The 56,855-nt window shown below is 68.6% G+C and carries 49 protein-coding genes, 6 tRNA genes, 1 pseudogene and 1 riboswitch; of the genes and pseudogenes, 27 read left to right on the forward strand and 29 right to left on the reverse strand.

What is annotated here, in order from left to right:
- Positions 1–367 precede the first annotated feature (367 nt).
- A complete protein-coding gene (locus tag ACIBEI_RS25135) occupies positions 368–2,461 on the reverse strand; it encodes an asparagine synthase-related protein (protein WP_398892460.1) in 2,094 nt (697 codons plus the stop codon).
- 775 nt (positions 2,462–3,236) lie between these two features.
- Here ACIBEI_RS25135 and ACIBEI_RS25140 point away from each other — a divergent pair.
- From ACIBEI_RS25140 to ACIBEI_RS25155, 4 genes are all read left to right on the forward strand, one after another.
- On the forward strand, positions 3,237–4,661 hold the full coding sequence (locus ACIBEI_RS25140) for an MFS transporter (RefSeq protein WP_143643663.1): 1,425 nt from the start codon (positions 3,237–3,239) through the stop codon (positions 4,659–4,661).
- Positions 4,662–4,971: 310 nt separating this feature from the next.
- A complete protein-coding gene (lhgO, locus tag ACIBEI_RS25145; protein ID WP_398892463.1) occupies positions 4,972–6,183 on the forward strand; it encodes an L-2-hydroxyglutarate oxidase in 1,212 nt (403 codons plus the stop codon).
- Between the two features lie 231 nt (positions 6,184–6,414).
- Entirely contained in the window at positions 6,415–7,209 is a 795-nt protein-coding gene (gene trmB / locus ACIBEI_RS25150; protein WP_398892465.1) for a tRNA (guanosine(46)-N7)-methyltransferase TrmB, read from the forward strand.
- A 159-nt stretch (positions 7,210–7,368) separates the two neighbouring features.
- Positions 7,369–8,652, forward strand: coding sequence for a PrsW family intramembrane metalloprotease (locus ACIBEI_RS25155; RefSeq protein ID WP_398892467.1), 1,284 nt, complete (start codon positions 7,369–7,371; stop codon positions 8,650–8,652).
- Between the two features lie 128 nt (positions 8,653–8,780).
- Here ACIBEI_RS25155 and ACIBEI_RS25160 read toward each other — a convergent pair whose 3' ends face one another.
- The 5 genes from ACIBEI_RS25160 to ACIBEI_RS25180 all read right to left on the reverse strand — a co-directional run bounded on the left by ACIBEI_RS25160 (position 8,781) and on the right by ACIBEI_RS25180 (position 13,985).
- Positions 8,781–9,725, reverse strand: coding sequence for an aldo/keto reductase (locus ACIBEI_RS25160; RefSeq protein WP_398892469.1), 945 nt, complete (start codon positions 9,723–9,725; stop codon positions 8,781–8,783).
- 91 nt (positions 9,726–9,816) lie between these two features.
- Entirely contained in the window at positions 9,817–10,866 is a 1,050-nt protein-coding gene (locus ACIBEI_RS25165; RefSeq protein ID WP_398892471.1) for a M23 family metallopeptidase, read from the reverse strand.
- Positions 10,867–10,877: 11 nt separating this feature from the next.
- Positions 10,878–11,033, reverse strand: a riboswitch (cyclic di-AMP (ydaO/yuaA leader).
- A 316-nt stretch (positions 11,034–11,349) separates the two neighbouring features.
- The gene (locus ACIBEI_RS25170; RefSeq protein ID WP_398892694.1) at positions 11,350–12,435 is read right to left on the reverse strand and encodes a PP2C family protein-serine/threonine phosphatase; all 1,086 of its coding nucleotides are present in this window, start codon (positions 12,433–12,435) and stop codon (positions 11,350–11,352) included.
- A gap of 201 nt (positions 12,436–12,636) precedes the next feature.
- Positions 12,637–12,710, reverse strand: a tRNA-Met gene (locus ACIBEI_RS25175).
- Between the two features lie 135 nt (positions 12,711–12,845).
- On the reverse strand, positions 12,846–13,985 hold the full coding sequence (locus ACIBEI_RS25180; RefSeq protein ID WP_398892473.1) for a dihydrofolate reductase family protein: 1,140 nt from the start codon (positions 13,983–13,985) through the stop codon (positions 12,846–12,848).
- Positions 13,986–14,096: 111 nt separating this feature from the next.
- Between ACIBEI_RS25180 and ACIBEI_RS25185 the strand changes: the two genes are divergently transcribed.
- The 3 genes from ACIBEI_RS25185 to ACIBEI_RS25195 all read left to right on the forward strand — a co-directional run bounded on the left by ACIBEI_RS25185 (position 14,097) and on the right by ACIBEI_RS25195 (position 15,902).
- Positions 14,097–14,633: a MarR family winged helix-turn-helix transcriptional regulator gene (locus ACIBEI_RS25185; protein WP_398892475.1), complete on the forward strand. Its 537-nt coding sequence runs from the start codon at positions 14,097–14,099 to the stop codon at positions 14,631–14,633.
- Positions 14,634–14,809: 176 nt separating this feature from the next.
- On the forward strand, positions 14,810–15,436 hold the full coding sequence (ribA, locus tag ACIBEI_RS25190; protein WP_398892477.1) for a GTP cyclohydrolase II: 627 nt from the start codon (positions 14,810–14,812) through the stop codon (positions 15,434–15,436).
- 58 nt (positions 15,437–15,494) lie between these two features.
- Complete coding sequence (locus tag ACIBEI_RS25195) at positions 15,495–15,902, forward strand: hypothetical protein (protein WP_398892479.1); 408 nt, start codon at positions 15,495–15,497, stop codon at positions 15,900–15,902.
- 389 nt (positions 15,903–16,291) lie between these two features.
- Here the strand turns inward: ACIBEI_RS25195 and ACIBEI_RS25200 are convergent, their stop codons facing one another.
- Positions 16,292–16,642: a hypothetical protein gene (locus tag ACIBEI_RS25200; protein ID WP_398892481.1), complete on the reverse strand. Its 351-nt coding sequence runs from the start codon at positions 16,640–16,642 to the stop codon at positions 16,292–16,294.
- A gap of 158 nt (positions 16,643–16,800) precedes the next feature.
- Between ACIBEI_RS25200 and ACIBEI_RS25205 the strand changes: the two genes are divergently transcribed.
- The gene (locus tag ACIBEI_RS25205) at positions 16,801–17,097 is read left to right on the forward strand and encodes a GntR family transcriptional regulator (RefSeq protein ID WP_398892483.1); all 297 of its coding nucleotides are present in this window, start codon (positions 16,801–16,803) and stop codon (positions 17,095–17,097) included.
- A gap of 101 nt (positions 17,098–17,198) precedes the next feature.
- Here ACIBEI_RS25205 and ACIBEI_RS25210 read toward each other — a convergent pair whose 3' ends face one another.
- From ACIBEI_RS25210 to ACIBEI_RS25220, 3 genes are read right to left on the reverse strand one after another with little or no spacing between them, the layout of a single operon-like run.
- Positions 17,199–18,053: a helix-turn-helix domain-containing protein gene (locus ACIBEI_RS25210; RefSeq protein WP_398892485.1), complete on the reverse strand. Its 855-nt coding sequence runs from the start codon at positions 18,051–18,053 to the stop codon at positions 17,199–17,201.
- Positions 18,054–18,059: 6 nt separating this feature from the next.
- Positions 18,060–18,575 (reverse strand): DUF6879 family protein, encoded by a 516-nt coding sequence (locus ACIBEI_RS25215; protein ID WP_398892487.1) that lies wholly within the window; start codon positions 18,573–18,575, stop codon positions 18,060–18,062.
- Complete coding sequence (locus ACIBEI_RS25220; RefSeq protein WP_398892489.1) at positions 18,550–18,801, reverse strand: hypothetical protein; 252 nt, start codon at positions 18,799–18,801, stop codon at positions 18,550–18,552. Before ACIBEI_RS25220 ends, ACIBEI_RS25215 begins: the two co-directional genes overlap by 26 nt.
- A gap of 228 nt (positions 18,802–19,029) precedes the next feature.
- On the opposite strand from ACIBEI_RS25220, the gene ACIBEI_RS25225 reads away from it, so the two are divergent.
- The 5 genes from ACIBEI_RS25225 (at position 19,030) to ACIBEI_RS25245 (ending at position 21,449) form a co-directional block, all read left to right on the forward strand.
- On the forward strand, positions 19,030–19,236 hold the full coding sequence (locus ACIBEI_RS25225) for a hypothetical protein (RefSeq protein ID WP_398892491.1): 207 nt from the start codon (positions 19,030–19,032) through the stop codon (positions 19,234–19,236).
- Positions 19,237–19,268: 32 nt separating this feature from the next.
- On the forward strand, positions 19,269–19,448 hold the full coding sequence (locus ACIBEI_RS25230) for a hypothetical protein (protein ID WP_398892493.1): 180 nt from the start codon (positions 19,269–19,271) through the stop codon (positions 19,446–19,448).
- Entirely contained in the window at positions 19,445–19,606 is a 162-nt protein-coding gene (locus ACIBEI_RS25235; RefSeq protein ID WP_398892495.1) for a hypothetical protein, read from the forward strand. Before ACIBEI_RS25230 ends, ACIBEI_RS25235 begins: the two co-directional genes overlap by 4 nt.
- Before the next feature lie 740 nt (positions 19,607–20,346).
- Positions 20,347–20,892 carry a winged helix-turn-helix domain-containing protein gene (locus ACIBEI_RS25240; protein ID WP_398892497.1) on the forward strand — a complete coding sequence of 182 codons (546 nt, stop codon included), beginning with the start codon at positions 20,347–20,349 and terminating at the stop codon, positions 20,890–20,892.
- On the forward strand, positions 20,817–21,449 hold the full coding sequence (locus ACIBEI_RS25245) for a transposase (protein WP_398892499.1): 633 nt from the start codon (positions 20,817–20,819) through the stop codon (positions 21,447–21,449). Before ACIBEI_RS25240 ends, ACIBEI_RS25245 begins: the two co-directional genes overlap by 76 nt.
- 167 nt (positions 21,450–21,616) lie before the next feature.
- On the opposite strand, the gene ACIBEI_RS25250 is transcribed toward ACIBEI_RS25245, so the two are convergent.
- The gene (locus ACIBEI_RS25250) at positions 21,617–21,868 is read right to left on the reverse strand and encodes a hypothetical protein (protein ID WP_398892501.1); all 252 of its coding nucleotides are present in this window, start codon (positions 21,866–21,868) and stop codon (positions 21,617–21,619) included.
- Between the two features lie 520 nt (positions 21,869–22,388).
- On the opposite strand from ACIBEI_RS25250, the gene ACIBEI_RS25255 reads away from it, so the two are divergent.
- Complete coding sequence (locus tag ACIBEI_RS25255; protein WP_398892503.1) at positions 22,389–23,240, forward strand: DUF4231 domain-containing protein; 852 nt, start codon at positions 22,389–22,391, stop codon at positions 23,238–23,240.
- An 80-nt stretch (positions 23,241–23,320) separates the two neighbouring features.
- Positions 23,321–24,133, forward strand: coding sequence for a hypothetical protein (locus ACIBEI_RS25260; RefSeq protein ID WP_398892505.1), 813 nt, complete (start codon positions 23,321–23,323; stop codon positions 24,131–24,133).
- 306 nt (positions 24,134–24,439) lie between these two features.
- Here ACIBEI_RS25260 and ACIBEI_RS25265 read toward each other — a convergent pair whose 3' ends face one another.
- Positions 24,440–25,513 (reverse strand): hypothetical protein, encoded by a 1,074-nt coding sequence (locus tag ACIBEI_RS25265; RefSeq protein ID WP_398892507.1) that lies wholly within the window; start codon positions 25,511–25,513, stop codon positions 24,440–24,442.
- 19 nt (positions 25,514–25,532) lie between these two features.
- On the opposite strand from ACIBEI_RS25265, the gene ACIBEI_RS25270 reads away from it, so the two are divergent.
- Positions 25,533–25,751, forward strand: coding sequence for a hypothetical protein (locus tag ACIBEI_RS25270; protein WP_398892509.1), 219 nt, complete (start codon positions 25,533–25,535; stop codon positions 25,749–25,751).
- 225 nt (positions 25,752–25,976) lie between these two features.
- Here the strand turns inward: ACIBEI_RS25270 and ACIBEI_RS25275 are convergent, their stop codons facing one another.
- From ACIBEI_RS25275 to ACIBEI_RS25290, 4 genes and pseudogenes are all read right to left on the reverse strand, one after another.
- Positions 25,977–26,771: a DUF4145 domain-containing protein gene (locus tag ACIBEI_RS25275; RefSeq protein WP_398892511.1), complete on the reverse strand. Its 795-nt coding sequence runs from the start codon at positions 26,769–26,771 to the stop codon at positions 25,977–25,979.
- 81 nt (positions 26,772–26,852) lie between these two features.
- Positions 26,853–27,392, reverse strand: a complete 540-nt coding sequence (locus tag ACIBEI_RS25280) for a GNAT family N-acetyltransferase (protein WP_398892513.1) — start codon at positions 27,390–27,392, stop codon at positions 26,853–26,855.
- Positions 27,389–27,961 (reverse strand): annotated as a pseudogene (locus ACIBEI_RS25285) (XRE family transcriptional regulator); the annotation flags it as partial. The pseudogene ACIBEI_RS25285 and the gene ACIBEI_RS25280, both read right to left, overlap by 4 nt.
- 187 nt (positions 27,962–28,148) lie before the next feature.
- Positions 28,149–28,442: a hypothetical protein gene (locus tag ACIBEI_RS25290; RefSeq protein ID WP_398892515.1), complete on the reverse strand. Its 294-nt coding sequence runs from the start codon at positions 28,440–28,442 to the stop codon at positions 28,149–28,151.
- A gap of 1,103 nt (positions 28,443–29,545) precedes the next feature.
- On the opposite strand from ACIBEI_RS25290, the gene ACIBEI_RS25295 reads away from it, so the two are divergent.
- Positions 29,546–30,424 carry a NaeI family type II restriction endonuclease gene (locus ACIBEI_RS25295; RefSeq protein WP_398892695.1) on the forward strand — a complete coding sequence of 293 codons (879 nt, stop codon included), beginning with the start codon at positions 29,546–29,548 and terminating at the stop codon, positions 30,422–30,424.
- Here ACIBEI_RS25295 and ACIBEI_RS25300 read toward each other — a convergent pair.
- The 8 genes from ACIBEI_RS25300 to ACIBEI_RS25335 form a co-directional block, all read right to left on the reverse strand.
- The gene (locus ACIBEI_RS25300; RefSeq protein WP_398892517.1) at positions 30,421–32,202 is read right to left on the reverse strand and encodes a serine/threonine-protein kinase; all 1,782 of its coding nucleotides are present in this window, start codon (positions 32,200–32,202) and stop codon (positions 30,421–30,423) included. The two genes, ACIBEI_RS25295 and ACIBEI_RS25300, sit on opposite strands and share 4 nt — an antisense overlap.
- 246 nt (positions 32,203–32,448) lie before the next feature.
- On the reverse strand, positions 32,449–32,778 hold the full coding sequence (locus ACIBEI_RS25305; protein WP_398892519.1) for a helix-turn-helix domain-containing protein: 330 nt from the start codon (positions 32,776–32,778) through the stop codon (positions 32,449–32,451).
- Positions 32,779–32,820: 42 nt separating this feature from the next.
- Positions 32,821–34,278, reverse strand: a complete 1,458-nt coding sequence (locus ACIBEI_RS25310) for a hypothetical protein (RefSeq protein WP_398892521.1) — start codon at positions 34,276–34,278, stop codon at positions 32,821–32,823.
- A 269-nt stretch (positions 34,279–34,547) separates the two neighbouring features.
- Positions 34,548–34,620, reverse strand: a tRNA-Lys gene (locus tag ACIBEI_RS25315).
- A 220-nt stretch (positions 34,621–34,840) separates the two neighbouring features.
- Entirely contained in the window at positions 34,841–36,376 is a 1,536-nt protein-coding gene (locus tag ACIBEI_RS25320; protein WP_398892523.1) for an amino acid permease, read from the reverse strand.
- A 168-nt stretch (positions 36,377–36,544) separates the two neighbouring features.
- Complete coding sequence (locus ACIBEI_RS25325) at positions 36,545–38,752, reverse strand: DEAD/DEAH box helicase (RefSeq protein WP_398892525.1); 2,208 nt, start codon at positions 38,750–38,752, stop codon at positions 36,545–36,547.
- A 312-nt stretch (positions 38,753–39,064) separates the two neighbouring features.
- The gene (locus ACIBEI_RS25330; protein ID WP_398892696.1) at positions 39,065–39,517 is read right to left on the reverse strand and encodes a hypothetical protein; all 453 of its coding nucleotides are present in this window, start codon (positions 39,515–39,517) and stop codon (positions 39,065–39,067) included.
- A 386-nt stretch (positions 39,518–39,903) separates the two neighbouring features.
- The gene (locus ACIBEI_RS25335) at positions 39,904–40,254 is read right to left on the reverse strand and encodes a metallopeptidase family protein (protein ID WP_055613650.1); all 351 of its coding nucleotides are present in this window, start codon (positions 40,252–40,254) and stop codon (positions 39,904–39,906) included.
- A 126-nt stretch (positions 40,255–40,380) separates the two neighbouring features.
- Here ACIBEI_RS25335 and ACIBEI_RS25340 point away from each other — a divergent pair, with 126 nt between their 5' ends.
- The 8 genes from ACIBEI_RS25340 to ACIBEI_RS25375 all read left to right on the forward strand — a co-directional run bounded on the left by ACIBEI_RS25340 (position 40,381) and on the right by ACIBEI_RS25375 (position 48,957).
- Entirely contained in the window at positions 40,381–41,955 is a 1,575-nt protein-coding gene (locus ACIBEI_RS25340; RefSeq protein ID WP_398892527.1) for a metallophosphoesterase, read from the forward strand.
- 104 nt (positions 41,956–42,059) lie between these two features.
- Positions 42,060–42,135 (forward strand) — tRNA-Glu (locus tag ACIBEI_RS25345).
- Positions 42,136–42,362: 227 nt separating this feature from the next.
- Entirely contained in the window at positions 42,363–43,658 is a 1,296-nt protein-coding gene (locus tag ACIBEI_RS25350) for an MFS transporter (protein WP_398892529.1), read from the forward strand.
- A gap of 365 nt (positions 43,659–44,023) precedes the next feature.
- Positions 44,024–44,098 (forward strand) — tRNA-Asp (locus ACIBEI_RS25355).
- A 23-nt stretch (positions 44,099–44,121) separates the two neighbouring features.
- Positions 44,122–44,195, forward strand: a tRNA-Phe gene (locus ACIBEI_RS25360).
- A 108-nt stretch (positions 44,196–44,303) separates the two neighbouring features.
- Complete coding sequence (gene hrpA / locus ACIBEI_RS25365) at positions 44,304–48,272, forward strand: ATP-dependent RNA helicase HrpA (RefSeq protein ID WP_398892531.1); 3,969 nt, start codon at positions 44,304–44,306, stop codon at positions 48,270–48,272.
- 94 nt (positions 48,273–48,366) lie between these two features.
- Positions 48,367–48,441: transfer RNA gene (locus tag ACIBEI_RS25370), tRNA-Asp, on the forward strand.
- 324 nt (positions 48,442–48,765) lie between these two features.
- Positions 48,766–48,957, forward strand: coding sequence for a DUF6274 family protein (locus ACIBEI_RS25375; protein ID WP_200396847.1), 192 nt, complete (start codon positions 48,766–48,768; stop codon positions 48,955–48,957).
- A gap of 540 nt (positions 48,958–49,497) precedes the next feature.
- On the opposite strand, the gene bldC is transcribed toward ACIBEI_RS25375, so the two are convergent.
- Positions 49,498–49,704, reverse strand: coding sequence for a developmental transcriptional regulator BldC (bldC, locus tag ACIBEI_RS25380; RefSeq protein WP_027749187.1), 207 nt, complete (start codon positions 49,702–49,704; stop codon positions 49,498–49,500).
- Positions 49,705–50,306: 602 nt separating this feature from the next.
- Positions 50,307–51,182, reverse strand: coding sequence for a hypothetical protein (locus tag ACIBEI_RS25385; RefSeq protein ID WP_398892534.1), 876 nt, complete (start codon positions 51,180–51,182; stop codon positions 50,307–50,309).
- Between the two features lie 233 nt (positions 51,183–51,415).
- Here ACIBEI_RS25385 and ACIBEI_RS25390 point away from each other — a divergent pair, with 233 nt between their 5' ends.
- Complete coding sequence (locus ACIBEI_RS25390; protein ID WP_398892536.1) at positions 51,416–52,513, forward strand: Leu/Phe/Val dehydrogenase; 1,098 nt, start codon at positions 51,416–51,418, stop codon at positions 52,511–52,513.
- A 301-nt stretch (positions 52,514–52,814) separates the two neighbouring features.
- Positions 52,815–53,066, forward strand: a complete 252-nt coding sequence (locus ACIBEI_RS25395; RefSeq protein ID WP_055613827.1) for a DUF3073 domain-containing protein — start codon at positions 52,815–52,817, stop codon at positions 53,064–53,066.
- Between the two features lie 191 nt (positions 53,067–53,257).
- Here the strand turns inward: ACIBEI_RS25395 and purM are convergent, their stop codons facing one another.
- The 3 genes from purM to ACIBEI_RS25410 all read right to left on the reverse strand — a co-directional run bounded on the left by purM (position 53,258) and on the right by ACIBEI_RS25410 (position 56,838).
- Positions 53,258–54,325 carry a phosphoribosylformylglycinamidine cyclo-ligase gene (purM, locus tag ACIBEI_RS25400; protein ID WP_398892538.1) on the reverse strand — a complete coding sequence of 356 codons (1,068 nt, stop codon included), beginning with the start codon at positions 54,323–54,325 and terminating at the stop codon, positions 53,258–53,260.
- Positions 54,326–54,377: 52 nt separating this feature from the next.
- Positions 54,378–55,904, reverse strand: a complete 1,527-nt coding sequence (gene purF / locus ACIBEI_RS25405; RefSeq protein WP_143643622.1) for an amidophosphoribosyltransferase — start codon at positions 55,902–55,904, stop codon at positions 54,378–54,380.
- Between the two features lie 73 nt (positions 55,905–55,977).
- Entirely contained in the window at positions 55,978–56,838 is an 861-nt protein-coding gene (locus tag ACIBEI_RS25410) for an META domain-containing protein (RefSeq protein WP_398892541.1), read from the reverse strand.
- Positions 56,839–56,855: the final 17 nt, after the last annotated feature.

Genomic DNA, 56,855 nt, shown 5'->3' on the forward strand with positions numbered 1-56,855 from the left:
CTCGTCCTCAAGCGCCGGACGGGCTGAGTGGGTGGGTGGGGTCTGGCGTGAGTGGGTGGGTTGAACGGGGTGAGTGGGAAATCGGCCTGAACGGCCTCGTCCTCAAACGCCGGACGGGCTGGAAGTGGCCGGACGGGCTGGAAGAGGGGACGCCGGGGTCTTTCAGGGGCGCGGGGAACTGCGCGACCAGCCACACCCAACCCGCACTCGACGTCAGGCAAGTGGCTCTCCAACCCCTCCGGCGTTTGAGGAGCGGGGGTTCGGGGGCGGAGCCCCTGAGTAAGGGACGATGGGGGTCCCCCCGCTCGAGCGAAGCCGAGAGTGGGGGAGGGTAAGGGCGGCGGGGGCGAAAAACTCCCCGCTACTCCTACCCCCTCCTCGCCCCCGCCCCCAAAGCCCCCCGCTGAGGCCGGATCCCCGCAGGAACGGCACGCTGGCGCGCAGGCGTCCCCGTCCAGCACGTCCCCCGGCGGTCCAGCAGCCGGCGGAGCCAGAGCTCCAAGGACACCAAATCCGCGAGGCCCTCCAGGGGCAGGGCCTCTCCGTCGGCCGCCGCCCGGAGGGCCTTGCGGACGACCCGGGCCTCGACCAGCCCCGCCTGGGCGAGAAGAGGCGTGTCGAAGAGGGCGACGAGGTCGTCCACGGCGACCCGGAGCCCCGTACGGGCCGCGGCCGTGGAGGACGCGTGGGACGGGGCACCCCAGCCGGGCGGGAGGTCTGCCACGCCGGCGCCCTCCAGGACCGTACGGAGGATCGCGGCCCGCGCCCCGGGCTGGACGCGCAGCGCCTCGGGAAGGGCACGACAGGCTCGTACGACCTGGTTGTCGAGGAACGGGGCGTGCAGCCGCTGGAAGCGGACCTCCGCGGCCTGCTCCAGGATCCGGAGGTCCGCGGCGTGCCGCGCGAGGGCGGAACGCGCGCGGAAATCGCCCGGCCGCTGACCGGGACCGACACCGCCCCGGGTCGTCGCCCCCGCCAGGCGAACCGATACTTCAGCGAGGGCCTCGCCGGTGAGCCAGCGTGCGGCGGGCCCGGGTCTGGCCCACGTGAGCGCGGCGAGCGACGCCCCCACGGCACCTCCCGGCTCCTCGAACCGCTTGTGCAGCAGCCGGTCGGCGAGTCCCTCTATGCCGACGAGATAGGGCGTACGGGACAGCTTGCGCGCCGCGCCGTACACGCGCGCGGGGACCATGACGGAACCGTCGGCCTTCGCCAACGCCGCGACGGGGCGCACCAGATGGCGTCGTTTGCGGTCCATCAGCAGATCGGCGAGGCGGGCCGGGTGTGCGTCCAGGACCTGCCGCGCTCCGTAGCCCGTGAAGTGGTCCGCGCTGCCCGAGGCCAGGCGCGCGCGGTGCCGGGCTGCCGTGACCAGGGAGGGCCCCGGCTCGTCGGTCAGCGGGCCCTCCAACTCGGCGTAGGGGAGGACCTCTTCGCCTCCGGCCACCACCACGTGGTGCAGCCGCGGATTGGCGGCCAGCGTGCCCGCCCGCTCCAGTTCGGCCTCGCGGCCCTTCACCGCCAGGTCGTTGAACGTGACCGCGAGGAGGCGTTCGCCGGCCCCGGTGCCATGGCCGAGGACCGTGCCGGGCGCGCCCGGGAGACCGGCCGCGAGCAGCGCGAGCGTGCCGGAGGCGGGTCCTCCGGAGAGGTCGGCTCCTATGCCGGGCACGGGCATTCCCCGAGCCGCGCGCCGCTCGGCGGGGCCCATACCCGGGACGGGACCGGGGTCTATGTCCGCCCCGGGTACGTGTCTTGGGGCGGCGAGCCGTGCGCGTACGGCCTCGACCAACGCGTCGCGTACGGCGTTCACCGCGCTGTCGGGATCGGTGGTCGCGGCCGCCACGGCGAGGGAGGCCACCTGCTCGTACCCGGCGATCTCCCGTGCGCCCGCGCGCAGGATCAGCGCATGCCCCGGCGGAATGCGCCGCACACCCTCGTACGGCGTCGAGTCCTGGAGCGCGGCCGGTACGTCGGGAGCGGCGAGCAGGGCCGCCAGGTGCCCGAAGTCGAGGTTGGCCTCGATGAGGTCGGCGAGGGGGAGGGCCGCGGTCGAGTAGGCCGTGCCGCCCGCCCAGGGGGTGTAGAACACCGGCCTGACACCCGCCAGATCGCCGCAGACCATGAGGCGGCGGCCCACCTGGACGACGGCCGTGTAACTGCCGGACCAGGCAGTCAGATGCCGAAGTGCCCCGCCGCGCGCGGCGAACAGGCCCACGCGCAGTTCCTCGTCGGAGGCTCCGCAGGTGCCGAGCACCGCCATGCGGTTCTGCTCGTCGGCCTTGACCACGCGCACCTCGTCGGGGCGCCAGTCACCGACCGCCCAGAGCGGATCGGGGTCGCCCCACAGGAGTTGGGACCCCACCGGGTGCACCGTCTCGCCGTCGCCGCCCGTCGCTCCCGCCGAACCGATCTCGGGCGCACGAGCGGCGGTACTGCTCCATCCCACCAACCACCGCATCGCCGCCTCCACAGGCTGTGGACAACCAGTGCACCGTACGAACCGGTCACCATGCTGCCACGAAGAATGCGCCCGGGAGGGCCGGTGCGGCCGCTTGTGCTCCCCGGAGTGCGCCCCTGGGAGATGCCCGCGAAAAAGCGAACGCACGCGCGGCGGGCGGCGATCGCACAGAATTTACCCAAGGGCGACGACGTGAATGCGCCCCCGAAACGCTCCCCAAAAACACCTAACGCGCCCTCAAGTGCCATGGTGGGAGGGGTATTTGACCTCGGAAGGCATGGGCGATATTCAGCCAAATCGGTGATGGACGAACACGCGTGCACACGCTCCGTACATGCTGTGCGCAACGCACAGTCCGGGAGGCGGAGTCCGCCTCCCGGACCGGTCCGCCGCCCGCGGGGATGGAGGCGGCGGTGTCCCCCAGCCCACTGGATCCAGTACAGCGGGCCGACCCACGCACGATCCATGGAAGCGCTCCCCGGATGGCCGGAGAAGAGCGCACGGACGGGCGCACGGCCACACAGCGGGAGCACGACACGACGCTCCGTGCTTGCCCACGGGCCACAATCCCGCCATCCGGAACAATGCCCCTTAACGCTTGGGATGCGGCGAACTACCCTGTGTTTGCCTGTGTTTTCGCGGGAGGCATATTCCTGAGGGCTCGGCCACGTGCTTTTGCGGGTGGGGTTCCAGGGGTTGGCGCCCGGGAAGACGCAGCACGAATGCCGCTGGGCCACCACCCGCGCGGCAGCCGTCTGTGTCGAGGGGTGGCGCAATGTCCAGGGAGCAACGCGGGCCGAACGAAAAACTCGGCGCCGTTCTCGCCCTCGCGGGAATCAGCAACGCAGGACTCGCCCGACGCGTCAACGATCTTGGCGCTCAACGCGGGTTGACTCTTCGCTACGACAAGACGTCGGTGGCGCGCTGGGTGTCGAAAGGCATGGTGCCGCAGGGTGCCGCGCCGCACCTCATCGCGGCCGCCATCGGCCAGAAGCTCGGCCGCCCGGTGCCGCTCCACGAGATCGGCCTGGCGGACGCGGATCCCGCACCCGAGGTGGGCCTCGCCTTCCCCAGGGACGTCGGACAGGCGGTGCGCTCCGCCACGGACCTGTACCGCCTCGACCTCGCCGGCCGCCGGGCGGGCTCCGGCGGCATCTGGCAGTCGCTCGCCGGATCATTCGCAGTGAGCGCATACGCAACTCCCGCGTCCCGGTGGCTGATAACCCCGGCCGACAGCTCGGTGGCACGGGACGCCAGCCCGCTGGAAGGCTCCGGAGCACCGCTGAAAGTCGGCCACAGCGACGTACAGAAGCTGCGGGAGGCCGCCGAGGACGCCAGGCGCTGGGACTCCAAGTACGGAGGCGGCGACTGGCGTTCGTCCATGGTGCCCGAATGCTTACGAGTCGAGGCGGCACCCCTGCTGCTGGGCTCGTACTCGGACGAGGTCGGCCGGGCCCTCTTCGGAGCCAGCGCCGAACTCACCCGCCTGGCCGGCTGGATGGCGTTCGACACGGGCCAGCAGGAGGCCGCCCAGCGCTACTACATCCAGGCCCTGCGCCTGGCCCGCGCCGCGGCCGACGTGCCCCTCGGGGGCTACGTACTGGCGTCCATGTCCCTCCAGGCGACCTACCGGGGCTTCGGCGACGAGGGCGTCGACCTCGCCCAGGCCGCCCTGGAGCGCAACCGGGGCCTGGCCACCGCCCGCACGATGAGCTTCTTCCGCCTGGTCGAGGCACGGGCCCACGCGCGCGCGGGCGACGCCCAGGCGGCAGGCGGCGCCCTCAAGGCCGCCGAAGGCTGGCTGGAGCGGGCCCGCGACGGCGACCACGACCCGTCCTGGCTCGGCTTCTACGGCTACGACCGCTTCGCCGCCGACGCGGCCGAGTGCTACCGCGATCTGAAGGCCCCGCGCCAGGTCCGCCGCTTCACGGAGCAGGCCCTGTCGAAGCCGACGGAGGAGTTCGTACGCTCCCACGGGCTGCGCCTGGTGGTGTCCGCGGTCGCCGAACTCGAGTCGGGCAACCTCGATGCGGCGTGCGAGCAGGGGGTGCGGGCGGTGGAGGTCGCCGGGCGCATCTCGTCGGCCCGCACGACCGAGTACGTGAAGGATCTCCTTCACCGCCTGGAGCCGTACGGGGATGAGCCGCGGGTGGTGGAGCTGCGCGAACGGGCCAGGCCGTTGCTGATGGCACCGGCCTAGTTCTGAGCCCCCTGAGCCCCCTGAGCGTCTGCGGGGCTGGGGTGGTCTCGGGGCTGCCGGCCGGATGTGGCTGATCGCGCAGTTCCCCGCGCCCCTGAAGGGGCGCGGCCTGCGTGACCAGCGCCATGAACGTGACCGGACCACGCGCCTCCGGTGTCGTGACCGGGGCCACGCACGGCCGATGACCTGGCCGGGGCCACCTGGCTCCGGTGCTGGGCCGGCCCCTGCCATCCTGTGGGTTTGAGCGGGTTGTCAGTGGCGCAGTGCACTATCGGGGGTGGGAGTCGGAGGCTGGAGGTGGGGCGGACAGATGGGGCGGAAGGTCGCTTACGACTGTGACGTGCTGGTGATCGGCGGCGGGATCGTCGGTCTGTCGACGGCGTATGCGATCACGCGTGCCGCGCCGGGCACGCGGGTGACGGTGCTGGAGAAGGAACCGGGCCCGGCCAGGCACCAGACGGGACGCAACAGCGGCGTCATCCACAGCGGGATCTACTACCGCCCGGGCTCCCTCAAGGCCCGGTACGCCGTCCGGGGCGCCGCCGAGATGGTCAAGTTCTGCGCGGAGTACGGCATCGCCCACGCCGTCACCGGCAAGCTGATCGTCGCCACGGAGCGCGAAGAGCTGCCCCGCCTGCACGCCCTGGTCCAGCGAGGCCGGGAGAACGGCATTCCGGTCCGCGAGCTGGGCGCCTCCCAGATCGCGGAGTACGAACCCCAGGTGCGGGGCCTGGCCGCGATCCACGTAGCGACGACAGGCGTATGCGACTTCGTGGGCGTGGCCCGCCAGCTCGCAAACGCCTCCGGCGCCCACATCAAGTACAACGCCGAGGTCACACGGATCGACCGCCGCCCCGACCTGGGAGTGGCAGTCCGCACGACCGACGGCACCATCACCCGAGCCCGAGTCCTGGTGAACTGCGCCGGCCTCCACTGCGACAGAATCGCCCGCTTGACCGGCGACGACCCCAAGATGCGCATCGTCCCTTTCCGAGGCGAGTACTACACCCTGGCCAGGCCCTCCCTGGTCAACGGCCTCGTCTATCCCGTCCCGGACCCTGCCTTCCCCTTCCTCGGCGTCCACCTCACCCGGGGCATCGACGGAAGCGTCCACATCGGCCCCAACGCGGTCCCGGCCCTGGCCCGCGAGGGCTACGACTGGCGGACGGTACGCCCCCGAGAACTGGCAGAAACCCTCACCTGGCCCGGCTCATGGCGCATAGCGAGACACCACTGGCGCTACGGCGGCGGCGAACTCCACCGCTCCCTCTCGAAAACGGCCTTCAGCACCGCAGTCCGCCGCCTGCTCCCCGCCACCACCCCCGACGACCTGATCCCCGCCGCCGCAGGCGTCCGAGCCCAGGCAGTCCTACGCGACGGCACCCTCCTGGACGACTTCCTGATCCAGGAATCCCCCCGCACGGTCCACGTACTCAACGCCCCCTCCCCCGCAGCCACAGCCTCCCTCCCCATCGGGAGAGAGATCGCAGCGCGAGCCCTCAGATCAATGACAACCACCTGAGCCCAGAAAACGGACGGCGGTAAAGGGACCCACGAACGGAAGGGGCCGTGCCGGTACGTCGAAGTCCGCCGCATAGGGCTCCTCCAAGAAACGGCTCCCTCCAAACCGACAGCCGTATACCCGGAACGCGGCGGACTCGACGTACCGGCACGGCCCCGCCCCACGACGACCCGCAGACCACCCAGAGCCACCAAGCCACCCCACCCCTCCACCCCGTAAAATCGACGCACTGTGTCTGACTCCTCCACGAACCCCGACAGGAAGCCCCGCCCAAAGGGCGAACCCCGCTTCCCCGACGGCCCCCGCCCCGACCCCGCCGGCTCCCACTTCGAGCGAAGAATCCGCAGCTTCCAGCCCCGCAGAAGCCGAGTGACCCAGGGCCAGGCGGACGCGCTGCAGCGCCTGTGGCCCAAGTGGGGCCTGGACATCGACGGCCGGCACCCCCTCGACCTCAAGGATCTCTTCGCCGCCGACATCCCGGTCGTCCTGGAGATCGGCTTCGGCATGGGCGAGGCCACCGCCCAGATGGCCACCGAGGACCCCACCACCGGCATCCTCGCCGTGGACGTCCACACCCCGGGCCAGGGCAACCTCCTGAACCTCGCGGACCGAGCCGGCCTGTCCAACCTCCGCGTGGCCAACGGCGACGCGATCATCCTGCTCCGCGAGATGCTGACCCCGGACTCCCTGGACGGCCTGCGCGTCTATTTCCCGGACCCCTGGCCCAAGAAGCGCCACCACAAGCGCCGCCTGATCCAGCCGGAGTTCCTCACCCTCGCCGCGTCCCGCCTCAAGCCGGGCGCACTGCTGCACTGCGCGACGGACTGGGAACCGTACGCCGAGGTCATGCTCGAAGTCCTCACCGCCCACCCGGACTTCGAGAACACCCAGCCGGACGGCGGCTACGCGCCACGCCCAGACTTCCGCCCCCTGACGCGTTTCGAGGGCCAGGGCCTGGACAAGGGACACGTGGTGAACGATCTGCTCTTCCGCCGCGTACCGCATACAGCGAACACGGGCAGCTAGAGCCACACGACGCACGGCCCATACGGCCTGGAGGGCCCCACAAGGCGTAGCCAAACACCGCACCACACCGCACGACACCGCGCGCCACCCCGCCCCGCCCCCACGCCCCCGACAGTGCGCTCTCGCGGCCCACGCCCCTCCGTCGTTAGGGTCTTTGTCATGGCCACCGGTCCCCCGCCCCCACCACACCCCGGTTTCCCCGGCACCCCCGCCGGAGGCACCCCGCACTGGTGGCAGCGCAAGTGGGTCCGCTACAGCGCCCTGACCACCCTGCTGACCCTCTCCGGCCTCGTCATCCTGGCCCTGGTCCGCAGACAGACCGGCACCGAGGGCTTCCTGGTGGGCCTGGGCCTCGCCGTACTGCCGGTCCCGCTCCTCGTCGCCGCGTTCCGCTGGCTGGACAGAGTGGAGCCGGGCCCCTGGCGGAACCTTCTCTTCTCCTTCGCCTGGGGAGCCTGCGCCGCCGCGCTGATAGCCATCGTGGCGAACAGCTTCGCGACGAGATGGATAGCAACAGCGACAGCGGACCCATCCAGCGCGGACACATTGGGCGCGACGGTCATAGCCCCCATAGTCGAGGAGTCGGCGAAGGCAGCAGCCGTCTTACTCGTCTTCCTGTTCCGCAGACGGGAGTTCACGGGAATCCTGGACGGTGTGGTGATAGCCGGCGTCACGGCGACCGGCTTCGCGTTCACCGAGAACATCCTCTACCTCGGCACGGCGTTCGGCACGGACCAGCTCAGCGGCGGCAGCGGCATCGCCTCGGTCACGGCGGCGACCTTCTTCGTACGTGTGATCATGTCGCCGTTCGCGCACCCGCTGTTCACCGTGCTCACGGGCATCGGCTTCGGCATCGCGGCGCTGTCGGCGGACCGCCACCAGGTACGGCGCGTACTGCTCCCGATCGTCGGACTGCTGCTCGCGATGGGCATGCACGCGATGTGGAACGGCTCGTCGACTTTCGGCGAGTACGGCTTCTTCGCGGTCTACGCGGCCTTCATGGTCCCGGCCTTCGGCCTGCTGACCTGGCTGGTCATCTGGACCCGCCAGCGCGAACTGGGCACGATCCGCGACGAACTCCCCGCGTACGCGATGGCGGGCTGGCTCACGGCCCCGGAGCCGTTCGTCCTCGGCTCGATGAAGGCACGGCGGCTGGCCCGTGAGTACGCCACGCACCACGGCGGACGCTCGGCGGGCAGGGCGGTCGCGGAGTACGAGGCGTACGCGACGTCGCTGGCGTTCCTGCGTCACCGGGGCCGCAAGGGCCGCGCGGGAGCCGACTTCGTCGTACGGGAACGGGAGCTGCTCCACGAACTGTGGACGCGCCGGGAACCGGCCCGCCCGGCGCTCCTGTACGCGGCCCGGGCGACGGCTCCGGCACCGGTGGCACCGCAGTGGCACGGCTACCCGACGCCGTACACGTACAACCCATACCGCTCCTGAGGCGCAGCCCCAACCCCAAAACGCAACCGCCCCCCAACCCCCCACCCCAGCCCAAACCCAAGACGAAACCCCAGCCCCACCCCAAACCCCAAACCCCAGCCCCACACCCAACACCCCACCCCTCAACCTCAGCCGGAAGCCGAGGTCAGCCTCCCCAACTCCCCCTCCGTGAGGGCAAGCCCGGCCACCCCCAACAACGCCGGAAGCTGCTCCACCGTACGAGCGCTGGCGATGGGCGCGACGACGGTCGGCCGGGACGACAGCCAGGCCAGAGCCACGGTGGCGACCTCGACCCCGCGCTCCCGCGCGACCTCGTCGAGCGCGGCCAGCACCCGCGGCCCCCGCTCCGACTCCAGATGCGCCCCCGCGGACCCGGCCCGCGCGCTGTCGACGACGGCGCCCGCCCGGTACTTGCCGGTGAGGAAGCCCGAGGCGAGCGAGGAGTAGGGGACGACGGCGAGACCGGCCCGGGAGGCGACGTCCCGGAGCGGGCCCTCGTACGAGTCGCGGGAGACGAGGTTGTACCGCGGCTGCAGCGCGACGTACCGCGCGAGGCCCTCGCGGTCGGAGAGGTCGAGGGACTCCTGGAGCCGCTCGGGAGAGAGATTGGACGCGGCGATGGCGCGCACCTTGCCGGCGCGGACGAGCTCGTCCAGGGCCGTGATGATCTCCTCGACCGGCACGGACGGGTCGTCGAAGTGGGTGTAGTAGAGGTCGATGTGGTCCGTCTTCAGCCGCCGCAGGGAGGCGTCGGCCGCGGCCTTGATGTTCGCCCCGGACAGACCCTTGTACCGGGGGTGCGCACCGACCTTGGTGGCGACGACGACGTCGGCGCGGTTGCCGCGCGAGGCGAGCCAGTCGCCCAGGACGGTCTCCGACTCGCCGCCCTCGTTGCCCGGCACCCAGGCCGAGTAGGTGTCGGCGGTGTCGACGAAGTTCCCGCCCGCGGCGGTGTACGCGTCGAGCACGGCGAAGGACCGCGCCCGGTCGGCGGTCCAGCCGAAGACGTTGCCGCCGAGGGAGAGCGGAAAGACTTCGAGATCGGACGAACCCAGCTTGCGGAGAGAGGTCATGGGTGGATCAACGGCCGTACCGGACGGCCGTATTCCGCACCCAGGAACCTCTCAGGCCCTTCTTACCGGGTGAGCTCTTCCGGTTGAGCCCTTACGGGGTGAGCCCCTTGCCCCGCAGCCACGCCATCGGGTCGATGCCGTCGCCGCCGCTGGTGTGGACCTCCAGGTGGAGGTGCGCCCCGGTGACGTTGCCGGTCGCGCCCACGCGCCCGATGATGTCGCCGGTGTTCACCTTCTGCCCGACGCTGACACCGATCGACGACTGGTGCGCGTACCAGATCTCCGTACCGTCGTCGAGTTCGAGGACCGTGCGGTAGCCGTACGAGCCGTTCCAGCCGGCTTCCTTGATCGTGCCGCTGTGAACGGCCTTGATCGGGGTACCCGTGGGAGCGGCGAAGTCCAGACCCGTGTGCTGACCGGACGACCACAGCGCACCGGACTGTCCGAAGGTCGAGGTGATCGTGTACGAGGAGGTGGGCAGCGTGAACTGCTTGGCGAGTTCGGCGAGGCGCGCGGCCTCGGCCTTCGCCTTGGCCTCCTCGTCCGCCTTCTTCTTGGCGGCGGCGACCTTGGCCTCGGCGGCCTCCCGCTCCTTCGCGGCCTGGTCGGAGGCCTTCTTCGCGGCGGCGGCCTCGGCGGCCCGCTGGGCCTCGCGGTCCACCTGGTCCTGCTGCCGCTCGGCCTGGAGCATGATGCGGGCGCGCAGGGCCTCACCCGCGTCCGAGTTGCCCTCCTCGGCGTCGGCTGCGGTGAGGCCGACGGCGGTGATCGGAGTGCTGGAGCCCTCGGGGGCGTCGTCCTCCGAGAACGGCGAGCCGACGTTCGGCAGGTCGGGGATCGAGATCGACACCGGGGGCTTGCCGGTCTGCGCGGTGGCCATGCCACCCGCGCCGACTGCGGCTATGACGCCGACGCCCAGAACGGTCGAGCTACGGGCGAGTCCGCCGCCGCGCTGCTTGGCGACGCGGTGCCGGCCGCGGACGGGAAGGACGGTCTCCGCGCTGGGATTCCAGACCTCCCACGTCTCCTCGTCCTTACGAGCGCCGTAGGCGAATGTGTCGGGCTTCTTCTCACCCGAGGACTCACCCGTCAACTCATCCGGAACGAACGAGGGTGTGAGGGCAGACCGGTTGGACGCCACGTAGGCGCACTCCTTTCCTTCCTTCTCGCCTACCGGGTTAGCTGACGGGTTCGGAGCAGGAAGGTCTCCTACGCGCGTCAACCGCGGTGCGCTACACCGCGAAGACGAGCGATTCACCCCAAGTGGTGGTTCCCCGGTTCCCTTGCGGGATTCGGCGCGTGCGCACGGAGCCGACTCTTGTGACGGCTGGGACGACCGCGCTGCGTTATCGAACGTTAATAGACCCGGGCACCGGATTCCAAGCTGTTCCTGATGATCGTTACGGCTCTTGGCCTGGACTTACAGGTCATGAGCGGGGTAAATCGGGCGAGTTGATCGACATTCAGGAACGGGAGCCCTGTTGATGGTGCGTCAGTTGTTGAGCGGAGGGACGCCGTTCGACTACGAACGGTGATATGGCCCGCCGAAAGAGCGACGCATCTCACGGCCGCCGCACTCACGACCGTCACGCAATCACCACGACCGCGCCCTCCCGCCATACCTTCACGGCCGCCGCACCGCGAGCAGTGCCATGTCGTCGGTCGCCCCGCCCCCGGTGTGCCGCAGGACGTCGTCCAGTACCGCGGCGAGCAACGCGTCGGGCCCGGGGAAAACCCGCCCGGACAGCCGCCGCGCCGGATCGTAGAAGACGTCTCGCCGGTCCCGCGCCTCGGACAGCCCGTCCGTGTGGAAGAGCAGCATGGTCCCGCCCGGGAAGGCCTCCTCCTGGGCGCGGTCGGGCCAGGTCCCCAATTCCCCCGTCCCGAGCGGCAGCGCGGGCTCCGGCGCGGCGAGCGTACGCACCTCTCCGTCGCCGTACAGCAGAAGGGGCCCGGGGTGGCCGCGGTTCACGAGGCGTACGACGGGGGTGCCGTGCGGGATCTCGGCGAGCACGGCGGTGGTGAAGTCCTCGAGGACCGCGATGATGTCGCGCCGGACACCCTCGCGCGCGAGCGCCCGCTCCAGCCGCTGCGCGACCGCCTCCAGGCTCGCCTCCTGCTCGGCGGCCTCACGGAAGGCCCCGATGAGTACGGCGACGACGGCGACCGCTCCCATGCCCTTGCCCCGTACGTCGCCCACGAGGAGCCGTACGCCGTGCGGGGTGTCCTGCACGGCGTACAGGTCTCCCCCGATGAACGCGCCCTCCTGCGCGGCCTCGTACCGTGCCGCGATCTCCAGGCCGCCGATCCGCGCCGCCGGTTCGGGCAGTACGGCCCACTGGGCGGCCTCGGCGATCTCGCGGGCGGTGGCGAGGCGCGCGTTGCCGCGGACCACGAGCCGGTTGATGCCGACGGCGAGCGCGGCGGCCGTGGCCACGGTGAGGACCTCGGTGACCGCGCCCGCGTCGAAGGCGAACCTGAGGTGCACGATTCCCATGCCCGCGGTCGCCGCGATTCCCGTCCACACGGTGGCGCCGAGCGAGAAGAGGGCTGCGGCGATGAGCACCGCGGCCGTGAAGAAGGGAGCCGCGGTGAAGTCCTGCGGGGTGAGGAGGTCGTAGCAGACGCCGGCGGCGACCAGCAGCGCCGGCAGCACGCGGACGAGGGTGCGCTGGTACGAGACGGTCCTCTCCACGGGCTCGACGTTCATGGGCTCGCCCCGCTCCGGCTCCCGCTCCTCCACCTGTCCAGGCTTCCGGGAGCGCGGACGGCGGGCGAGCGGGCGAGGACCGGGCGGGTGAAGACCGGGCGGGTGAAGACACCTGCCCGAACACCCGGGGAAGCCTGAGGAGATGTACGGGAAACACCTGAGGCCGGAATCCTTGATCGGATTCCGGCCTCAGGCCTTCAGTAGCGGGGACAGGATTTGAACCTGCGACCTCTGGGTTATGAGCCCAGCGAGCTACCGAGCTGCTCCACCCCGCGTCGTTAAGACCACTGTACGCCATCTGCGGGACCCGAAGCACACGCGTTGATGTCGCCCGCGCTTCACCGGGGGTTTTGGCATGAAAGATGCTGGTCCGGAGGACCCGTCGGCCGTACCGACGGGAAACGGGCCGGTCAGGCCAGATGACGGTTGGGGGCCTTGGCGTCGGCCTCGTACTCCGGGAGCACCAGGACATCGGCGCCGGCCGCGGCCAGCAGCCCGCTGCCGTCCGCGCCCGCCACGAAGGTGTCCGGCTCCCGCCAGGCGGTCACAACCCTCCGTACGCCCGCGTCGAGGATCAGCCGGGCACAGGGCGCGGGCCGTGACGCGCGGCGGGCGCACGGCTCCAGGCTGCTGTAGACGGTGGCGGTCGCGAGCCGCGGATCACCCGGCTCGATCTTGGCGAGGGCCGCCTCCTCGGCGTGCGACACGGGGTCGGCCTCTCGGGAGTACCCGCGGGCCAGCTCCGTACCGTCGGCCGCGACGACGACCGCGCCGACGCTGAACGCGGTCCGCGAGGGCGGACACTCGGCGGCCAGTTCGCAGGCGAGGGCGAGCCAACGGTGGTCGGCGGCGGAGGGTACGTTCCCGGTGCCGGGCGCGGTGGGGACGTACCGCATGAGGACGACGTCCCCCACGGGCCGGGTCTCGACCAGCCGCAGCCGGTTGCGGGGGCCGCCCGGGTAGTCGCCGGGTCCGAACAGGCGCGGCGCGTCCGACTCACCCACGACGAGGGGCGCGAGGGCGAGCTGCAGTTCGTCGGCGAGGCCCTGGCTCAGGAGCTGGGTATGGACGCGGCCGCCGCCCTCGACCATGAGCCGCCGTACGCCGCGGACGTCGTGGAGGTGGGTGAGTACGGCCCGCCAGTCGACGTCCGGGCCGACGGAGACGACGTCGACGCCGAGCCCGCGCAGCGCTTCAGTGGCCCTCTCGGCCCCCTCGTCGGTCGTGTAGACGATCTTCTCGCCGCCCGTGGACCAGAAGTTGGCGCCGGGGTCGAGGTCACCGCTGCCGCTGACGGTGACCTTCAGCGGGTACTCCGGCCGTCCGGCGGCGACGCGGGTCGCGCGGCGCTCGGCGGAGTTGACGAGGAGCCGGGGGTTGTCGGCGCGCAGGGTGCCCGCGCCGACGAGGATCGCGTCGGACTCGGCCCGTACCTCGTCGACCCTGTCGAAGTCGGCCGGTCCGGAGAGCAGCAGCCGTCCGGGGCCGGTGTCGTCCAGGCAGCCGTCGAGGGAGACGGCGGCGGACAACAGGACGTAGGGGTGAGGCATGGACGCGCTCGCTTTCGGAGGCGGAGGTAGGGCTTGCCCGGACGGCGGGCCGGTGTCACCGGTCGCCGATCCGGTCTTGGTTCAAGTTTGAAACAAACCTACACTGGGGGCATGACGACCCGCTGGCTCACCCCCGAGGAGCAGCGCGCCTGGCGCGCCTACATCGCTGCCTCCCATCTCCTGGAGGACGCGATCGACCGGCAGCTCCAGCAGGAGGCCGGCATGCCGCACCTTTACTACTCCATCCTCGCCAACCTCTCCGAGGCGCCGAGACGCAGCCTGCGCATGACGGACCTCGCGGAGAGCACGAAGATCACCCGTAGCCGGCTGACGTACGCGGTGACCCGCCTGGAGAAGGACGGGGCGGTACGCCGCGAGGACTGCAGCATGGACAAGCGGGGCAGCGTCGCGATCCTCACGGACGAGGGGATGGCCCTGCTGGAGCGCACGGCCCCCGGCCACGTCGAGACGGTCCGCGCGACGCTCTTCGACAAGCTCAGCCCGGAGCAGGTGGGGCAGCTGGAGGAGATCTGCACGGGGATCGCACGGGGCCTGGAGGGCGACGACCCACAGGCAGCACCGGACGACGTCCCGTGGCGGCGCAGGTCGAGCCCGTGCGCGGGAGGGCCGGCGACGGGCGACGCATGAGGCCTGAGGCATGAGCCATGAGGCCTGAGACATGAGGCACGCAGGGGCACACGAGCCGCACCACAAACCCATGTCCCACATTTCCGTTGCTTGAACTTTAAAGCATGAGGTAGGGTCTCGATTCGAGGATCTGCTTCAAATCTGAAGCAGGTAAGAGATCGGACCGGGAGAACCGCATGCCCGACTACCCCGCCGCCACCCAGCGCTCGCGCGTCCGGGTGCCGCTGCGTTTCAACGACGGCTACAGCGTCGACGCAGAACTGGTCACCTTCCACGGCCTGACCGACGGCCAGGAACACGTGGCGGTGATCCTCGGCACCCCTTCGGCCACGCCCCTGGTCCGCCTCCACTCCGAGTGCCTGACGGGCGACGTCTTCGGCTCGTCCCGCTGCGACTGCGGCCCCCAGCTCCGCGAGGCGGTCGAGCAGATCGCGACCCGCGGCGGTGTGCTCCTCTACCTCCGCCAGGAGGGCCGGGGCATAGGCCTCTACAACAAGCTCGACGCGTACGCCCTCCAGGACGAGGGTCTCGACACGTACGCCGCGAACACGGCCCTGGGCCTTCCCGAGGACGCCCGCGACTACACGGCGGCGGCCCAGATGCTGACGGCCCTCGGCATCACGGAACTGGACCTCCTGTCCAACAACCCCGACAAGGCGAACCAGCTCCGCGACCTGGGCATCACGGTCGGCCACCGCGTCCCGACGGGCGTCTTCACCACGGCCCACAACGTCCGTTACCTCCGCGCGAAGGTCCTCCAGACCCAGCACACATTGCCACTGGCGAAGCTGACGGCTGGCTGACCCCGGACCCCGCCCACGGAATGGGTGGCTCCGCGCGATCGCAGGGCAGAAGAGTGGCATGGGGGACGACAGCGAAGCTCAGCGCATGGCGGAGGACGGCAGACTCTGGCAGCACACGCTGCACGAGAACAGCATGCTGTTCCAGCGCGGCAACCTCTTCCTCGTGGGCCAGTCACTCTTCGCCGTGGCCTACACGACACTCCTCACCACGGAGAAACACCTCTCAGCAGCCCGCGTCCTGGCCGCCTTCGGCCTCGTACTGGCCCTCACCTGGCTCTACGTCGGCCACCGCCACCGCCTCTACTACCGCCACGTACAGGCGAGGGCACTGGAACGCCTCCCCGACTACGCCACCACATGGTCGACTTGGACCGGCCGCAGACGGGGACTGTCGATCACTCTGATCACTTACGTGCTGCCTTGTCTGGCTGTGGTGATGTGGGGGGCGTTGTTGTTGATTACTTGAGCCGGCCGGCTGGCCGCCCGGACATGGCCCGCTCCCTGTCTCCTGGATCACCTGCCCGCCGTCCTCGGAATCCGGTGCAGGCAGGCGCAGTCCCCGGGACTCGGCGACGCGCAGGGCGTCGGCCAGGCACTCGGCGAGGCGGAGACCGGCGTAGCGGACCTCGGTGTACGGCGAGGCCGGATCGTCCAGCACTGTCCGGGCCAGGCCGAGGACGTCGGCACCTGTGGCGAGCTGGGCCGCCTCCAGATCGTCGGCGAGACGGGACACGTATCCGCCGCCGTTCTCCGTGACCAGGTAGGAGGGTTTGCCGTCGAGGGACGGCCAGGGCAGGAGGCGGGGCCCGGGAGCGATCCCCGCAGGGCCAGTGGTCCGCTTCGTCGTGTGCTTCATCAGGCGGCCACCTCCTGCGCGCCGATCAGGTGCCGGTCGAGGTCGATCCCCAAGTCGGCGGCGAGCACGAGGGCGAGGCGACGGCGCTGCTGAAGTGCGGCTTCCTGGTCGTGGGCGGCGAGGTAGGGGCGTACGAGGGCGGAGTCGGCGCCGTCGAGGGGCGCGACAAGGCCGTACGGGGAGCGGTGGTGGGGGAGCCGTGGCGGTAGGGGCACGGAGGGCGAGGGGTGCCGTACGGCGGTGAAGTGGATGCAGAGGCAGGTGCGGTGGCGGGTGCGGCGCCGTTTGCCCGTGCCCGGACAGAAGAGGAGGCGCAGCCATTCGAGGGTGCGGCGGATAGGGTCGTACACGTCGACGCTCCTTTGAAGCGTTGGCCATGCCCCGGGAGGTCTGGACACCTCGCCGGGGTTTTTCCATTCTTGAAGCTATCCCAGGATGTAGCCCTCTGCATACAAGTACAGAGGGATCCACACGATCGTGCAGGGCACTGCCTCTCTACGTTGGACATATGAGCGATACGGAAGAGCCGAAGCCCACCCTGGACCCGATGAGCGCGAGACCGCTCTACGTACAGCTGGCTGACGTCATCTCCGGAAAGATTGCCTCTGGCGAACTGGCACCGGACAGGCCCATTCCTTCGGAGAACCATCTCGCCGACGAATACGGCGTAGCGCGACTCACCGCACGACGTGCCGCCCAGGAACTGCGCGAGCGCGGGCTCATCGTCACCGTGCGCGGCAAGGGATCTTTCGTCGCCGAGCAGCCACCGAGCGACGCGCCGGACGACGGCACACCGGAAACCTGAGTCTGTCTCATAGTCCGCGCTGCGGTTCCTGCCGCCTGATCTCTGCGCCACCGCGCCCCCTGTACGGTCACCTTGGCCGTGCAGGGGGCGCCTATGTCGTGTCAGCGCAGGGCGTCGATGGCCTTCACGATCAGGGCGCGCGCGTCGGCCCCGTACGCGGCGAGCTCCGTGAGCCTGGCGAACGCCCGCAGGTAGATGTCCAGTTCGCCCGGGGCCGTGACCGTCACCTTCGCCGCCAACAGCTCCACGTGAACACGCGCGTCGTCGAAGACCGTGAACTGTTCGAGTGGCCACAGGATCCCCTCCCGCGCGGCCGCGGCCGGGATGATGCCCAGCGACATGGACGGCAGGGTCATCGCGGCGAGCAGGTTGCCGAGCTGGCCGGCCATCACGTCCTGATCGCCGACCCGATGGTTGAGGACGCTCTCCTCGATGAGCGTCGCGAACCGGTGGTCGCCCTCATGGATGACCCGCGCGCGGCGCATCCGGACCTCGACCGCATCGGCCACATCGTCCGGGGTTCCGCGGAAGCCTGCGATCGTGCGCATGAGGGCCGTCGCGTAGCCGGGCGTCTGCAGGTAGCCGGGCATGACGTGGGAGGCGTACACGCGGAACAGGCGGGTGCGCTCGTACAGCTTCGCGGACGTCTCCGCCAGCTGCTTCATGCCCGTGCGCTGAAGCCGCTTCCAGTGCAGATACATCGAGTCGGCCTGCCGGCTGGCCGCGATCAGGTCCGCCGCCTGGCCGTCGGCATCGCACGCCGCGCACCACGCACGGATGTCCGCGTCCGCCGGGGCGGTGACGGAGTTCTCGATCCTGGACGACTTGGCGACGGACCACCCGCAGCGGCGGGCCAGCTCCTTGCCGGACATGCCCGCGTCCAGGCGCAGCTCCCGCAGACGAGCCGCGAGAGCCGCGCGCGCTTCCTGCACGCTGGACGTGGGGAACGTGGACATGGCTGGCTACTTGACCTCGTACTCGTCGTGCGGAGTGGCTCGCTCCCAGACCTTCTCGAACGCGGCCGCATGCTGCTCGACCAGGGCGGGATCGTCGCTCAGTTCCTTACTGATCCACTCGCCGTCCCCGGAGAAGTGGTGGACGCGCATCAGTCGACCGTCGAAGACCCACAGGTCGGTGCCGGGCAGCAGTAGATCCCACGCCGCACGGCGCGGCAGCCACCGCACCTGTTCGCCGGCCTCGACGTTGGCGCGGGTCTGGTAGTGCTCCCAGCGGATGTAGTCGGTGACCGGCTCGGACACGATCCGGGCGCGGCGCACGGTCACGCCGCGGGCGACAGCCTCCGCGATGTCCTGGTGATAGGGCCGCCACCAGGTCGCGCAATCGTCCCAGTCGACGCGCTGGCCGTCCTGCCACGCCTCGAAGCGGGGGTTGCTGAAGTAGGCGTCCCGCATCTCCAGGTGGACGGCCGACTTCCCGGTGTCGGCTAGGAGTTCAGCGAACTCCGGGATCGAGCTCATCGCACGCCTTCCTGATGATCGAGATCATGCGGGCCGGGATCCTGATGACCGTCTCGCCGGGCGGGATCGGCGCCCGGGCCGGGGACAGCGTGTCGCATCGGGTGCTCGTCTCCTCGTCGGCCTCGTAGCTCTGGATCAGCAGGTCTGCCGTATCCGTGTCCACCCACACTGTCGGGCATCCGTCCTCGTCCGTTTCGGGGTCGATCCCAACGAACTGAATGTTCATGGCGGCCTGACCTCCTGCGCTACTTGGTTGCAGAGATTTACACCACGGTCACGCCTTGGGGTCACACGGTCAAGAGGGCGTCCCGGCCATGACCTGTACTCCAAACTCGCCTGTAATTCGGTGCAACTTCGTGGCGTCCGTGAGGCGCAGGTTCCTAGCGTCGGCAGATACGAGAAACCCGGCGGCCGTGTCACCGGCCCCGGGCTTGGCCGACTGGTTGGAGTCGACATGGCCGACGATACGCAGACCCAGGGCAGCCCCACCATCCCTGTCGGGTACGGCTACTGCGCCTGGCACCAGAGGCACGCGCGCGGCGTCCGCCTGATCCGCGTGGAAGAGGCAGGGTCCGGCCCCGGCTCTGTGGGCAGCAAGTTCGCCTGCCTCTCCTGCCGTCAGGCCTACGGCCTCGTCCCGCTTTCCGACCGGCCGCTGTGACCCCCAAGCCGCCTCTCGCCGAAGGGACATCCATGACCGCACAGACAACGACCCCGGCCGGGGAGGCGTTCGTCGCCCTCGCCGACCACTGCCTTGAGTGCGCCGGCTGCAAGGTCGACCTGGACCGGCCGGACGAGACGCCCGAGTGCCCGGCGGCGGAGACGCTGTACCGGGCGTGGTTCATCCTCTGGCGCGAGGAGGTCCGGCGGTGAAGATCTGCGGATGCTGTGACCAGTCGATCGGGGAGGGCGAGGAGTACACCACGCACTCCATCGCCGGGTCCAGTTACGGGGGCGACACCGTGTACCGGCACGTCGACGAGTGCAGGCCGGTGCCGATCCAGACCAGCCAGGACTCTGTGTATCACTGACTCCCGTCCATCCCCGTCCCCCGAGGGGCGGTCGGGTTCAAGCCCACGTCCGGCGTCGGTCACGCGGTCGCGATGCCCGTCCCGATGACGGGCGACGTGGGACCAGGCCCCGGCCGGCGTGCATCCCGGCCGGGGCCTGACTCTTGCTTAAACTCACTTGGCCTCGCGCCTGCTGGGGCGGCCGGCCCAGAGGGCGGCTACAGCAATCGTCGTGAGGGAGGCAACAGCAGGAGTCCCCTCCACGACCCCCGTCGCTACGACTGCCGCGATGGGTGCGGCCAGCGCGTAGTCGGGACGTAGCCGTAGCCGAGGTTTACGGACGAACCACCCACCGCCTTCGCCGCCGCCCGCGCCGTTGGGATCAATGGTTGACTGAGACAAGGTGCTCACCTCGTGTGCGGCGTAGCGTGCCGCTCATTGGAGTGCTGATGGGGTCCGCCGCCTCCCTGGTTCGTGGCCTTCGGAGGCGGCGGGTCGCGACCTCCCATTAAGCTATTCAGCCCAGTACCGCTGACATGGCACGCAAGCGGATGAGTTTTCGAAGCGCCTAGTCAGCGGGATACCTCTTCCCAGCCCCCTCATCCCGCCCGGGGATTTTCGGTCATCGGGGGTGGAGCAAGACCACCCTGCTCAACCACTTCCTGCACCGCATGTTGGGGACCGGCGAGCGGTTACTCAGGTTGAATGCGTGATGTCCGGGCTGTGGTGACGGGTCGTGATCCCTGCGGTACGACGTCTTCATGCGGTATGCGCAAGGGGGCGGGTTGACGCCTGCCGGGCAGGTGAAGCGGGAGGCTGTGCGGCTGGAGGCCGCCAAATGGTTCGAGGCCCGGGCCGGTACGGCGCAGATCGCGGCCGAGTTACGGGTGATGGACCGGTCGGTGCGCCGGTGGCGGGCGGCCTGGCGGCAGGGCGGTGCCGGAGCGTTGGCGCCGGCGGGGCCGATGTCGGTGGAGCGGCTGTCTTCGCAGCAGTGGCGGCGGCTGGAGGCGGAGTTGAAACGGGGCCCGCTGGCGCACGGCTTCGACGACGAGGAGCAGGGCTGGACGCTGAAGCGGGTGAAGCTGCTGATCGGCCGGTTGTTCCACGTCGGCTACACCGTCCAGGGCGTGTGGCGGCTGCTCAAGCGGCACGGTTGGAGCTGCCAGGCGCCCGTGCGGCGCGCGCTGGAACGCGACGAGGCGGCGATCGAGGTGTGGAAGGCCGAGGTGTGGCCGCGGGTAAAAGTACCGCGCACGACCTGGGCGCCCACATCTGCTTCGCGGATGAGTCGGGCCAGTCGCTGATCCCGCCGAAGGGCCGGACCTGGGCGCCGCGCGGAGCCAGGCCTGTGATGCGGGTGGCGGGCCGGCGCGGCGGCCGGGTCAACATCGCTGGCGCGGTGTGTTTCAAGCCCGGCCACCGGCCGCGGATGTTCTTCAAGCTGCACGTTCACCGCAGCCGCAAGGGCGAGCCGAAGACCTTCACCTGGGGCGACTACCGGGACTTCATCCGCATGGTGCACCTGCAGCTCGGCACCCCCGTCGTGTGGGTCTGGGACAACCTGAGCACGCATCTCCAGCAGGAACTCTTCGACTTCGAAGCGGAACACAAGGACTGGCTGGTCATCTTCCATCTGCCGCCGTACGCACCGGAGATCAACCCGCAGGAAGGCGTCTGGAGCCTGCTCAAGAGGGCCCTGGCCGACTTCGCCGCCGCCGACCTCACACACCTGACCCGCGTCATCAAGCGGAAGCTCAAGAAGATCCAGTACCGGCCGCACCTGATTACAGGCTGCCTGCCACCCACCGGCCTGGGCCTTCAGGGGCTGATCGAGACACCGGACATCACGCATTCAACCTGAGTAGCGGCGCTCTGCTCGCCAGCGGCCGCCACAGACGTGCGCCCGACGAGCGCCGCTAACAACCGTTCACTGTCGGCCCTGTCGCTCCACCCGCATAGCTACTACGCGTGACCGCCAGCTAAAGGCGTCACAGAGCAGGTATGGGGGGCCCGGAGTCGGCCCCACCACTACGTGCTGTCGCCGTCTGCGCCGGAAGACATCTCGCCGAGGTGCGGGTCATCGAACACCCGGACCTCCCACCACTCCTGGAAGACGTGCGGCTCGTCCTTCTTGGGCAGGGCAACAAACGTGATCTGGATGCCTGTGCCCAGCAGCTGGGCGCCCTCCATGAACTGCGCGACCAGACTGGCGTCCTGCGTATGCATGACCTTGGTCTGGCGCGGGTTGGCGACGTAGCCGCCAGTGGGGTCGTCAGGCATCGGTACCTCCTGGCCGTGAGCCGACCGTGCCAGGGTTCCAGACCTGCCCACGCCAAGGAGACGGAACTCCATGAGAGTCTGCACTTCGGTTGAGCGTCGGCTGAGCTACCGATCTTCAGAGCCCTGAAACACACCTAAGGCCCAGGTCAGATTCCCTCTGACCTGGGCCTTTCTTGTAGACCCTGTCGGACTCGAACCCACAACCAATGGATTAGAAGTCCTGGCCAAAGCTTGCTGGGTGGTTCCGGACGGTTCTTCGGCGTCCGGAACCACCTGGTCAGGACAGACGTGGCTCGTTACGCGGTCTTCTCCGTGATGACCTAGGTGGCTCCGTCCGCTCACGCATCGCTCACGCACGACAGGCTGGTGACCAGTACTTTTCTGTTCCTCTGCCTGACTTCCCGATGGCCTTCATGACAGGGTCAGCGGTGATCTGGGCTGATCGGTGGAGGGAGTATGCGGCGGAGTCAGGTCCCGCCGTCCGAGCAGCCATACGGACGATCGGGAGGGATACCCAACCGTGGTGCGCAGCTTGGACGACGATGCTCCCAGCCGCCTGGAGGGAGCCGGCCGACGCTTACTGTTCGACACCCGCAACGACGTGAGGGCTGCAGAAGCCTTGCTTTCCCGGCGTCTGATGATCAACCGCGCTCAGCGCATCGCTCTGACAATCGGAGTGGCGGCAATCATGGCTGCCGCCTGCGGCACCGCCTTGACATGGGAATCCTCGCGCTTCCTCAAGGGCGACATCATCTGCGGTGCAGTGGTCGTGCTGTGCGCAGCGGCCGTAGTGATCGTCACGGACAGGTCGTTGAAGAGCAGACACGAGCTGAAAGCAGAACTGGAGCAGACCCGGGAGTCACTGCGCCGACTGAACGCCCACGAGCATCCTCCGCTGTCCGAGCGGCGGCTGCTCTACCGCGAGGATGTCACCGGGATCGTGGAGCAGTTCCAGGCCGACAGCCGCAAGTACCGCCGCGTTCACAAAATCCTGCAGTCCCTCATCATCATCGGCTCCGCCGCAACCACGACCATCGCCGCCCTGGACACAGGTAAGCAGTTGACCTGGCAGAGCGTTTCCCTGACCACCATCAGCTTCGCTATCACGCTCGCGGCAGCATTCACGGGTTACTACAAGTACCGCGAGCGCAGCTTCTTCCTGCAGCAGACCGCTGACGACATCGAGAAGGAGGCCAACGCGGTCGCTCTCGGGATCGGTCCGTACAGCGAGTTCGAGCCCGCCCAGGAACAGGAAGCCCTCAAATTGTTCACGCAGCGAGTCGAGGACCTGCGCAACGAGCAACGTCGCCGCCAGCAACAGTTGGATCAACCCACCGAGCAGGCCCCGCCTGCCACTCCTCCACCTGCCTGATCAGGGGCGCATGAGGCGGCAAGCAGATCGGCAGGACGTCCCATTCCGCCTGTCGGTCATCGCCGTGATGATGGCTGGTCATGAAGGAACTTGTAGTCGCCCTGGTGGCCGCGGTGTTCGGGTTAGCCGGCACCGTCGTCGGTGCAGCTCTGTCGGCGCGGGCCGCGAAGAAGGGAGCCCTGCTCAGTGCACAAGCCGCCCTGCTGCAAGTTCGTGACCAAGCCACAGTGGATCAAGCCCACTGGCTTCGACAACAGCGGCTTCAGGCGTACGAAGGTTTTCTAGCAGCCTGGGACGAATGCCTTCGTCTCATTGACTCCGTGGGTCTGCCGGGGGACTCCGGATCGTCGGGCGTCAACCCGCTTAAGGAAGCTGCTGGCCGCATGACAGAGCGCGCTCGGAGGATCGACATCCTAGGGCCGGCTGAGGTGGCTCGGGCGGCGGAAGAGCTCGCCGACAGCATTCGGCGTGACGTGAAGATAGCCACCAAGCTGAAGGAACTCACCGAAGCAACGCTTCCGACAGCGACCGAACGCTTGACCAGCGGGACAGCACCAGCGATGGCAGCCGCCACCGAGGCCATGCAGGAGACCAAGAGGCAGCTGCAAGAGCTCGTGGCAGACGCAAACGAAAGCGGTCGACCACTCCATGAGGACCCGCGGGCAGCAGCGATATTCGAGAGCGCAGAACGAGCCCAGGAACTTGCCAACGCTGCAATCTCCCGCGCGCATCAGGACGGCGACAGATTCTCCACGTTCCTTGACCAAGCGACCGCAATCGTCGATGAACTGAAGCGCAACCAAGAAGCCCGTGCGGATATCCGCGAGCGGTTCACGACTGCTGCGAGGCACACACTCGCTTCCGCAAGTCCACCGGCTCCATACTCAGGTTGAACCTGAGTACAGTCGCTGACCACGCGGCCACGCGTTGACAGCCTCTTCAGGTGGATGTCGCTGTAGCCATTTGCGTGCGGCCTCTTCACCGAAGCCGTGTGACCGGAGGACTTCGAGGGCGGCTGCTCGCACGGCTCGCGCTTTGTCTGCGTGGTCCAGGTGGGCCTTCATACGCGCCACCACATCGTCGTAGTCGTAGCGGCCGTCGACCTTCTGGGCGAACAGCGGCAGGAGTTTGTAGTAGCGACGTTCACTAATTCCGACCTGCGTCCACGGGTACCGGTCCGGTGCCTCGCTCTTCCAGTACTACATCACCGCGATGCTTGCCTTCCGGCGCACGTACCGACGAGTCGCCTCCGCGCCCTGCGCTGGGTCGAATCCGGGGTGGATCAGTTGTTCGAGTAGCGTCGCGGCTGCAGAAGCCCTATCCGGGGTACGGGTTTCACGCTGAATGCGATCGACCTGCCGCGGGTACGCCTTCGCGACGGCGCTCGCCAGTGCCGGCTCATCGCCATTGATGTAGCCATGCCAGTAGCCCTTCAAGACCACCTGGCACGCGATCTCGTAAGGGGTCGAGACAGAGTCGAGGGTGATGGTCGGTATGCCGTGGCCGTGAATAGCCTTCGCAAGCCTGCTCCACGGCCGATCGATGGGGAGCTGAACCTGCTCGGGCCAGATGCGCGCGGTGAATGCCCAATCTGCAGGTTGTCGTGTCATCCGAGCCGCGATCAGGATGGCTTCGACGGCTGCAAGCGGTGGGACCTCTCCGCCAGCCGTCGCTTCCTTCAACAGCAGCTCGACAAGCTGTCCGTCGTCCTCAACCTCGCTCGTCACCCAGATGAGACGGCGGGCGATTTGGATCCACCACCCATTGATAGAGACCCCGAGGATCGGGACGTAGAATCGAACAGCCGGGTCCATAACGCGGCGAAATAGCTCTTTTCTCTGCTCGTGGTCCATGGACGCGCCCAGCCAGTGGAGGACATAGTCCGCCGACAGACGCCCCGTCTGCGATGCCTGGGCGACGAGTTGGCCGGCAATCCAGAGTGCGTCACCAGTAGGCGTGGCATTTGGGACAGGGTCGGTCAAGGGCGAGACCTGCAGGACAGTCGCGATCTGACCGTTCACCGGGTCAGGGATCTCCCGCACTCCCGCCACGGGTTCCATCGAGCCGACCTGCAGGTCTGGGATGTCCACGAAGGGCAACCCATTGGACTCGATGACTGCGGTCGACCGGCGCGGCGGCTGGAAGCTACGGCCAGATAGAACATCAATCTCGCCGCCGACCTGGGCAAGCTTGTCCCTCAGCATGCGGCGGTCAGGGCTACCGCTGATCATCTTCGCGGCCTCGTCGACAAGACCCTCAGACCAATGTCCCATCCGGGCAGTACATGAGGGCATGGAGAACGAAAATCTCAAGTCCGACTTGACGCCCCGCTTCAAGCTCATCTTCTCTACGGTGGCTGCACTGACGGTCCTAGCACTGATCTTGAATGTGCTGCTGGCTGCGCTCGGCGGCGACTCCGAGCAGATGAAAGCCGCCGCTGAGGCATGCTCAACGACCTACATGATGGGCTTCGGAGCGATCGTGGAACTCTTCGGCGGCAAGGTGGCGTAGCGCCTCCTTCTGCGGGCTGAGCGGAAGCGCTGCTGCTTGCGAGGGAGACATCCACCAACCTTCGCAGTACGTGCATAACACTGGGAGATTCGCGACGAGATCCCTGCAGCGTTCCTGCCCCTGGCCACCGCGCGCAACCAGGAGACAGCCGATTGGTCCGCTCCCGCTGTCAGGGCGGACAGGCTAGGCAGCAGGGTGGCTCCCAAGGGGAAGCCGCCACCGGAGCTACGGGGCTGTGCGGAACTGATCACGGCGCTGTTTGCGCGCCTCGCGCAATGCGGCACGTTGTTCGGGCTGTACGTAGACGAGGAAGACGGCCTCCTCGATGAGGGATGACACGTCACTCACTTCCTCGTGGGAAAAGGTCAATCCGTCGTGGAGGCTCCAGTTGCCGAGACTGCGCGCCTCGTCGAGATCCCGTACGACCTCCGCTGAGACGCCTCGGTTGACCAGGTCGGCAATCTTCGCCTTGAGGTTGTTTCCCGCCGCGCCCCGGTCCTTGCAGATCTCCTCAACTGCGGCGCGGTACATCGCGGCTGCGGCTCGGAGTGCCCCTGCTTCCTGGCAGCGCGTGCCCTCGCTGAAGAGATCGCGCACGGCATCGGGAGCAGCCTCGTGCAGGAGGTTTGCACTGCGGCGCGGATGCACCAGGACCACGAACCGGACCTTCGAATTCTTGCTGTCCAGCGCGGCGGAGAAGGTTTCGCTGTCAACGCCTTGGGGCAAATCCGGCCCCCAGTGCTGATGAACCACAGATGTCCTGTGGCACCGCTGGCACGAAAGAACGTGTTCAACCACCCGCCAGACATACGGTTTGGGAGGCGGCGTCACGGAAGCGACACCGCCTCCATTGAAGTCGCCGCCACTCCGCCCAGGACCGATCGGCTTGTCGATCAGCTCGGGCCAGATCTCCCGCCGACTCAGGTGGTCGAACGCCACATTCAGCTTGCAGTTCGGGCATTCACCTGCCGGAACTCTGCTGTCGAGGTCCTCAATGGATACGTGGCTGCGCGTGCTCATCCCTCAGGGATACACCTTTCATGCTCTAGGTACAGCTGAGTTTCCACGTCACAGCACACGACGAGCGCTAGTGGGTGCCAATCAGTTGATGGCGCGGATCATCACGGTGAGCACCGGCGAGGCCGGTGACGGCTGGCTCTGCCCGATGTCCTCGTACCCCCACGACTCGTAGAGCGCGTGGACCTTGCCGTCCCCGGCGGCCGGGTTGACCATGAGCGTGACGTATGGCTCGTCGCGTGTGGCGAGGAGGGCGTCGTGGATACGGCGGGCGGTGCCGGTCTTCCGCCAGCTCGGTCGGACACCGATCTCTTTCAGGGCCACGGCCGGTCGCTCGGTGTACTTGTCCGTCGGCGCCGGGCTGGTGCGCTGCCAGTACCGGTCGCCGTGCTCGATGGTGTTGCCGTAGGCGTAGCCGACCGGATGTCCGTCCGCGTATGCGAGGACGGCTGTGAACCCCGGCTCGGTGCTGTGCCGGTCCAGGCGCTCGCCGAACGCCGTGACCGCGTAGTTCGGTAGGTGGAGCAGCGGGGCGCGCACGTCGGCGTACGCGTCAAGGAGGTCGCCGCGGGCGGTGTCGAGCGTGGTGAACGTGCGCAGTTCGACGGCGGGTGCCTTGGTCATGCGGCCATCCTCCAGGTGGCGGCGTGCTCGGTCCAGGTCTGCACGCTGGAGCTGCCTGGCGCGGTGGCGCGGAGCGCGGCCCCGAACTCCTGCAGCATGCGCGTGACCCGGGCGTGCTGGGTAGCGGCCTCGGCAGGGACCTTCATCGCGGTGGCTGTGGCAGCGTCGGCGGCGCCCTGCGCGAGCTGGGCGTGTGCGAGCCGGGTGGTGGTGATGGCGAGAGACCGGATCATGTGGGGCCGGAGGACGGACAGGCAATGGTGGGCGTGGAACTCGGCGGTCGGGTAGTCGCCCAGCGCCAAGTGCCCCGACAGGGCCAACGAGTCCAGTTCGGCCTGGTCGTAGAAGGCCAGCAGCCACACCGGCCGGTAGTCGGCGGGGTCGGCGCGGAGCATGGCGTCCTGCGCCTGCTCGAACGCGCGGCGGGTGCCGGTGCGGTCTTGCGCCGCGCCGTGGATGGCCCCCTGGCGGGCCAGGCCGAGCGACGCGAACAGTGGGTCTCGTCGGGTGAGGTGCAGGTTACGGGCGACGTCGTTGGCGGCGAACGCGTCCGCCGGTCGGCCCATGTGCTGAGCTGGACCGAGAAATCGCGGAGAAAGCCGCTGCGCTGGTCCCCCGCAGCCGCCGTACCGGCGGCAAGTAGATCTCGGCCCCGTCCGTTCGGCGATCGCTGACCAACGACGCCGCTAAGCACGGGCGCCCTAGCTACGTCATTTGGCCCGCTGGGCAGCGGGCCAGGGCTGGCCCGGAGGACGCTTACCTGACGTCCTCCTTCTCAGGGGCCTCGCTCCCGAGTCGCTCTGCCCTCTCCTCCTCACCTCTCTCAACGGATCGGGGCCCCTTCTGGCGGGCGTCCGTCTCAGCGGACGGAGCGGCGGGCGGCCGACCCGTTCGCCACGCCGAGTACAGACCCCCCAGGGCGATGGTCACGGCGGCGAGGGACTCCGGCGACAGCCCCAGGGCCACCAGCGTGACCCCGGTTGCGAGCACCATGAAGAAGGCAACGAGGTCCAGGGCGGGGGAGCGGCGGAGCGGGGTGGGACGGCGCATGGGTAAGGAATCCTCTCGGTTGGGGCTGTGGTGATCAGCCTTCCTCCTAGAGACTTCACCCACTAGTTTTTCTCGGTTCTATCGGAGAAAATGCTCTTCTTGCCAAGAGAATCAGGAACAACATGACACCCCCACCCCTAGGCAGTGGACGGCCTGCTGAGCCGCCATCAACGGGTTCGGAAGCCGTAGACGCGCTAGTACTGCTCCTACTGGACATACGTTCACAGGCGAGGCTCTCCGTCGAGGACGTCCACGAACGACTCAAGACCGGCGGCCAGTTGAAGAGCCAGCTGCCGGCCCGGTCGACGCTCTACCGCAAGCTGAGCGGTGTCGGGTTGAAGAACGAACGCCGTCTGATCGAGGCTGTCATCAGGGTCTGTGTCCCCGATGAGCGGAGTGCCAACGCCCTCAGGGAACGGGCCGTCTCCCTACTGCATCAAGCCTGGTCGGAAGATGCCGAACCGGTACCTTCGCGGCCCGAGGTGGCGCCGGACGACGGCGGCTCGTTGGCCGAACTCGTCCGGGTTCAGCGCGAGTTGATCAATGTCCAGGCCCAACTCGCCGTCGCACTCCAAACCGCTACCGAGGCAGAAAAAGAATCCGCCCGGTCACGCACGCTAGTGACCACGCTGCTGATGCTGGGAGCCTTGGGGCGCACCACGGTCAGTGGCACATCGGCACATGTCCCTGAGAGCCCTTCGAGCGCTGGCTCCGAAGTCGAGCCGTCCGAGCTGCGGACCCACCTAGCGAGCGCTGAGGCCGAACGCGACGAGGCCCATCGAGCCGCACGCGCCGCACAACGCCGCCTAGCCGAGGCAGAGGACCTACTCGCGTCCCGTAGCACGGAAGCCGCAAGCCCCACGGACCTCCCGGGCCCTACCCCCGCCAGCCCTCTGGAGTGGCCGACGACTCGTACCGATCTCATCGACCAGGTCGCCCCGGCCGACTCCTCCCGCGGAACCGGGCGGGCAGCGGCGGACACCAATGCCTCACTTGTCGAGCGGAAAGCACAGCAGGGGGCAGTGTCCTTGTTGGAGGGGCCGGCACGTGGGCGTGTCCCGGCCGTGGAGCAGGACGCCGAACTAGCAGAGGTCTTTTCGGAAATGCTGCGCCTGGACCCGGACGGCAGTCGAATGGGGTCTGTCATTGACGGCGCGGGACGGCACCTGCTTGACCCCGCGCACACCGGCCGCTACCTCTGGTCCCAACTTACCAAGGCCGAGAAGACAGGCTTTGGCACCACGGTGCGCCAACGGATGCAACGTGAGTTGGGCCTAGCCGACGGACTACACCTGGACTTCATGCTCGCCGGACATGAGGTCGATGTGAAGTTCGCCCACGGCAACAACTGGATGTTCCCACCTGAGCTTCAAGGTGGCTTGTGCCTGGTCGTGCGCGCCGACGACGCCCGCGGCCTATGGAGCCTCGGCCTGCTACGGGTGAGGTCCAAACTGATGCGCACGGGCGCCAACCGCGACGGGAAGCGCGGGGTGAGTGCGGAAGGCCGGAAAGCGATCCTCTGGATTCACCACGACCTGCCGTTGCCTGAGCATGCCTTGCGCCGACTGCCTGTTGGCACGGTGGAAAGGATCTTCGCCAAATCCTCGGGGCAGGCTCGCACCGAGGAGCTGTTCATGCGGGCCCAACTCACTGCGATCACCACGGCAGATCTTTCTGCCGTCACCATGCAAGCTGATGGCGTAAAGCGAGCACGAGAGGCACGGCACAGGCTCGCCAGTCGAGGTGTGCTCATCCTGAATGGCACTCGCCCCCGCGACATCGAGTGGGCCTCCAGCCTTGGCCTACCCGTCCTTGCACCAAGCACATGGATGAGCGTTCGGCTCACCCCCGCATCACTCCAGCACAACGGCAGCCCCGCAATCGCCCTCGGCGGGGCCCTGTGGTGCGTGGCTGGTCCGAGCGACCCAGAGGTCCACCTACCCGCAGTCGCTCTCCCCGACCGGCCCCGTCCACCCCACTAGCGCGTGGGGGTGCCGAGGACCTTCCCGAGCGTGATGGCCACGTCGAAGTCCCGATCCCATGTGAGTGCGACGAGGTCGTCGAACTCCGCCTCAGGGCGGAGCAGATCGAGGACGTCGGCTTCGAATACTGAGCCCGGTTCTGCGAGGGCGAGCGCCTCGTCATGGAAGCAGCGGTACGTGTTGCGTGACCGGAACATGACCGAGTACCCACCGTCTACGAGCTCTCCCACGGAGACATCCCATTTCGCTTCAAGCGCCTGCAGTGTGCCGGCGACGCGGTCGGCGTTGAGCGGCTCGGTCAACAGATCCGCTCCCACCACTTCTCGGGCCGAATCCAACGGAAGCGTATTGTCCCAGAGCACCGAGAGGTGGCGCTCGAAGCCGATGTCCTCGCGAACTGCTTTGTCGAACTCCAGGTAGTCGGTGTCCAGACTCGTACGCATCCAGCGGGCGATCCAGAGGATCGGGGCGTCGATCAGATTCGCCTGCAACGAGCGATTGCCTTCACCGTAGACAGATTCACGGATGCTCGTCAGCAGCTCTTCGCAGTGGTAGTCCTTGCAGAACCGGAACAAGTGAGCCGACCGCCGTGGCAGACCGCCCCAGAGCGAAGACCGAGGGAGGGGGAAATCAGCCAGAATCGTCTCCAGCTCGCGTTGGAGTCCGGGCTTGGCGGCCGACACCACGCGAGCGTCGTCGTTCTCGTCCCACCGCCCGGCGCCCTCATAGTCGAACTTCGCCTTGCACGAGGCATAAACAACGGCTTGAGCACACGTATTGAACAGCTCCGTGCTCACCCGGTACGCAACCTCGCAGTGATAGTTGAGGTTGAATCGGTCGAGCTCTCCGTCGGCGACCCGCTCGAAGACATGCTTCGCCGACAGCACGTCTCTCGCGGCACGGCCGAGGATCCGCTCGACCTCGCCGGACGACCTGTCGGCGGACGCTTCGGTGGGGCGCAGATCATCGGAGATCTCCTCGATTGCCGAGTCCAGCCGCTCAAGGGTTACCCGAAGCATGCCGCGTACGGTGTCGATGCGGAGCCGCTGCGCCTCGTCTTGGAGCAGCATCTGTTCAATGATCAAGTCGAGGTCTGCCAGGAAGGGGTAGCGGTCGCGCACAAGCGCGTGTCGTCGCCCTCGGGCGTTCTGCTTCGTGAACATCTCGGTTATGACGAGGCCGAGCGCAAAGATGTCCGCCGGCTTGCCGATACCGAGGGCGTTGTTCCTCACCATCTGCTCGGGAGCGAGGTAGTTCCGGTTCACCAAGAGGTCCCCGCGATTCGTGAGCGAGGAGTCCTTGAAATGCGCGATGCCGAAGTCGGCCAGGACGAGCCGGCGCGCATCGGGGTCGACGAGGACATTCTCAGGTTTGATGTCGCGATGCACTATGCCGTCGCCGTGCACGTACGCGAGTGCATCGCAGAGCTGGCGCGCGTAGTCGAGAAGGACGTCAGCATCGGTTTCGTCGTTGATCACGTTTCGCAGCGTCATCGGGTAGAAGTCCATGACGTAGTAGAAGAAGTTCGCGTCCTCTGAGCGCGCGTGGATACACACGACGTTCGGGTGGCTCGATGTCTGTCCGTACTCGATCTCCTGCTTGAAACGCTTGTTGCGAGCGGAGTCCGCGTCGCGGTCCTTCTTAATCCGTTTGACTGCGAACACCTGACCGTCGGGCTTACGGCGGGCCTTCCACACCACGGCTGAGCCGCCCGCTCCCGGAGCTGAATCGCGCTCGTAAGTGACTCCGTCGATGATGAACGGTTCGTGCTTCGGCATGAACCCACCCTACTGACCTCCTCGGGGCGGTGACGTCGGCCAATTGCCCCCAGGAACAGAGCGTTCTCCGGCGGGGCGAGGTAGATGCCCGCCACGTCGCGGACCTTGGTCACGAACTGCGGGTCGGTCGACAGCTTCCAGGTCTCCACGATGTGCGGCTTGAGGCCGAACGCCCGCCAGATCCGCGAGACGGCCGACTGCGACATGCCCTCAGCCTCGGCCATCGAACGCGTCGACCAGTGCGAATCACCCGTCGGTGGCGCCTGGCCGAGCGTCCTGGCGACCAGGGCTTCGACCTGCTCGTAGGTGATCCCTTCGCGGTGGCCCCGAACGCGGTCGGTCCGCCAGGCTCTCCAGCCGGTTCACGGCGAACCGGGACCGCCACTTGCGTACCGTCTCTCGCGAGACGCCCAGATCGTCCGCGACCCGCGCGTTCGGCAGGCCCTCCGCGCACACCAGCACGATCTTCGACCGCAGCACCAGTGCTTGAGACGCCGACTGCTTGCGCAACCAGCCCTGCAGCACCCGGCCTTCGTGATCGGACAACTCCAGCGGCAACGGCTTCGGGCCAGGCATCACCCCACCCTATAACCGCAAGCAAACTAACGACTCAGGACACTAGCGACCAGGGGCGCCGAAGGCGTAAAGCAAGCGGGCAGCCATTTCCTCGGCCAGGTCACTGGTGCGGCTAGCAACCACGGCCGCCGTGACCGCTTCCTCAGGCTGGACACGGACGGGAGTATCCGTCATGCGCATCCCGCTAGACCGGTGGGGGTCCACCTCGCTGAGGCGCTCGGCGGTCACCAACATGGTGTTTTCGATGCCGGCCGCCAGTGCAAAGGCCGGAGCGGTCTGTCCATCGACAGCTTCCAGCAACTCCAGCAGAGCCGTGATCCGTTCGCGGGCATCATTCTCATCGAGTACGTACGTGATGCCTGGTTTGGGAAGCGAGTCCCAGGCACTTCTCTGCCCGGATCGAGTGATCGCCAGTCCGGCCGAGCGCCCCCGAGGATTGGCAACGGCGACCACCGTCATATCAGCGGTGTTGTGGACCTCGACCTGCTCGGCGTTCGTAAACAGCCCCTTCGAACGGCCGAGGTTCACCAGTTCCTCGGGCAGCTCTCGCATGCGGGACGCGGTGACTCTGCTTGTCACTGGAATAGGCACCAAGTGAATCTCCAGCAGGGAAGGACCATTGGTGTAGCCATTCGACGGCACGAGGTCCCTGTACCAAGCCACGCTGGCGGGCTGATCGAGAGGTTGCCAGATCAGTTCGTCGGTGTGCTGTCCGGAAGCAGGTGGCTTGGGGCGGGAGTCAGCGTTCGCAGGTTTGAACTGGGCGATCACTTCCGTCAGGAACAGAGCAGCGTGCGTCGCAGCGGTTTCCTGCATGCCGACACCATCGGTGCTCTGCTTGGTTCCATTCGCCAAATCGCTGATCCCGCGGACCAGAAGGAAGGGAACACCCGCCTTGGTGGCGGCGTTGGCGAAACCCGCGCCTTCCATCTCCACAGCTACGGCGTCGTTGAAGTTCCGGTCCAAGTGGACTCGGGACGGCGACTCGGCCGGAGCGTCCAGCACGAGGTCGCCCGCCGCGATGGGCTTGAAGTGCACCTTGGTCGTGGCTCGTTCCGCCTCCGACAGCGCTCCCCTCCAGTCATCCACGCTGTGGACGTACATGGCCACCTGCTGGAGCGGATGGGAAGTTTCCCAGCTGCGCGGACGTCCCTTGAACCCTTCCGTGCTCTCCTTGCCCCCGTGGTACGCGTACACCTCAAGAGCCACCACCACATCGCCTCGGGAGACGTCGGACTTGAGCGATCCCGCGATACCGACGAAGAAAACAGCCTGGGGACGTACGAAATTGATGGCCCGCTCGGTGATCACCGCCGCAGAGTCGTTCCCCGGCCCGGTGGCGGCCAGATAGACCGTCCAGGATGTACCCGGCAGCCGACCTCGCTCGAACACCGTTCCCGCGTGGTCGACTCTCTCCAGCCCCTCCAGCAGCCGCCGCATCGCAGTGCGCTCCAGGGGCAGCGCGGTCAGTACGACGAGTGTTTCCTCAGATGAGTCCATGACCGCCCCTTGCCCCCTACTGCCGTGTGCGTCTCGCGCTCATACCGTAGGACCAGTGAGCCTCGCAGAAGCGAGTGGTCATCGGCGTGTCGTCGGCCGCGCGCATCGCCGGCTAGCTGCCGCGCGGACGTTGCCTGGCTTGCGCCCCCGAACATCCGCTCACGCATCGCTCACGCAGAACCCCGAAAACGCCACAGCGCCCGACCCGACCGAAGCCGACCCGGGCGCTGCCCTGCAGGTCAGAAGGGGTTTCCCCTTCCCCGCATCCGTAGACCCTGTGGGACTCGAACCCACAACCAATGGATTAAAAGTCCACTGCTCTGCCAATTGAGCTAAGGGTCCGTGCGCCGGACCACGCCGGCGCACGCACCGACCCGTGTCGATGCAGGAACGAGCATAGCCCGACGTGGCCGGGACTCCGATCGGGTATCGGTGACCCGGCCACGTCGATGGAGCCCCGGTGAGGCCCCGATGGAGCCGCGGTGGAGCTTCGGTGGGGCCCCGATGGAGCATCGATTGAGCATCGATGGAGCACCCGTAGAGGAACGTAAGGCGCACAACGCTACGGATCGACCGGATCCGGGGCGCCCTTGCGGGCCGCCTCTCGGGCGTGGGTGCGTTCGTGGTCCGGGTTCAGGAACCAGTGGCGGGCCGAGGCGAACCACCAGGCCGCGGCGAAGCCGAGGACGGCCAGGACGGCGATGGGGGCGTAGTTGAAGGTCTCCCAGGTGACCGGGGAGACCTGGGGCAGCATGAAGAGGATCGTGATGACGGCGACCCATGCCACCGCCACCACACCGATCGGGCGGGACCAGCGGCCCAGGTGCCAGGGGCCGCGGTCGAAGGCCTCACCCTTGCGCAGGCGGAGCAGGGTCGGGATGACGTACGCGATGTAGAGGCCGATCACGGCGATGGACGTCACGGCCGCGTAGGCGGTCACGTTGATCAGGTAGGGCAGGCCGAGCACCAGCGCGCCCAGCGCCGCGAGCCACACCGCCGCGACGGGCGTGCGTGTGCGCGGGTTCACCGTGTGCCAGAGGTGCGAGTACGGCAGGGCCCCGTCACGCGAGAAGGCGTAGATCATGCGGGAGTTGGCGGTCACGGACGCCATGCCGCAGAACAGCTGGGCGCCGATCACCACCAGGAGCAACAGCTTGCCCGCCGTCGCGCCCAGCGCGTCCAGGAGGATCTGGGCCGGGGGGACCCCTGTCGGCGAGCCGAGGGCTCCCTCGTACGACTGGATCGCGAACGTGAAGCCCAGGAGCAGGACGAAGCCCGCTATCCATGATGTCCAGATCGATTGGACTATGCCCTTCGGGCCGGCCGTCGACGCGTCGCGCGTCTCCTCCGTCATGTGCGCGGAGGCGTCGTACCCGGTGAACGTGTACTGGGCCATCAGCAGGCCCAGCAGGACGACGTAGAAACTGCTGCCCCAGCCCGTGTTGTTCACGAACTCCGTGAACACGAAGGACGCCGACTGGTGCTGGTCCGGCGCGAACGTCAGCGCGCCCACGATGACCGCCACACCCACCACGTGCCACCACACGCTGACGCTGTTGAGGAGGCCGACTATGCGTACGCCGAAGGTGTTCAACAGGCCGTGCAGGACCAGGATTCCGGCGAAGAGCAGGATCGTACGGCCCGGTGTGACCTCGAAGTCGAACTGCAGGTTCAGATACGCGCCCAGGAACGAGGCCGCGCCGAAGTCGATGCCCGCCGTCACCGCGACCTGGCCCAGGACGTTGAACCAGCCCGTGAACCACGCCCAGGCCGCGGCCGTACGCGGCGGGGCGAGGCGGTGGGCCCAGAAGTACAGGCCCGCGGAGGTCGGGTACGCCGAACAGATCTCGGCCATCGCCAACCCGACGAAGAGCGTCATGAGGCCTACCGCCACCCAGCCCCAGGTGATCACGGCCGGCCCGCCGGTGTTCATGCCGAACAGGTAGAGCGTCAGACATCCGGAGAGCACCGAGATGATCGTGAAGGAGACCGCGTAGTTGGAGAACGCCGACATGCGGCGGGCGAGGACCTGCGTGTAGCCGAGCTGCGCGAGACGTTCCTCGTCCGACAGCCCACTTGCCTTGGCGTCATCTGTCATGCCCCCAGCAATTCCCCTGCCGGGGGTACGACATGCGCCAGGCGATTGGCCAAAAATTGACGTGCCGTACACGCACATCGTCGCCCGTGCCCAGGCACGCGAAGGGGCCCGGACGACCGAGGTCGTCCGGGCCCCTTCAGTTGTTCAGTAGTCGCCGCTCAGGCGATGTCAGCCGTTGCGCTTCCAGCGCGGCTTGTCGTCACGGCGTCCGAAGGACGGGCCCGAGCCGGAACCGGCGCCGCGGTGGTCGTCACGACGGGCGTAGGGGCGGTCGTGGCCACCGGAGCGGAAGCCACCGCCCGAGGGACGGTCGCCCTGCCGGTCGCGGTTGAACGGACGGTCGCTGCCCCTGTGACCGGCGGGACGGTCGTCGCGGCGGAAGCCACCACGGTCGCCGCGGTCGCCGCCGGCGGGACGGTCGTCACGACGGTCACGGTTGAAACCGCCCGAGGGGCGGTCGTCACGACGGAACCCACCACGGTCACCGCCACGGTCACCACCGCGGTCGTCACGACGGTCACGGTTGAAGCCACCCGACGGACGGTCGTCACGGCGGAAGCCGCCACGGTCGCCACCGGCGGGACGCTCGTCACGACGGTCACGGTTGAAGCCACCCGACGGACGGTCGTCGCGACGGAAGCCGCCACGGTCGCCACCGCGGTCATCGCGGCGGTCGTCCCGACGGAAACCGCCCGAGGGACGGTCGTCGCGGCGGAAGCCGCCACGGTCGCCGCCACGGTCACCACCGCGGTCACGGTTGAAGCCGCCCGACGGACGGTCGTCGCGACGGTCACGGCGCTCGAAGTTGCCGCGCTCGTCACGACGCTGACGCGGCTGCTCCTCGCGCGCGGCAGCGGCGGCTTCCTCGGCCACCGCCTGCTCGGCGACGGCCGCGGCGGCCGCCTCGACCACGGCAGCGGCCTCGGCGAGCGCGGCCTCCGGGTCCTCGCCACGCTCACGCGCGGCACGGGCGATCAGCCGGTCCGACTCCTCGCGCAGCTCGACGGCACGACGCTGCGCGCGCTCCAGCTGCTTGGTGAGGTCGGTGACCTCGCGCTCGGCCTGCTGCGCGGCGTTGCCCGCGGACTCGGCCTGGACCTCGGTCATCGACCGGGCACCGGTGATCTCCGCGACCTCCGGGTCGAAGCTCGTACCGCCCTGGATGATGTGGCGCGAGGCGTCGACGCCCGCATCCTCCATCAGCCGGAAGATCTGGCGGCGCTGGTGCGGCAGGGAGAGCGAGACGACCGTGCCGGAGCGGCCCGCGCGGGCCGTACGGCCGGAGCGGTGCAGGTAGTCCTTGTGGTCGCCGGCCGGGTCCACGTTCAGGACCAGGTCGATGCCGTCGACGTGGATACCGCGGGCGGCGACGTCGGTCGCGACGAGCGCGTTGACGTAACCCTTCTTGAAGTCCTCGAGGACGCGCGTACGGGCGCCCTGCGTCATACCGCCGTGCAGCGCGTCGGCCTTCACACCGGAGTCGCAGAGCTGCTCGGCGATACGGTCGGCGCCCAGCTGCGTACGGACGAAGATGATCGTGCGGCCCTTGCGGGAGGCGATCGCGGCGGTGACCGGCGCCTTGTCCTTGGGCTTCACGATGAGGATGTGGTGGGACATCGTCGTGACGTTGCCCTGGGCGCTGTCGACCTCGTGCGTGACCGGGTTGGTCAGGTAGCGCTTGACCAGCGTGGAGATCTCGTTCTCCATCGTGGCCGAGAACAGCATGCGCTGGCCGCCGCCCGGGATCTGGTCGAGCAGCTCGGTGACCTCGGGCAGGAAGCCCAGGTCGGACATCTGGTCGGCCTCGTCGAGGACGGCCACCTGGACGTTCTCCAGGGAGCAGGCGCCGCGGTTGATGATGTCGCGCAGCCGGCCCGGGGTGGCGACGAGGACGTCGACACCGCGCTCCAGGGCGTAGATCTGGTTGCCCATCGACGTACCGCCGCAGACGACCTTCATCTTCAGGCCGAGTACGTCGCCGTACGGCTGGAGGGCGTCCGCGACCTGCATCGCGAGCTCACGCGTCGGCGTGAGGATGATGGCGCGGGGCTTCTTCTTCTCGGTGTGGCCGCCGGAGAGCTGCGTCAGCAGCGGCAGGCCGAACGAGAGGGTCTTGCCGGAGCCGGTGCGGCCACGGCCGAGGATGTCCTTGCCGGCCAGGGCGTCCGGGATGGTCGCGGCCTGGATCGGGAAGGGGGCGGTCACGCCGTTCTGCGCGAGCTTGCGCACGACGCCCTCGGGCAGACCCAGGTCGCCGAAGGTGACCTCGGGAGTCTCGGGAGCCTCGGGGGCCGCAGGCGCGGCAGTCTCGTCGGCAGCGTCCCCGATGTTCTCGTTCTCGGGCACGACGACGTGATCAGTACTGGAAATGGACATGCGAATGCGAAACCTTCCGGAGTCTCGTACGGCACGCGCCCGTCAACTCCGTGATTTCGCAAACGACCGCCTCAATGCGGTCAGCCACGGCAAGGGAGAGTACGCGCCACACGGCGCGCTCTAACTGGCGCCGGGCAATGGGATCAAACGATCTACCACCATACGCACCCCCCACCCGGTAAGGCAAACCGGCTCCGAGAGGCTCTGGTCACACGGCCTCCGGATCCTGCCGCCGGGCCCGGACGCACCGCCTGTGACCAGGCCCGTTGCGACCAAACTCGTTGTGACCAGGCCCACTGCGACCGGGCCCGTTCAAGCCTCGACACCGGCCTGCGGTGCCGGTTCCCGCCGCTCCACGAGCTGCGGTTCGGGCTCCGGGTGCGCCGAGGACGACGGCTCGGCGGTGGTCGGGTCCGGTGACGGAGGCGGCGGCTCCTCCTTGGTGGGCGTCGGCTCGGGGGCGGGTCGCGTCGGCGTGGGCTGGGCCTTTGTCGGTGAAGGGGCCCCCGGCTTGGGCTTCTTCCCGTCTTTCCCATCCTTGCCCGACTTGGGCGGAGCGGCCGTCCCGCTCTCCCCCGCGGACGGCGACGCCGACCCGGACGCCGACTCGTGTGGCTTCACCGGACCGTGTTTTCCGTCACCCGCCCCGCGGTAGCCGGGGCCCCCGCCACTCACCGCGGACCCGCCGTCGGGCGCCTCACCGCCCCGCTGCCCGGCCGAGTGCGAGGGCTTCGCGTGGTCGCCCCCGTCGTCACCGACGCTCATGCAGCCGGCGGACGCGGCGACGGCCAGGGCGGCGGCGGCCAGACGGACGGGCACGTACTTGGCGCACACGGGCAGCCACCTCCGGGCGGTGTGAGGAGTCCCCCTGCCCAACTCCCGCCGCCCACAAGAAGACACGCGAACGCCGGAGAGACACGGGAGAACCGCCCGCGGACGCCGAGAGATATGTCACCCACCCCGAGTGACCCGCCCGGAGTCACCCGCCTCGTCACCCGCCTCCGAGGGCAAGCAGCCACGCGCATCCGAGGGCGCGCGGCCGCACGTGGCCACCCGAACGCATCGGCCTGCGCCCGTGCGTCGCCACCCCTACCCGAGGGCAGCAGTCGCGCATCCGTCACCCGTGCCCAAGGACCCCGCCCGCGTATCCGTCACCCGTACCCGAGGGCATGCAGCCGCGCGTCGTCGATGCCGAAGTGGTGGGCGATCTCGTGGACCACGGTCACCTCGGTCTCGGCCACCACCTCCTCCCGCGTCGCGCACATCCGCAGCGTGGGCCCCCGGTAGATCGTGATCCGGTCGGGCAGCACCCCGGCGTACCACTCGCCGCGATCGGTCAGCGGAGTCCCCTCGTAGAGCCCGAGCAGCTCGGGGTCGTCGGCGGGCGGCTCGTCCTCGACGAACACCGCCACGTTGTCCATCAGCCGCGTCAGCTCCGGCGGAATCCGGTCCAGCGCCTCGGCGACCTGTTCCTCGAACTCCTCGCGCGTCATCTCCAGCACAGGGCCATTGTCCGGCACCGAAGCGCGGACGCCATGGGACGCGGCGTACGAGAACACACCCCGGGGCACGCCCGAGAGCGGAAGCCGCGCCGCATATCCGCCCCCGCCTCTGGGCATACGGGACCAATGGCCCGCGTCCCCGCTGCCGCCACCGCTCTGCACCGTGTACGACGGGCTCCCCTCGCCCTCGTACGCCGCTACCGCGCACGCCGCACACACCCCGTCGCCCCCGCTGTCGAACTCGTCCCCCAACCGAACCCCTGGGCCCGCGCCCTGGGCCTCGTCACCGTGGTGCTGTTCGGCGCGTGGCTGGGCCTGCTGATCGTCGGGAACGTCCGGGCGCCGGTGGGCCCCATGGACACCACGATGACGCTGCGCCCCTCCCTCACGGGCGGCACGAAGATCAACGTCTCGCCGCTGGGCGCCCTGGAACTGCGCAGCCACACGGCACCGCTCCGCCTCGACGTGGACGTCGACCAGCTCGACCCCGTCCGCTCCCAGGCCCTCGTCGACCACCCCGAACGCCTCTCCGGCCTCCAGGACGAGGTGGCCCAGGACGTCGGCGACGGCACCCTCGACCTGGCCGTACGGTCCGTCGTCGCCGTCGTCTCCGGCGCGACCGCCCTCGGTCTCGCGGTCTACCGCCGCCCACGCCGGGCCCTGGCGGCGGGCGGCCTGGCCCTGACCCTGCTGGCGGCCTCGGGAGGGACGGCCTTCGCGACCTGGAACCCCAACTCGGTCCTGGAGCCGAAGTTCTCCGGCCTGCTCTCCTCCGCCCCCTCGGTGGTCGGCAACGCCCGCAGCATCGTCAGCGAATTCGACGTCTACCAGAAGGAGTTGGCCCGCCTGGTGACGAACGTGACGAAGTTGTACGACGTCACGTCCACGCTCCCCGCCTACGCGCCCGACCCCTCCACCATCCGCGTCCTGCACGTCTCCGACATCCATCTCAACCCGGCGAGCTGGAAGATCATCGCCTCGCTGGTGAAGCAGTACAAGATCGACGTGATCGTCGACTCCGGCGACACCATGGACCACGGCACGGCGGCGGAGAACGGCTTCCTGGACCCGGCGTCCGACCTCGGCGCCCCGTACGTCTGGGTGCGCGGCAACCACGACGGCCGGGTCACCCAGGACTATCTGGAGCGCATGAAGAACGTGCACGTCCTCGACGACGGCCGGGCCGTCTCGGTGGCGGGCCTGCGCTTCGCGGGCGTCGGGGACCCGCAGTTCACCCCCGACCGCACGGCCAAGCTGGGCGGCGACCGGTCGGAGGAGCTCGCGGGCGCCCGCCTCGCCTCCTCCCTGCGCGACCAGAAGGCGGCCGGCACCCCGGTCGACATCGCCGTCGCGCACAACCCGACGGCCGCGCGCCAGACGGACGGCGATGTGCCCCTGGTCCTGGCCGGCCACCTCCACCACCAGGAGATGGAGATCCTGAAGTACGGCACCCGGCTGCGCATCGAGGGCTCCACGGGCGGCGGCGGTCTGCGCGCGCTGGAGGGCGAGGACCCCGCACCGATCGAGACGTCGATCCTCTACCTCGACCGCGACACCCGCCGTCTCCAGGCCTGGGACGAGATCAAACTGGGCGGTCTCGGACTCACCACGGCCGAGGTCAGCCGCCACCTCCCCAAGGAGAACCAGCCGGGCGCCGTCACCACCCCGGCCACCCCGACCCCCTCCACCCCCACCCCGTAATCCGTTTCCGAACCCACCCCGTAAACCGTTTTGGCGATCCCTCCCGACATCCCATATGCTTCTCACGTCCCCGACGCGCTGCAAGGCGCCCAGGCGGGCCGATAGCCCTCATCGTCTAGCGGCCTAGGACGCCGCCCTTTCAAGGCGGTAGCACGGGTTCGAATCCCGTTGGGGGCACCAGCTACTTGTATGAGTCGCAGGTCAGAGTCTTCTCTGGCCTGCGATTTGTTTTTTCCCAGCCCCGGCTCCGACCCCGGCCCGCGACCTGTCGAGACCTGTCCGGGAACCGCCCCTCCGCTCCGAGGCGTACTGGTTGCGCCGTGCGGCCTTTGCTAGAAGAGCTGGAAGAGAGCGAACAGAGCTGCGGCGCGGGCGGCGGCGTCGGCGCGCGATGAGGAGGGCCCGGCTTGGCGGTCCAGGGGGCGCCGGCCGACGGCACGGATCTCACCGCACAGGACGCGGGCCGCCGGGACTTCCGCCGGATGTGGCTTGGGCAGAGCATCAGCCTCGTCGGCGACCAGGTGTCCCTGTTCGCCCTGCCCAGCCTGGCCATTCTGGTGCTGGACGCCACCGGGCCCCAGATAGGCGTGCTGCACGCGATGGCGACGATCGCCTTTCCCGCGCTCGGCCTGTTCGTCGGCGCCTTCATGGATCGCGTCCGGTGCCGCCCCTTCATGATCGGCGCGGATCTGCTGCGGCTGGTCCTCTTCCTGTCCGTCGCGGTGCTGGCGCTGACGGACGCTCTCGGGCTGTGGCACCTCTACGCCGCGGCGGCGCTGGCGAGCGTGTGCACCGTCGTGTTCGACGTCGGCTATCAGACGCACCTGCCCCGCCTGGTCGGCCGTGACTTCCTGCCGCTCGGCAACGCGCGCCTCGAAATGTCCAGCAGTGTGGCCCGCGCGGGCGGCCCCGCCATCGCCGGCGCCGTCACTCAGCTGCTGGGCCCCGCGCTCGCCGTCGCGGCCAACGCGCTCAGCTTCCTCGCCTCCGCGGCCGGCCTGCTCACCATCCGCACCCCCGAGTCCGCCGTACCCGACCCGACCGGCGCCCCCTGGCGGAAACAGATCCTGGACGGCGGGCGGTACATGTGGCGCACCCCCGTCCTGCGATGGCTCTCGGCCGCCGCCGCGCTGCGCAACTTCAGCATGGCCATGGTCGACACCGTCCTGCTGCTGTTCCTCTACCGCGCCATGGACCTGTCCGCGGCACAGGCCGGCGCGGTCCTGACCGCCGGCGCCCTGGCCGCAGTACTCGGCGCCGTCGTCAGCCGTCGCCTCGTCCACCGGATGGGAGCCGGCCCCGTCCTGCTCGCCACCGCGACCGAGGGGATCGTCTGGGCCGGAGCCCCGCTGGCCCTGGCCACCGGATCGAGCGCCGTGGTCATCGCCATCGCCTTCGTCTCCGCGCTGTGGCTGCCGGTCTGGAACATCACCGTCATCACCCTGCGCCAGCTGATCACCCCGCCCCACCTCCTGGGCCGGGTGCACGCCACCGCCCGCACGATCAACCTGTGCACCATCCCCGTGGGAGCGGTGGCCGGCGGCTTTCTCGCCGGCTGGGCCTCCGACGTGTGGGGCGAGGGCACCGGGCTCGCCGCCGCCCTGGCCGTCGCCGGCCTGGTCACCGTCGGCGGACTGCCGTTCCTCCTGCGCAAGGAGATCCGCCGCATGCGCCGACCGCCCTCCACCGAGGAGACACCGTGACGGCCTGCCCCGAGGGCCGACGGCGCTGTCTGTCCCGCCCGCCTGACGAACCCGTCCGACGAACCCGCCTGACGAACCCGTCCGACGGTCGTGTCGACGCGCGGAAAATCGGCGTCACGACCGGGCCGTACGCCCAGCCGTCACACGTCCGGGTCACGGGCAGCACCCGCCGCCGGGTCACCGGCCCCGCACCCAGCGCGTTTTCGGCCCACCGCTCATCCTCTGATACGCTGCTTCAGCGACGTCACCCCAGCTGACCAGCATCTCCTTCCTCACCAGGAATCATCTCCCCGGCGTCGGCGGCAGACGGAATTACGTTGGGGGCACGCAACCCCGTGTGCGACACTGTTCGCACACAACAGCTTGGTCCTGTGGAGCAGTTTGGAGTGCTCGCCACCCTGTCAAGGTGGAGGCCGCGGGTTCAAATCCCGTCAGGACCGCTGAGATTCCTCGTGAATCTCTCGGCTGGGTAGCTCAGTTGGTACGAGCGACCGCCTGAAAAGCGGTAGGTCGCCGGTTCGACCCCGGCCCCAGCCACAGCACAGGCCCCGATCCCCGGATCGGGGCCTTGTTGTATGCCTGCGTTGTATGCCCGCACAAAAGCGTTCGCCCCTCGTTTCCCCGAGGTGAGATCCTGGAGGGCGTATGTCAACGACTCCTGCCCCCGCCTTCGGCGCCATCGCCCCCCGCCTGACCGAGCTGTCCCTGCGCGATGCGCAGCGGCTCGGGCGCAGGCTCGAAGGCGCGCGCAAGATCCGTAAGCCCGAGGCCCGGGCCGCCGTCCTCGCCGAGATCGAGGCGGAGGTCGCCAAGGGCGAGGCCCGGATGGCCGAGCGCCGCTCCCGCGTGCCCGCGATCACCTATCCCGAGCAGCTCCCGGTCAGCCAGAAGAAGGACGACATCGCGGCCGCCATCCGCGATCACCAGGTCGTCATCGTCGCCGGCGAGACCGGTTCCGGTAAGACCACCCAGATCCCCAAGATCTGCATGGAGCTCGGCCGCGGCGTCCGCGGCATGATCGGGCACACCCAGCCCCGCCGCATCGCCGCCCGTACCGTCGCCGAACGCGTGGCGGACGAGCTCGACGTCACGCTGGGCGAGGCCGTCGGCTGGAAGGTGCGCTTCACCGACCAGGTCAACCCGGACGGCACCTTCGTCAAACTGATGACGGACGGCATCCTGCTCGCCGAGATCCAGACGGACCGCGAGCTGCGCGCGTACGACACGATCATCATCGACGAGGCCCACGAGCGGTCCCTCAACATCGACTTCCTGCTGGGCTACCTCGCCCAGCTGCTGCCCAGGCGGCCGGACCTCAAGGTCGTCATCACCTCCGCGACCATCGACCCCGAGCGCTTCTCCCGCCACTTCGGGGACGCCCCGATCGTCGAGGTCAGCGGCCGTACGTACCCGGTCGAGGTCCGCTACCGCCCGCTCCTCGAAGAGGACGGCGACGACGCCGACCGGGACCAGATCACCGCGATCTGCGACGCCGTCGAGGAGCTCCAGGGCGAGGGCAAGGGCGACATCCTCGTCTTCCTATCCGGTGAGCGGGAGATCCGCGACACCGCGGACGCGATCACGAAGAAGAACTACCGCTTCACCGAAGTGCTCCCCCTCTACGCCCGCCTCTCGCACGCCGAGCAGCACCGCGTCTTCCAACAGCACACCGGCCGCAGGATCGTTCTGGCGACCAACGTCGCCGAGACCTCGCTCACCGTGCCGGGCATCAAGTACGTGATCGACCCGGGCACCGCCCGCATCTCCAGATACAGCCACCGCACGAAGGTCCAGCGCCTCCCCATCGAGGCGGTCTCGCAGGCCAGCGCCAACCAGCGCAAGGGCCGCTGCGGCCGGACCAGCGACGGCATCTGCATCCGCCTCTACTCCGAGGACGACTTCCTCGCCCGGCCGGAGTTCACCGACGCCGAGATCCTCCGTACGAACCTGGCGTCCGTCATCCTCCAGATGACCGCGGCCGGGCTCGGGGACATCGAGAAGTTCCCGTTCATCGACCCGCCGGACCACCGCAACATCCGCGACGGCGTCCAACTCCTCCAGGAACTGGGCGCGTTGGACCCCGCCCAGAAGGACGCCCGCAAGCGGCTCACGGACCGGGGCCGCAAGCTCGCCCAGCTGCCCGTGGACCCGCGGCTGGCCCGGATGGTCCTGGAGGCCGACAAGAACGGCTGTGTGCGCGAGGTCATGGTGATCGCCGCCGCGCTCTCCATCCAGGACCCGCGCGAGCGCCCGGCCGACAAGCAGACACAGGCCGACCAGCAGCACGCCCGCTTCAAGGACGAGACGTCGGACTTCCTGGCGTACCTCAACCTCTGGCGGTACGTGCGCGAGCAGCAGAAGGAGCGCGGCTCGTCGTCCTTCCGCCGGATGTGCAAGCAGGAGTACCTGAACTTCCTGCGGATCCGCGAGTGGCAGGACATCTACACCCAGCTGCGGACCGTCGCCAAGCAGATGGGCATCCATCTGAACGAAGACGACGCCCCGGACCAGCAGGTCCATCTCTCCCTGCTCGCCGGGCTCCTCTCCCACATCGGCATGAAGGACGTGAAGGAGACAGGGGGCGAGGGCGGGAGGAGCACCGGGAAGAACGAGTACGTGGGCGCGCGGAACGCCAAGTTCGCGATCTTCCCCGGCTCGGCGCTCTTCAAGAAGCCCCCGCGTTTCGTGATGTCCGCCGAGCTCGTCGAGACCTCCCGCCTCTGGGCCCGGGTCAACGCGAAGATCGAGCCCGAGTGGGTCGAGCCGCTCGCGGAACACCTGCTGAAGCGCACGTACAGCGAACCGCACTGGGAGAAGGACCAGGCCGCGGTGATGGCGTACGAGAAGGTCACGCTGTACGGCGTGCCGATCGTCGCCCAGCGGAAGGTCAACTACGGGCGGATCGACCAGGAGGCCAGCCGCGAGCTTTTCATTCGCAACGCACTGGTCGAGGGCGACTGGCGTACGCACCACAAGTTCTTCGCGGACAACCGCAAACTGCTCACCGAGGTCGAGGAGTTGGAGCACCGCGCCCGGCGCCGCGACATTCTCGTGGACGACGAGACGCTGTTCGACTTCTACGACCAGCGGGTGCCCGAGCACGTCGTGTCGGGGGCGCACTTCGACTCCTGGTGGAAGCACAAGCGCCATGAGGAGCCCGAGCTGCTCGACTTCGAGCGGTCGATGCTCATCAACGAACGGGCCGGGGATGTCAGCAAGGACGACTATCCGGACACCTGGCGTCAGGGCCCGCTGAAGTTCCGGGTGACCTATCAATTCGAGCCAGGTGCGGACGCGGACGGTGTGACCGTCCACGTCCCGCTCCAGGTGCTGAACCAGGTCACGGACGAGGGCTTCGACTGGCAGATCCCGGGCCTGCGCGAGGAGGTCGTGACGGAGCTGATCCGCTCCCTCCCGAAGCCGATCCGCCGGAACTACGTCCCGGCTCCCAACTTCGCGCAGCGCTTCCTGGACCGGGCGGTGCCGCTGCAGGAGCCGCTGACGACGACGATGGCGCGCGAGCTGAAGCGCATGGTGGGCGTGCCCTTCACCGCCGACGACTTCGACTGGTCCCGGGTCCCCGACCACCTGAAGATCACCTTCCGGATCGTCGACGAGCGGCGGCGCAAGCTGGCCGAGGACAAGGACCTGGAGGCCCTGAAGCTGCGCCTGAAGCCGAAGGCACGCCAGGCGATCTCGCAGGCCGCGGCGGCGACGGCCGAGCGGGAGGGCGGCGGGGCCATCGAACGGACGGGCCTCACGGACTGGACCATCGGCTCCCTGACCCGTGTCTTCGAGACGCGCCGGGCCGGCCAGCCGGTGAAGGCCTTCCCGGCCCTGGTCGACGACGGCGACACCGTCTCCGTACGCCTCTTCGACACCGAGGCCGAGCAGCAGCAGGCCATGTGGAAGGGCACGCGGCGGCTCATCCTGCGCAACATCCCCGTGAACCCTGCCAAGTTCGCCTCGGACAAGCTCACGAACGCCCACAAGCTGGCCCTGTCCGCGAACCCGCACGGCTCCGTCCAAGCCCTCTTCGACGACTGCGCGACGGCCGCCGCCGACAAGCTGATCGCCGACTTCGGCGGCCCGGCCTGGGACGAGGAGTCGTTCCGCAAGCTGTACGAGAAGGTGCGCGCGGAGATCGTCGACACGACGGTCCGTACGGTCGACCGGGTCCAGCAGGTCCTGGCCGCCTGGCAGGCCTGTGAGCGCCGTCTGAAGGGCGTACGGAGTGCCGTGCTGCTCGCGAACCTCACGGACGTACGGAAGCAGCTGGACGCCCTCGTGAAGCCCGGCTTCGTCACGGAGACGGGTCTGCGGCGGCTGCCGGACCTGATGCGCTATCTGGTGGCCGCCGACCGCCGGCTCCAGCAGATGCCGACGAACGTCCAGCGGGACACCAGCCGCATGGAGAAGGTCCACGAGATGCAGGACGAGTACGCCTGGCTCCTGGAACAGATGCCGCAGGGGCGGCCCGTGCCCTCCTCCGTCCTGGACATCCGCTGGATGATCGAGGAGCTGCGCGTCAGCTACTTCGCGCACGCGCTGGGCACGGCGTACCCCGTCTCCGACAAGCGCATCGTGAAGGCGATCGACGCCGCCGTCCCGTAACGGCGCCTGCACAGTGGGTGAGTTCGCCCAGGGGGCTCACCCTCCTGTAGAGTCCTGTCTCGCAGCGCAACGCAAGATCCGCACTGCGAAACCAGGTCCTGTGGAGCAGTTTGGAGTGCTCGCCACCCTGTCAAGGTGGAGGCCGCGGGTTCAAATCCCGTCAGGACCGCATCAGATGAAGGCCCCGCATCCGCAAGGATGCGGGGCCTTAGTCATGCCCCGCCCCGTCAGGGGCGCAGGGTCCCGCCCCGTCAGGGGCGCGGGGAACTGCGCGACAAGCCCCAACGCACCGGCACCCGCACACACCACCCCAAGCCTCTCCCCCTTGGGCGCACCCCCAAGAAACCCCCGCACCCGGCAACAGACCACCACCCAAACCCCACAGACCCCGCGCAGCGCACCCAGCACAACCTGGGCTTGACGCCGTCACATTCCCCCAGTACCTAAAAACCAGGGCCGAAGACACCCACCGCACACCCCACCGGAGGTGACCATGGCGGCGACAGCTCGACATGAGACGCGAGCCCTCCTCCGCGCCCATCTGTCGGCCGCCTCCGGCTACCGCCACCTGACAAGGCACTGCCCGATCTGCCACCGACTCCTCCGGCTGGCCTCCGAGAGCGCTCCCTACGACCAGGAGAGCCCCGAAACCCCGTACGAGGACGAGACACCCTCCCCGGCGTGAGCGGACGTACGACGCGCCCCGCACCCCAACTGCCCCTCGGGCGACGCCAGATGCGCACGGCCTCCTCTAGCGCAGAGACGCCAGTCACATCAAGGACCAGGACATGTGACGGGTGTCACCGCATAAGTTTTCAAACCCGCGGTACTTACCCCTCACCTACAACTGGTCAATTTAATATGTGCAATTGCACCCCACTCCGGGGCCACGCACAGCTGATCCGACAGGTCTCCCCAGACTGCGACAAGGCCGCTCACAGACGGGCCCCGCACCCTGTGCGTACCCCATGACCAGCACATGACCGAACACCGCCGACACACCCTCGGCGCACCATCGGCGCACCATCGGCGCACCATCGGCGCAAAAAAAAGATCGCACTGGACCCGGCGGAGTCCAGCGCGATCTACGACGCACCCTTGTTGCTTGTGGTTCTCGCTTGGGCGTGGACCCCGTTGGGGCAGGATCCGCGTCGCTTGGAGCTTGGGTTCGGGCAGTCCGACAAGTTAGGGGACCTGCCGAAATGCCCTGCTATGGAGTTGTTGTTCAGACTTCGCTGCGCTGCTGCGGAATGCCCGCGAGCAGGGCACGAACCTCGGCCTCGCGGTAACGGCGATGGCCGCCGAGCGTGCGGATCGAAGTGAGCTTGCCGGCCTTCGCCCACCGCGTCACCGTCTTCGGGTCCACGCGGAACATCGTGGCTACCTCAGCGGGGGTCAGCAGCGGCTCGGCATCAGGGGTGCGAGCGGTCATGAGCGGCCTCCTCGGGAGAACCGAACCTTCTCGGTTCTTTCCTCTAAATTCTGCACCTTGACCCGCGTTGCCCGAAATGGCGGATGCGGGTCGAGTCGGTTATAGGACGAACGGCTTGTCCTCGGCACTACAACTACACCATCTGTCCAGCCGCGTCGGCCAAACCGATGGAATTGCCCTCCCAGGTGTTCATCAGCGACGGAAGCCGATGGACCATGCCATAGCGGACAGTCACGCCGCTGTGACGATCAGTCACAGGGCGATCAGGAGTCAACAGACCCCCCATAGCGTGCAATGCTGAGATTCCACCCATACGTGGGCAGAAGGAGCCCTCCCCGGACTCCTTGTCCTATTTTGGCATGAGGAGGGGCGTTAGACGCAAGGTCCGCGTTAGTGCCGTCCGTCACGCTTACCCCGTACGACCCGGATAGGGACTTACGTCCTGTCAGAACCCGTGACGCACAGGGACCATCAGTCCCACAGGTCATCTCCCGCTCCGGCGGGCGGACCTCCGACGCCGGTATGCGGACCTCCAGTATGCGGACTCCCTGCTTCAGGGGTCACGGCTTCAGGGCCCCCGAAGATCCCTCGGCCCCTCGGCCTCAGTTCGCCGAGCGACGGTCCCGTACCGAGCGCCACCGCTCCACGAGCCGGCCGTACGCCTCGCCGGCGCCCGCCCCGTCGCCCGCACGCAGCGCCTCGATGCCCTCGGCGACGTCGGCCGCCGAATGGTCGCCGTCGAGCTCCCCGGCGGGCAGGACGTGCACCAGGCCGCCGTAGTCGAGCTCCACCAGTGAGCGCGGGTGGAACTCCTCCAGCCAGCGCCCGACGTCCACCAGGCCGTCGATGAGCGGTCCCTCGTCGAGGGCGTCCCGCAGCGTCCGCAGGCCCCGCGCCACCCGTCGCCGCGCCTGCACCATCGGCGTCCGGTAACGCAGGACGGGCGGGTCCTCCGCCGCCCCGGGACCGCCCCCGGAGCCGGTCGAGCCGGTCCCCTTGTCGTACTCGCGCTCCTCGTCCGAGACCAGCACGAACCAGTTCAGCGGGACCTGCCAGGTCGACGTGCGGATCCACGGCCGGGCATCGGGGTTGCGGGTCAGCCAGCGCTCGTAGTCCTGGGTCGCCTGATGGCGTACGACCGCCGGGAGCACCGCCTCCAGGACCGGTGCGGGCAGCTCCTCCGCCAGGTCGCCCAGGGCCTGCCAGCCGCGCAGCCGGGTCCGCCAGGGGCACACGCACAGCACGCCGTCCACGTCCGCGACGAACGCGTCGCCGCTCTCGTGCACCGGCACCGGGATCGGCGGGGTGGGCAGCAAGTCGGCCAGCGACCGGCGCAGTTCGTCCTGGTAGGAGGGGCGGTCGGGCCGGCGCGCGTAGCGGGCCCAGTGGCCGCGCTCCGGCTCCGGGAAGGCCGCGAGCGGTTCGTACACGCGCAGATAGGACGCGTACGGGACGATCAACGAGGACACCTTGGGCACGCTTGCTCCCTCCCCCGCCGACCCGACGGAAAACCCGCGAAACCCGCTCACAGGAGTGCGGGAAAACACTGCAAATCGTCCCACGCCCCATCGTGACCGTACTCCGCGAGAGGGTGATCCTGACCACTGCGCGGATGGCGGTCGTGTCCAGGCTCTAATCTCATGCCACACAGACCTCCGCCACCCGTACGGAGGCCGTCCCAACCGCCGCTTCTTAACTGGGAGTCACCACCGTGACCGACGTAACCGGCGCCCCTGCTGATGTACTGCACACCCTGTTCCACTCGGATCAGGGCGGCCATGAGCAAGTGGTGCTCTGCCAGGACCGGGCCAGTGGTCTCAAGGCCGTCATCGCCATCCACTCGACCGCTCTGGGCCCCGCCCTCGGCGGCACCCGCTTCTACCCGTACGCGAGCGAGGAAGAGGCCGTCGCGGACGCGCTGAACCTCTCCCGCGGAATGTCGTACAAGAACGCCATGGCCGGGCTCGACCACGGCGGCGGCAAGGCCGTGATCATCGGGGATCCCGAGAAGATCAAGACCGAGGAGCTGCTCCTCGCGTACGGCCGCTTCGTGGCCTCGCTCGGCGGCCGGTACGTCACCGCGTGTGACGTCGGTACGTACGTGGCCGACATGGACGTCGTGGCGCGCGAGTGCCGCTGGACGACCGGGCGCTCCCCCGAGAACGGCGGCGCGGGCGACTCGTCCGTCCTGACGGCCTTCGGTGTCTTCCAGGGCATGCGGGCCTCCGCCCAGCACCTGTGGGGCGACCCCTCGCTGCGCGGCCGCAGAGTCGGCATCGCGGGCGTGGGCAAGGTCGGGCACCACCTGGTGGAGCATCTGCTGGAGGACGGCGCCGAGGTCGTGATCACGGACGTCAGGGCGGAGTCCGTACGGCGAATTCTGGACAGGCACCCGTCGTCCGGCGTGACGGCCGTCGCGGACACGGACGCGCTGATCCGGGTCGAGGGACTGGACATCTACGCCCCCTGCGCGCTGGGCGGCGCCCTGAACGACGACTCCGTGCCGGTGCTCACCGCGAAGATCGTCTGCGGTGCGGCCAACAACCAGCTGGAGCACGCCGGCGTCGAGAAGGACCTCGCCGACCGCGGGATCCTCTACGCGCCGGACTACGTGGTGAACGCCGGCGGTGTCATCCAGGTCGCCGACGAACTCCACGGATTCGACTTCGAGCGGTGCAGGGCGAAGGCCTCGAAGATCTTCGACACCACGCTGGCCATATTCGCACGTGCGAAGGAGGACGGGATTCCGCCGGCCGCGGCGGCCGACCGGATCGCCGAACACCGCATGGCGGAGGCACGCCGTCCCTGAGTCCCGAGGGCCTGTCCGGGACGTCTGGCGGGTACCCGTCGGCGGGTGTTGGAGAGAACTCTCACGTTCGTCGGCGGGTCGTTCGCCAAGAAGAGGTTAAAATCGCGGTTGACCAGCGGGGACAGGGCACCCCGAGGGTTCTGGGTCCAGGCGCGTCCTGCGGGCGACGTACCGTATGGGCGTGGGCTCAGGTACCGTGGAAGCCCTACGGACCGGTCTCTCCACGGAGAGCCCGTTCCAGATCATGAACGCGTGTCAAGACTCTGGGGCCGTCGAGCCCCGTATCCGAGGGGGTCGAGCCATGGGGCGCGGCCGGGCAAAGGCCAAGCAGACGAAGGTCGCCCGCCAGCTGAAGTACAGCAGCGGCGGGACTGACCTCTCGCGTCTGGCCAATGAGCTGGGCGCTTCGACTTCGCAACAGCCGCCGAATGGCGAGCCGTTCGAGGACGACGACGAGGAAGACGACCCGTACGCCCAGTACGCGGATCTCTATAACGATGACGAGGACGAGGACGACGAGTCCGGCCCTACGTCTCAACGCCGCGGCGCTTGACGCCTTTTCGCTGCGCTAGCCGTTACAGGTGCGCTTCACCCGGTCCGGGCAGTTCGCCGGACCGGGTTTTGCGCGTGGTCGCTCCGCTGGGGCGGGGGATGGCTACGGTCGGTTGTGACCTGCGGTCCGTTGTGGCTGGTCGCGCAGTTCCCCGCGCCCCTAAAAGGGGCGCCCCAGCCCAGGCGAATTGATCAGATCGCGTAGTCGTTGATCAGGGCCGCGCCCGTCTCGTGGTCGCCCCGGTCCGTGATCTCGCCTGCCACCCAGGCTTCGACGCCACGGTCCGCCAGTGTGGCGAGGGCCACGTCCGTGGAGTCCTCGGGGACGATCGCGATCATGCCGACGCCCATGTTGAGGGTCTTCTCCAGTTCCAGGCGGTCGACCTGACCGGTGGTGCCCACGAGGTCGAAGACGGGGGCCGGGGTCCAGGTGGCGCGGTCGACGATCGCGTGGAGGCCGTCCGGGATCACCCGGGCCAGGTTGGCCGCGAGACCGCCGCCCGTGATGTGCGAGAAGGCGTGTACGTCGGTCGTGCGGGTCAGGGCCAGGCAGTCCAGCGAGTAGATCTTGGTGGGCTCCAGGAGCTCCTCGCCGAGCGTGCGGCCGAACTCCGCGACGTGCTGGTCGAGCTTCAGCTTGGCGCGGTCGAAGAGGACATGCCGGACGAGTGAGTACCCGTTCGAGTGAAGGCCTGAGGCCGCCATGGCGATCACGGCGTCACCCGTACGGATGCGATCCGCGCCGAGCAGCCGGTCGGCCTCCACAACGCCCGTACCGGCGCCCGCGACGTCGAAGTCGTCCGGGCCGAGGAGGCCGGGGTGCTCGGCCGTCTCGCCGCCCACCAGGGCGCAGCCCGCCAGGACACAGCCCTCGGCGATGCCCTTGACGATGGCCGCCACGCGCTCCGGGTGGACCTTGCCGACGCAGATGTAGTCGGTCATGAAGAGCGGCTCGGCGCCGCACACCACGATGTCGTCCATGACCATCGCGACGAGGTCGTGGCCGATGGTGTCGTACACGCCGAGCTGCCGGGCGAGGTCGACCTTCGTGCCGACGCCGTCCGTGGCGGAGGCGAGCAGCGGGCGCTCGTACCGCTTGAGGGCGGAGGCGTCGAAGAGGCCGGCGAAGCCGCCGAGGCCGCCGAGGACCTCGGGGCGCTGCGTCTTCTTCACCCACTCCTTCATGAGTTCGACGGCGCGGTCGCCCGCTTCGATGTCGACGCCCGCAGCTGCGTAGCTGGCACCAGTTGTCTCAGACATGACGGTGAGAACTTTCGTGTCGTACTGCAGGTGAGCAGGTATTACGGGCTGTCTACGGGCGACGGATCGCGTCGGCCGCGGCCGTGGCGGCAGGCCCGGCGGCCAGCTCGGTCTCCAGGAGCTGCTTGCCGAGCAGTTCGGGGTCCGGGAGCGCCATCGGGTACTCGCCGTCGAAGCAGGCACGGCAGAGGTTCGGCTTGTCGATGGTCGTGGCCTCGATCATGCCGTCGATGGAGATGTACGAGAGGGAGTCGGCGCCCAGCGAGGTGCCGATCTCCTCGATCGTCATGCCGTTGGCGATCAGCTCGGCGCGGGTGGCGAAATCTATGCCGAAGAAGCAGGGCCACTTCACGGGGGGCGAGGAGATCCGGATGTGGACCTCCGCCGCGCCCGCCTCGCGGAGCATCCGGACCAGCGCGCGCTGTGTGTTGCCGCGCACGATCGAGTCGTCGACGACGACCAGGCGCTTGCCCTTGATGACTTCCTTGAGCGGATTCAGCTTCAGCCGGATGCCCAGCTGGCGAATGGTCTGTGAAGGCTGGATGAAAGTACGTCCCACGTACGCGTTCTTCACCAGACCGGCACCGAATGGGATGCCGGAGGCCTCCGCGTAACCGATCGCGGCGGGCGTGCCCGACTCCGGAGTCGCTATGACCAGATCGGCCTCCGCGGGGGCTTCCTTGGCGAGACGGCGGCCCATCTCGACACGGGAGAGATACACGTTCCGGCCGGCGATGTCCGTGTCCGGACGGGCCAGATACACGTACTCGAAGACACAGCCCTTGGGCTTCGCTTCCGCGAATCGGGAGGTCCGCAGGCCGTTCTCGTCGATGGCGACGAACTCGCCCGGCTCGATCTCGCGGACGTAGGCGGCGCCGCAGATGTCGAGGGCGGCGGACTCGGAGGCGACGACCCAGCCGCGCTCCAGGCGGCCGAGGACCAGCGGGCGGATGCCCTGCGGGTCACGGGCCGCGTACAGCGTGTGCTCGTCCATGAAGACGAGCGAGAAGGCGCCCTTGACCTGCGGGAGGACCTTGCCGGAGGCCTCTTCGATGGTCAGCGGCTTGCCGTCGTCGTCGACCTGGGCGGCCAGCAGGGCCGTGAGCAGGTCCGTGTCGTTGGTCGCCGCCACACGCGGGGTGCGGCCCTCCTGCTTGGGCAGGTCGGCGACCATCTCGGCGAGCTCGGCCGTGTTGACCAGGTTGCCGTTGTGGCCGAGCGCGATGGAGCCGTGCGCGGTGGCACGGAAGGTGGGCTGGGCGTTCTCCCAGGTGGACGCGCCGGTGGTCGAGTAGCGGGCGTGACCGACCGCGATATGACCCAGGAGCGAACCGAGGGACGCCTCGTCGAAGACCTGGGACACGAGCCCCATGTCCTTGAAGACAAGGATCTGGGAGCCGTTGCTGACCGCGATTCCCGCGGATTCCTGGCCTCGATGCTGGAGGGCGTAGAGCCCGAAGTAAGTGAGCTTGGCGACCTCTTCACCGGGAGCCCAGACTCCGAAGACGCCGCAAGCGTCCTGGGGTCCTTTCTCGCCGGGGAGCAGATCATGACTGAGTCGACCGTCACCACGTGGCACGCCACCGAGTGTAGGCGAGATCGACCACTGGTCCGAATTGGGGAATGCCCGGCAATACGCTGCCCCTAATGGATCACTTGGCGGCGACCGCTTCGAGGCCCGGGCCGTTTTCGCTGGTCAGCGTGAGCTTGCTGCCCTTCAGCTGGTATTTCACGGTGCCGCCGAAGAGCTTCAGGAGGGTCTTCTCGGTGTCCATGAGTGAGGCGGAGCACATCTTCCGGGTGGTGCCCGGCGCGCCCAGAGTGATAGTGCCGTCGCCGACCGTCGCCTTGGCGGTCACCTTGTTGCAGCCGAGCTGACCGCGGACGGTGCCGTCCTTGTCGAAGGTGAGGTGGACCTTGCCCTCGGCCTCGGAGGCCAGGGCCACGCCCGATTCGCCCCCTGCCGCACCCTTCGTCATCGCGGTGACGTTCCACTTGGTGCCGTGGAGCTCGGCGGGCTTCTCGGCGGTGAGTTTCACGGTGTACCCGTTCTCCGTGGTGAGCGTCAGCTTGTCGTCGTTGACCTCGGCCTTGAACGTGCTGCCGGAGATGATGCCGCCGAGTCGGGACTCGAAGCCCATCGTCCCGTCGGCGGTGCAGGCCATCTCGGTCTTGAAGGTGTCGTCGCCGATCGTGATCGTGTCGCCCTCGATCTCGGCGGTGGCCCCGAAGTGGTTGCAGCCGTAGTTGCCGCCCACCTTGCCGTCCTTGCCGAACTCGATGTGGACGCCGGCCGGGGCGTCCTGCGTCTTGCCGTCGGCCGTCACGCTCTCGACGTTCCACTGCTTGCCGGTGATGCCGGTGGCCTGCCGCGTGCCGACGGAACCGGAACCGGAATCATCGCTGCCGCTCTCCGTTCCGCAGGCTGCTGTGGCGAGGAGTCCGGTGACTGCCAGGGCGCTGAGGCCGACCCGCGGGCTGAGGACGCTGAGGTTGAGACGCTGCGTGTGCATGCCGCTTTGACGGGACG

The sequence above is a fragment of the Streptomyces sp. NPDC050988 genome, from assembly GCF_044456225.1.
Lineage (GTDB): Bacteria > Actinomycetota > Actinomycetes > Streptomycetales > Streptomycetaceae > Streptomyces.

Bases quoted from the DNA above. Each gene is read 5' to 3' on its own strand.
- ACIBEI_RS25290 (WP_398892515.1), bottom strand. From the start codon at position 28,442: ATGCGCCGTCCCACCCCGCTCCGCCGCTCCCCCGCCCTGGACCTCGTT.
- ACIBEI_RS25185 (WP_398892475.1), top strand. From the start codon at position 14,097: ATGACGACCCGCTGGCTCACCCCCGAGGAGCAGCGCGCCTGGCGCGCC.
- ACIBEI_RS25275 (WP_398892511.1), bottom strand. From the start codon at position 26,771: ATGAGCACGCGCAGCCACGTATCCATTGAGGACCTCGACAGCAGAGTT.
- ACIBEI_RS25325 (WP_398892525.1), bottom strand. From the start codon at position 38,752: ATGTCCATTTCCAGTACTGATCACGTCGTCGTGCCCGAGAACGAGAAC.
- ACIBEI_RS25310 (WP_398892521.1), bottom strand. From the start codon at position 34,278: ATGGACTCATCTGAGGAAACACTCGTCGTACTGACCGCGCTGCCCCTG.
- ACIBEI_RS25295 (WP_398892695.1), top strand. From the start codon at position 29,546: ATGCTGCGCCTGGACCCGGACGGCAGTCGAATGGGGTCTGTCATTGAC.
- ACIBEI_RS25230 (WP_398892493.1), top strand. From the start codon at position 19,269: ATGACCGCACAGACAACGACCCCGGCCGGGGAGGCGTTCGTCGCCCTC.
- ACIBEI_RS25305 (WP_398892519.1), bottom strand. From the start codon at position 32,778: ATGCCTGGCCCGAAGCCGTTGCCGCTGGAGTTGTCCGATCACGAAGGC.
- ACIBEI_RS25140 (WP_143643663.1), top strand. From the start codon at position 3,237: ATGTCCAGGGAGCAACGCGGGCCGAACGAAAAACTCGGCGCCGTTCTC.
- ACIBEI_RS25265 (WP_398892507.1), bottom strand. From the start codon at position 25,513: ATGGGACATTGGTCTGAGGGTCTTGTCGACGAGGCCGCGAAGATGATC.
- ACIBEI_RS25280 (WP_398892513.1), bottom strand. From the start codon at position 27,392: ATGACCAAGGCACCCGCCGTCGAACTGCGCACGTTCACCACGCTCGAC.
- ACIBEI_RS25320 (WP_398892523.1), bottom strand. From the start codon at position 36,376: ATGACAGATGACGCCAAGGCAAGTGGGCTGTCGGACGAGGAACGTCTC.
- ACIBEI_RS25410 (WP_398892541.1), bottom strand. From the start codon at position 56,838: ATGCACACGCAGCGTCTCAACCTCAGCGTCCTCAGCCCGCGGGTCGGC.
- ACIBEI_RS25340 (WP_398892527.1), top strand. From the start codon at position 40,381: ATGGCCCGCGTCCCCGCTGCCGCCACCGCTCTGCACCGTGTACGACGG.
- ACIBEI_RS25300 (WP_398892517.1), bottom strand. From the start codon at position 32,202: ATGCCGAAGCACGAACCGTTCATCATCGACGGAGTCACTTACGAGCGC.
- ACIBEI_RS25180 (WP_398892473.1), bottom strand. From the start codon at position 13,985: ATGCCTCACCCCTACGTCCTGTTGTCCGCCGCCGTCTCCCTCGACGGC.
- ACIBEI_RS25205 (WP_398892483.1), top strand. From the start codon at position 16,801: ATGAGCGATACGGAAGAGCCGAAGCCCACCCTGGACCCGATGAGCGCG.
- ACIBEI_RS25225 (WP_398892491.1), top strand. From the start codon at position 19,030: ATGGCCGACGATACGCAGACCCAGGGCAGCCCCACCATCCCTGTCGGG.
- ACIBEI_RS25215 (WP_398892487.1), bottom strand. From the start codon at position 18,575: ATGAGCTCGATCCCGGAGTTCGCTGAACTCCTAGCCGACACCGGGAAG.
- bldC (WP_027749187.1), bottom strand. From the start codon at position 49,704: ATGACCGCTCGCACCCCTGATGCCGAGCCGCTGCTGACCCCCGCTGAG.
- ACIBEI_RS25220 (WP_398892489.1), bottom strand. From the start codon at position 18,801: ATGAACATTCAGTTCGTTGGGATCGACCCCGAAACGGACGAGGACGGA.
- purM (WP_398892538.1), bottom strand. From the start codon at position 54,325: ATGTCTGAGACAACTGGTGCCAGCTACGCAGCTGCGGGCGTCGACATC.
- ACIBEI_RS25135 (WP_398892460.1), bottom strand. From the start codon at position 2,461: ATGCGGTGGTTGGTGGGATGGAGCAGTACCGCCGCTCGTGCGCCCGAG.
- ACIBEI_RS25210 (WP_398892485.1), bottom strand. From the start codon at position 18,053: ATGTCCACGTTCCCCACGTCCAGCGTGCAGGAAGCGCGCGCGGCTCTC.
- ACIBEI_RS25330 (WP_398892696.1), bottom strand. From the start codon at position 39,517: ATGAGCGTCGGTGACGACGGGGGCGACCACGCGAAGCCCTCGCACTCG.
- ACIBEI_RS25260 (WP_398892505.1), top strand. From the start codon at position 23,321: ATGAAGGAACTTGTAGTCGCCCTGGTGGCCGCGGTGTTCGGGTTAGCC.
- ACIBEI_RS25240 (WP_398892497.1), top strand. From the start codon at position 20,347: ATGCGGTATGCGCAAGGGGGCGGGTTGACGCCTGCCGGGCAGGTGAAG.
- ACIBEI_RS25170 (WP_398892694.1), bottom strand. From the start codon at position 12,435: ATGAACGTCGAGCCCGTGGAGAGGACCGTCTCGTACCAGCGCACCCTC.
- lhgO (WP_398892463.1), top strand. From the start codon at position 4,972: ATGGGGCGGAAGGTCGCTTACGACTGTGACGTGCTGGTGATCGGCGGC.
- ACIBEI_RS25195 (WP_398892479.1), top strand. From the start codon at position 15,495: ATGGGGGACGACAGCGAAGCTCAGCGCATGGCGGAGGACGGCAGACTC.
- ACIBEI_RS25155 (WP_398892467.1), top strand. From the start codon at position 7,369: ATGGCCACCGGTCCCCCGCCCCCACCACACCCCGGTTTCCCCGGCACC.
- ACIBEI_RS25270 (WP_398892509.1), top strand. From the start codon at position 25,533: ATGGAGAACGAAAATCTCAAGTCCGACTTGACGCCCCGCTTCAAGCTC.
- ACIBEI_RS25160 (WP_398892469.1), bottom strand. From the start codon at position 9,725: ATGACCTCTCTCCGCAAGCTGGGTTCGTCCGATCTCGAAGTCTTTCCG.
- ACIBEI_RS25395 (WP_055613827.1), top strand. From the start codon at position 52,815: ATGGGGCGCGGCCGGGCAAAGGCCAAGCAGACGAAGGTCGCCCGCCAG.
- ribA (WP_398892477.1), top strand. From the start codon at position 14,810: ATGCCCGACTACCCCGCCGCCACCCAGCGCTCGCGCGTCCGGGTGCCG.
- hrpA (WP_398892531.1), top strand. From the start codon at position 44,304: ATGTCAACGACTCCTGCCCCCGCCTTCGGCGCCATCGCCCCCCGCCTG.
- ACIBEI_RS25250 (WP_398892501.1), bottom strand. From the start codon at position 21,868: ATGCCTGACGACCCCACTGGCGGCTACGTCGCCAACCCGCGCCAGACC.
- ACIBEI_RS25375 (WP_200396847.1), top strand. From the start codon at position 48,766: ATGGCGGCGACAGCTCGACATGAGACGCGAGCCCTCCTCCGCGCCCAT.